This window comes from Oscillibacter sp. KLE 1745 (assembly GCF_000469445.2).
In the GTDB taxonomy this organism is placed as follows: Bacteria; Bacillota; Clostridia; order Oscillospirales; family Oscillospiraceae; genus Oscillibacter; species Oscillibacter welbionis.
Genome location: NZ_KI271715.1, coordinates 1 through 56,929 on the forward strand (window position 1 = coordinate 1; position 56,929 = coordinate 56,929).

The following is a 56,929-nucleotide window of genomic DNA, read 5'->3' on the forward strand; positions in this document are numbered from 1 at the left end:
TAAGAGGACTCCAGCATCTCAATCAAGCTCTTCGGGTTAATCATGCAACTTTCTCCTATATCCCACGCTTGCGTCATCATTTCTCCATTAAAAACATCCTATTGTATCACGAGTACACTGCGGTATCCTTTTTATATTATTGTAATATGACTGGGGTGGCATATACAAATAAAAAGGGCAGGAATCTCGATACAAAACGGACCTGCCGCCGAATGTGGCGGCAGGTCCCTAAACCCGTACGATTCAAATTTTCCGCTCGTCAGCCACCCGGAACATCGCCCGCAGGTTTGCCAGAGGCACCTGGTTGATCGAGCCGCCGGCCGCCAGCACACAGCGGTTGTTTCCTCCGAAGGAGTCGATGACCTGGTTGCATTTCTCGATGGTCTGTTCCTCTGTCAATCCAGCTAGCTCCACAGGGTTTAGGCCGCCCAAGAGGGAGACTTTATTGCCCGTCAGCGCCAGTGCATCCTGGGGAGAAATACTGGGATGATACTGCCAGGCCACCATACCGCCCTTGGGGATATCGGGTGCAACGTGGCGTGCGGTGGAGTCATTGTGCAGCCACCGCTGGGTGTTGGGAAATTCCTTAAAGAGCTTGTCATAGGCGGGCAGAATGAACTCCTGATACGCCGGCTCGCTGAGGAAGGCAGATAGGTCGTCGCACACCAGGATGTGGTGCAGCGGAGCGCCCAGGATCTTCTCCTGTGCCTTGATAAAGTTCACCTGGGTCTCGATGACCAAGTCCAAAATGGCCCACACCAGATCCGGGTCAGCAATCGTGTCAGCACAGAAGTCGCTGATGCCGCGCAGCTGGGCACCCACTGTGAAAGGTCCCATGATAGCGTGAGGGTTCACCTTGTAGCCGGCCGGGCAGTGCTCCACCATGTATTCCAGCTGCTCCAGCGCAATGCGCATATAGTTGTTGCCGTAAGGATCACCCGGTTTGATTGCCAGTACATCATCCAGTTCCTCAATCTCAGCGGGCGCTACGGAAATATAGCCGTGTTCGTCAAAACGCACTTTTCCGCCCAAAGCGCTGCACTCAGCAACTGCGCCGGCGTCGGGAGCAAAATTGCCGCAGCCGTCCAACAGCTCAAGCGCCTCCAGCTGGGCATCGAACATCACCTTTGGATTATGGAAATACTCATTCAGGGGCACCTTCGTTACCGCGTGAAAGAAGGGATATGTGTAGTAGTTGAATACTGCATGGCCATCCGCCTTCTCTCCGGCGATGCTCTTTTTCAGCCGTTCTGCGTTTCTTTCTTTCAGAGTAGACATAATCAATTTCCTTTCTTTTGCGTGGGGGGATCGGCCTCAAGTTGTTTTACCTGACCAAACCCCTTGCATTTTTTCTCACGGTATTGCAACGGAGACATTCCCGTGATTTTTTTAAACACAGTTGTAAAATAACTCTGGTTATCAAATCCCACCATAAGCGAGATGTCGATCATCCGGACCGACTGGTCCATCAGGAGCTTTTTGCTTTGCTCAATGCGGACGGCGTTCAGATATGCGTTAAACGTAACGCCTGTCTCCTGCCGGAAGATGCGGCTGAAATAAGCGCGGGAAAGATATACCTGTCCGGCCACGCTGTCCAGCGTCAGCTTTTCAGCATAATGGGTACGGATGTACTGGGTGGCCTGATGGATAATGTTGGCGTGCTTGACATCAGAAAATTGAAACAGATTATCCATGAAGCGATTCATCGTCTTAGCCAGCCAGCTGCACAGTTCGTCCATGCTGGAAATCCGAGGAATAATCTGTGAGTAATCGTGGGTCATCATGAGCATGGTCTGCGCATCAGCCCCGCCTGTGATTGCCGCTCTGGAGATCAGCACCAGCAACTCATAGATACGGGATTTTGCCACAAAAAGGTTCCCGCCCAAAGTGAAGAAGATATGCCCCAGCAGCTCGTTGAGGCATCGATTGGCCCGTTCCCGGTCCAGATGGGAAATACTATCCAGCAATTCATTCTCCACGGCGAACGGATAGGGCGGAGGCTGCTTTTCCCCCTTCATGGCAGAGAGATACGAGGAGACCTGCTTCTGAATAGAGTAGGATTCCTGCAATTCCAGCATATTGCTGGCAGCCCAAACATTGTTCATAAATCCTACGGCCATGAACAGCAGAGAAGAAATATCCTCCACCCGCGCGGCTGGAACCACCGGGATCTTCTGTACTTCAGCAGTCAGCTCCTGCAAATCATAAGGCATTTGTGCGCGGGGGAGCAGGTCATCATGGATGTAGTCTTGCCGGCCCATCATCAGGAAGGGCCCTACCGTAATCTTAGCGTCGGTACTGTCCGTCCCCACAATCGGAGATGTAAAACAAGTCAGACCCAGCGGGCAAAAATAAACATACTTACCGCCGAATCGCTCCGCTTCGTTCATGCCGTAGATGTGGCTCTGTATGCACAGCGTATGCTGTTTCCCCGCCAGCTGGCATATGCGGCAGTTCTCACAGTGATATGTGCCATAGGTCGCCAACGGCTCTCCATCCGCCAATGAGACCACCGTTCCAAGCCCTGTGGAAGTCGTAAAGGCACGGGCGCAGTCCTTTGCCAGCACCACATCAAAATTCTCGTTCTTCCTCATGCCCCTCCCTCCTTCGGATCATTTCCGCAAAAGATTGCAAAACAGGAGAAATAATTGAAAGAAACCGCACTTGCGCTGGATTATAATAAATGCAGTGCTCCTAACGGTTTTAACATTCATTTTGCCAGAACTGCCCGCAAAAAACAACCATGGTCTTGGAGGAATTGATCTATATGGCGCAATATCATCAGACGCTCATCCAGCAGGTCCTGTCTTTAGGGGCCAGCCATGCGGCGCTTCTTCCAGTTTCTCAGCTTCCCTTCGATCCAAGTTTTCGAGATCTCTGTCGCTCAAATGCGTGTGGTATGTATGGTGCCTGTTGGATGTGTCCACCTTACATAGGCTCCTCCGAAGAGCTGATCGAACAGGCAAAAGCCTTTGAGTGGGCGTTGGTTTATCAAACCATCTCTCCGCTGGAGGACAGCTTCGATATCGAGGGGATGTTGGCGGCTGGCCAACAGCAGAACCAGCTGGCCCGAAACATTCGCTTTCTGCTATTGGAGAACGGCTGTTCTTCCTTTTTGCAGCTGGGGGCAGGGGGCTGCCGCAAATGCTCCATTTGCGCAAAGAAAACGGACTCTCCCTGCCGATTTCCGGACGAAGCTATGTCATCACTGGAGGCGTACTGCATTGACGTATCCCGCCTTGCCGAGCGTTGCAGAATGCACTATATCAATGGAGTGAACACCGTGACATACTTCGGCACAGCGTTGCTCCAGGGATAACAAAAACGCTTGTACTTCTCAGGAAATCCGCCGTTTTGCCCAGTTCAGGTTGATTATATCATGTTGCTCTTGTGAAACTTTTAAATTTTTTGCGCTTTTTAGAAATTTGTTGCGCATTTGTAAAAATCGGGGTGACAAAAAAACTTTCTCGTTTTATGATGCAATCAGACTACTGAGGAGGAGCTTATGCCAACGCTTACCATCCATGCCGACTCCGCTGTCAAGCACTGGAGTTTTTCCGGTAAACAGTCTTTGGCCGCTGTTCTGCAGCAGGCCGGCATTGGTCTTCAAATGCCCTGCGGCGGCAATCACACCTGCGGGAAGTGCAAGGTCCGCTGCTCCGGCGCCTTCTCTCCACTGACCGCCGAGGAAGCCGCTCTCCTCTCCCCGGAGGAGCAGGCCGGCGGCGTGCGCTTGGCCTGCCTTACCAGGGTCGTGGGGGATGCCAGCGTCCTGTTCCATGAGAAAACAACCGTTTCTACCCTCTCGGCCGTCACTCTGCCGGAACACACCCTGGGTAGACAGGGGCTGGGGCTGGCGGTGGACATTGGGACCACCACTGTGGCAATGCAGCTCTACCAGCTGGAGACCGGCGCACTTCTGGCGGAGGCTCTTGGAATAAACCGTCAGGACCGCTTCGGCGCCGACGTGATTTCACGGATCGAATCCTCCAACCAGCAGGGCGTCGCTTCCCTTCAGGCGTGCATCCACTGCCAGCTGGAAGAGATGGCTGCCAGTTGCATGCGCCAAGCAGGCACGGACCACCTGGACGCCGCCGTGATCACCGGAAACACCACCATGCTGCACTTCTGGGAGGGACTTGATCCCCGCGGAATTGCAGTGGCCCCCTTTACGCCCGCGTCCCTCTTTGGGTGCACCGGCAGGACTGCCATTGCCGGCATCGCCCCATATCTCCCACCCTGCCTGGGTCCCTATGTGGGCGCCGACATCGTCTGCGCCGTCCTCTCCTCCGGCCTAATGGGCCGGGTGGATGAAACCGCCGTGCTGGCGGACCTGGGGACCAATGGGGAGATCGTCCTCTTCCATCAGGGGCGGCTCTACTGTGCCTCCACCGCCATGGGTCCCGCCTTTGAGGGCGCGGGACTCTCCTGCGGCATGCAGGCCTCCCCCGGCGCCATTAGCACCGTCTCTCCGGGACAGGACGGCTCTCTCACCATTTCTGTGATCGGCGGAGCGGAAGCCCAGGGCATCTGCGGCTCCGGCGCGCTGGACGCTGTGGCCGTGCTGCTGGAGTGCGGTGTCCTGGATGAATCCGGTCTGCTGGAGAAATCCAGTCCTTTGGTCTGTGATCGGAACGGACAGTCCGCCGTGCAGTTTCCCGGCACCTCTGTCTACCTCACACAGAAGGACATCCGCCAGATCCAACTGGCCAAGGCGGCTCTGTGCGCGGGGATCCAGACGCTGCTGGAGACCGCCTCTCTCCAACCGGAACAGGTACATCGACTCTACATTGCCGGCGGCTTCGGCCACTATATGAATTTGGGCAGCGCCGCCCGGATCGGACTCTTTCCGCCCTGTCTGCGGCCCAAGGCCCGTGTCCTGGGCAACGCCGCCCTCGCGGGAGCTGTGACCCTGCTGCTGGATCCATCCTATATGGATATCCTGTCGGATATCACCAGCCGTTCGGAGGAAATCCCCCTGTCCGGCAACAGCACCTTTTCCGACAACTACATTGACCATATCACTTTTGAATCTGAAGAATAAAAGGAGACGAAAAACATGAGCGAAATTCTCAACGAGATCAGCACCTATCTGCAGGCCGGCAAGGCGCCAAAGGTCAAAGAGCTTGTTCAGCAGGCCATTGACGAAGGGATCTCCCCCCAGGACATTCTGGAGGACGGCCTGCTGGCCGGCATGAACGTCATCGGCGGCAAATTCAAGAACAACGAGGTCTTTGTCCCCGAGGTTCTGGTGGCGGCCCGCGCCATGAACAAGGGCATCACGGTGCTGCGTCCCTTGCTGGTCGCTGCCGGCGTGGAGGAAAAGGGCACGGTGATCCTGGGCACCGTCAAGGGCGACCTCCACGATATCGGCAAAAATCTGGTCCGCATGATGATGGAGGGCAAGGGCCTGAAGGTCGTGGACCTGGGCGTGGACGTGCCCGCCTCCGCCTTTGTGGAAGCTGCCAAGGAGCACGGTGCCAAGGTGATCGCCTGCTCCGCCCTGCTGACCACCACCATGGGCGAGATGAAGACTGTGGTGGATGCCGTCAAGGCCTCTGACCTGAATGGCAAGGTAAAGATCATGGTCGGCGGCGCCCCCATCACGGAGAGCTTCGCCCAGTCCATCGGTGCCGATTGCTACACCCCCGACGCCACCGCTGCCGCCGCTGCGGCTCTGGCCTTCTGCGCGGCCTGACTGCGGATTGTTAAGCAAATTCCATCCGGCAACTGTGACCGCCCTGAACCTGCAGTTTGGGGCGGTCTTTCTTCGATAAAAAGAGATGCTTTTTATCACGGCATGTCAGCAACGCAGCGATATTCGCCTCTCTCCGCCTCTGTTCCCCTTAGACCGGAACGGTGCGTTTCATCCCCGCGTTCAGGCACAGATTCTCTGGTGATACGAGAACGCCTCAATCGCCGCATGGGGACTATCTCGCCATGGCGGACACACCCTCACGCCACCTGTCCAGCCGCTGCATATGCCACATCTCAAAAAGGCTAATAATTACAAAAATTCGCAAGTTTCTATAAGAGTTTCGGCCAAAAATCAGGTAAATTATAATCAGAAAGCCTCTTACAGGCGCTCTCCATATTAATTGACAAAGGGGTAAGAGTATGAAACGCAATATGAAGCAGTGGGTGCAGGAGGTCCTCGACGCTCCTGTCAAGCGCGCCATGCCGGTCCTGTCCTTCCCGGCCATCCAACTGATGGACATCACTGTGCGGGACCTGATCTCCAGCAGCGACCTTCAGTCCAAGGGCATGAAGATGGTGGCCGACCGGGTGCCCGCCGCCGCCGCTGTGAGTCTGATGGACCTTTCTGTGGAAGCAGAATGCTTCGGCTCTCAGATCCGTTTCTCTGATGACGAGGTCCCCACTGTGGTGGGCGCGCTAGTGTCCTCTGCCGAGGAAGTGGACGCCCTGAAGGTCCCCGCTGTCGGCGCCGGCCGCACAGGCATCTACATCGAATCCATTGAGAAGGCCATGAAGCTGATTGAAGACCGTCCCGTCTTTGCCGGTGTGATCGGCCCCTTCTCCCTGGCCGGCCGCCTGATGGACGTGACCGAGGCCATGATCTACTGCTATGAGGAGCCAGAGATGGTATCCGCCCTGATGGACAAGGTGACCGAGTTCCTGATCGCTTACTGCTCCGCCTACAAGCAGGTGGGTGCCAACGGCGTGGTGCTGGCCGAGCCTCTGGCAGGCCTCCTGTCCCCTGCCCTGGCGGAGGAGTTCTCTGCCCCCTATGTGAAGAAGATCGTGGAAGCAGTCCAGAGTGACGACTTCCTGGTGGTCTATCACAACTGCGGCAATGCTGCCATCCAGATGATCGACTCCATCCTGGACACCGGCGCCGCCATGTTCCACTTCGGCAATGCCATCTCTATGAAGGAAATGCTCGAGCACATTCCCGCCGACAAGATCGCCATGGGCAATGTGGACCCCGCAAGACAGCTGCGCAACGGCACGCCCGCGTCTGTCCGGGAGGAAACCCTGCGGATCATGGGCGAGTGCTGCAATCACCCCAACTTCGTCATCTCCACCGGCTGCGATGTGCCTCCCATGTCTCCCTGGGCCAATATCGACGCTTTCTTCCAGGCTGTGGACGAGTTCTACAAAAACAAGTAAAATTATCGCCTATAAAGCACTGCCCGCCGCGCAAACAGCGCAGCGGGCAGTGCTTCTGTGTTCCGGCCGGGGAGGACAGTCCGCGGCCGCTTTTGCCGGATACAGCCGGGGCAGTACCGGCGGGCCGGCTGGCACCCCGTCACCACCCCCGGTCCCGGGGGTCCAGAGTCCCCTCCGCCGCGTACAAAAGCGCGTTGCAGATGGCCGCGGCCACAGTGCTGCCCCCCTTCCGGCCCAGAGCCACGATGGCGGGCACCCCGCACTGGCGGCAGATGTCCAGCAGCCGTTCCTTACTTTCCACCACATTGACAAAGCCCACCGGAACTCCGATGACCAGCGTGGGACGGGCGCCCTCTCCCAGCAGTTGGGCGATTTTCAACAGTGCAGTGGGGGCGTTTCCCACCGCCAGAATCGCCTGGGGGGCCGCCGCCACTGCCCGTTCCATGGACACCAGTGCCCGGGTAGTCCCGCGTCTCCGGGCCTCCTGCGCTATGTCCGGGTCCGCCATATAACACACGGCCCTGCCGCCCAGCCGCTCCAGTGCGGCGCGGCTGACACCGGAGCAGGCCATATGGGTATCCGTTACGATCACACCGCCCCGGCGGAGATACTCCACCCCCTGTTGGGCGGCATTGGGCGTAAAGTGCAGGGTTTTGGCAAAGTCAAAGTCCGCAGTCGCATGAATCACCCGCTGGACCACGCTTCCCTCCGCGCCCTCCGGCAGGGTGAGTCCCTGCTCCTCCAGCTCCTGCCGGATGATGGCCATGCTGGTGCGTTCGATATCCGCTGGTCTTGTGTGGGTCAGGCTCATTTTCCGCCGCCTCCTTCTTTCAAAATCCGATAGATCTGCTCCATGTCTATGGCATTTCGCAGCCCCTCCGCCAGCAGGTCATACTGGCGTGCCTGATAGTCCCGGTACAGCTCCGGAGCGGCGGAGCCGGGGTCGATCCCCTTCCTGCCGCAGAGCCAGCGGGCCAGCCTGTCTGTCAGCGCCCCGCTGTCAAAAAGTCCGTGGAGATAGGTGCCCAGCACATTTCCCTGCCGGCATCCGTCTTCCAAACCGCTCTCCAGGCGGCAGAACGGCTCTCCCCGGACCTGCGTCAGCCCCATGTGGATCTCATATCCATCCAGCGCCGCGCCCCCCAGGGGGCCGCCGGTGGTCTCGGCCCGCACCCGGGTCCGGATCTTCTCCGGGGCGAACACCGTGCTGCAGGGCAAGAGGCCCATGCCCTTGATCCGGCGAAGGGTCCCCTCCACGCCGTCCGGGTCCTCCAGGACCTCTCCCAGCATCTGGTAACCTCCGCAGATGCCCAGCACCGGTGTACCGACGGCGGCCAGCTTCAGGATCGCCGCCTCCAAGCCGCTCTCCCGAAGCCAGATCAGGTCTGCCGTGGTGCTCTTGGTCCCGGGCAGGATCACAAGGTCCGGATGGCGTAGTTCCTCGGTCCGCCCCACATAGCGGACACCGAGGGCAGGATGGCTCTCCAGCGGGGCAAAATCCGTAAAATTAGAGATGCGGGGCAGGTGGATCACCGCGATGTCCACCGGGCTGCGGCTGTCCTTCTGCGCCAGACGGGGGGAGAGGGAGTCCTCATCCTCCAGATCCACCGCAAGATAGGGTACCACCCCCAGCACAGGGATGCCCGCCCGCTCCTCAAGCTCCCGCAGGCCCGGCCGCAGAATCTCCGGGTCGCCCCGGAACTTGTTGATGAGAAGGCCCCTGATCCGCCGCCGCTCCTCCGGCTGCAGCAATGCCACTGTCCCGTACAGCTGGGCGAACACGCCGCCCCGGTCGATGTCCCCCGCCAGCAGCACCGGTGCGTTCACCTGCTCTGCAAGGCCCATGTTCACAATATCCTCCGCCCGCAGATTGATCTCCGCCGGACTTCCGGCTCCCTCGATGACCACAATGTCGTACTGGGAGGCCAGGGAGTCATAGGCCGCCAGGATCTCCGGCAGCAGCTGCCGCTTGTACCGGAAATATTCACGTGCCGTCATCTGTCCCCGGATCTCTCCGTTCACGATGACTTGGCTGCCGGTGTCGCTGGAGGGCTTGAGAAGAACGGGATTCATACGCACGTCCGGCTCCAGTCCGGCGGCCGCCGCCTGCATCACCTGCGCGCGGCCCATCTCCAGCCCGTCCGCGGTCACATAGCTGTTCAGCGCCATATTCTGGCTTTTGAAAGGTGCCACAGTGTAGCCGTCCTGCCGGAAAATCCGGCACAGCCCGGCGCACAGCACACTTTTGCCGGCCCCGGACATGGTCCCCTGGACCATGATGCACTTCGCTCTGCTCATTTCACAATCTCCTCCAATGCCTCCATCAGGCGCTGATTCTGCCGTCGGGTCCGCACTGCCGTGCGGTACCAGGTCTCATCCAATCCTATATAGTTGGCGCAGCTGCGCAGCAGGATCCCCCTCCGGGCAAGAGGTTCTCCCAGAGATACGGGACTTTGAAAGAGCAGATAGTTGGCCTCGCCGGGCACCACCCGCAGTCCCAAGGTTCCCAGACGCTTTGCCAGCCAGGGCCTCTCCCGCCTCACCAGAGAACGGACCCGCTCCCGATAAGCCGTCTCCCTGAGGGCCGCCGCGCCCGCCGCCTGGGCCGGAACAGACACCGACCAGGGCTGTCCCGCAAGATACATCCTCTCCAGCAGCGCCCGGTCGGCACACAGGGCATATCCCAGGCGGATGCCCGCCATGGCGTAGAGCTTCGTGAACGCCTTCAGGATCAGGAGATTGGGATACGCCTCCAGTTCCCCCTTCAGGGTGTGGGACTCCGGATCGTCCAGCAGATCCCCGAAGCACTCGTCCAAAACCAGCCGCGTCCCCGTCTCCCGGCAGCGCCGCAGAATCCGCAGCAGCAGGGGACGGCCCGCAGTCACGCCGGTGGGGTTGTTCGGCTCACAGAGGAATACCAGGTCCGTCTCCGGGGTGATGGCGTCCAGGACCCCCTCTTCCAGCCGGAAATCTCTCTTCTCAGGCAGGGACCACGTCTTGACAGCGCATCCCACGGACTGCAGGGCCGCGCCGTACTCGGAAAAGGTAGGGGCCGTCACCAGGGCCTGCCGGGGCCGGAGTGCCCACACCACCCGGAAAATCAGCTCCGCCGCCCCATTTCCGCACAGGATCTGCTGGGGCGGCACAAGCTCATACTCGGAAATGGACTCCCGCAGTGCCCGGCAGAGAGGGTCCGGATACCGGTCCATCTGCCCCGCTGCCTGCCGGACAGCCGCACGCACGCCCCCGGGAACGCCCAGCGGGCTGATGCTGGCAGAGAAGTCCAGAGGAAGTTTCCCTCTCTCGCTCAGGAATCCGGCCCAGTCTCCGCCGTGTGTCAACAGTTCACTCATCATATCCCTCCCAGGATGACCGCCGCGCGGATGCCCGCGCACGCCGCCAGCAGCAGCCCGCCGGCAAAGGCCATGGTGCGGCCCGCCCGGCGGATGTCCTCCGGCTCCGCGGAGCGCAGCGCATCCCCGATGGTCGGCTTCTCATACCGCTGCCCGAAATACCAGGCAGGTCCCGCCAACTGGATTCCCAAAGCCCCGGCACAGGCGGACTCCGTCTGCGCTGAATTGGGACTGGCGTGGCAGCGCCTGTCCCGCCGCCAGATCCGGAAGGCTCCGGCGGCACTCTGGCCGGTAAGGCCCGCCCCGGCTATCCAGAACAGCGCCGCGATGCGGGCGGGCAGGTAATTGGCAGCGTCGTCCAGCCGGGCCGCCCGCCGGCCGAAGTACAGATACCGCTCGTTTTTATACCCCACCATGCTGTCCATGGTGTTGACGGCCTTATAGGCCAGCGCTAGGGGCGCGCCGCCGAGGAACATATACAGAAGGGGCGCTGCCACACCGTCGCAGAAATTCTCCGCCACAGTCTCCACTGCCGCCCGGATGACGCCCTCCGCCGTCAGGCGGTCTGTGTCCCGGCCCACGATGCGCCCCACCGCAGCCCTGGCCGCAGGAAGATTCTCCCGTTCCAACTGCCTTTGGACCGCCGCGCTCTCCTGCAGCAGCCCCCGCATCGCCAGGGCCTGCCAGCACCAGAGCGTCTGGACAGCGAAACAGAGCGCCGGATGGATGCACAGGGCCAGGAAGCACACGCCGCCGCAAAAGGCCAGCGTCCCAAGCGGCAGCAGTGCCGCCAGAATGGTCCCCGCAGCGATCTCTCCTCCCGGGGTGGGAGGGAATCTCCGCCGGAGGGTGCCCTCCGCCCTGGAGATGATCTTTCCCATCAGCACCACCGGGTGGGGCATCCACTCCGGATCTCCCAGCAGCAGATCCAGGAGAAAGCCGCACACCGCAGCTCCAAGAATCAGCATCGCTCTCCGCCTTTCCCATACCAAAGCTCCCCTGTGAGTTGCAGGGCGTGTTCCCGTCTCCAGAGCCCCTTGTCCGTCTCCAGCGCAAACCCACCTCCGCAGGGGGCCGTCCACTGGAAATACGGCCGCCCGGGCCGGGCGAATGTCTCCAACGCCGCCATCAGCACACCGCCGTGGGCCACGACGACAACCCACTCCTCGCTCCGGGCGAGCGTGGCATCCATCAAATCAGAAAATGCCTCCCGCACCCGGCGGCAGAACTGTCCACGGCTCTCCCCCCCGGGGCAGGTCCCCTCGCAGCCGCCCTCCACCCAGGCCCGGTAGGCCGCGTCATGCTCCATCTCCTTGTAATTGCGCCCTTCAAAGGCCCCGAAGTCCATCTCCCGGAACCCCTCCACAGGCACCTGGCGGGCGTGGGGAAAGAGCAGCTCTGCCGTGCGGCGCGCCCGGCTCAGCGGCGAGACGTAGACGGTCTCCGGTGCCTCTTCCACAGGCCGCAGCTCCTCCTCTCCCATCTGAGAGAGCGGGATGTCCCGCAGGCCCTGATAGCGTTGCTCATCGTTATAGGCCGTGCGCCCATGACGCAGCAGATACACTCTCATCCCAAAGCCCCCTTGAGCACGGTGGGAATCCCACAAAATACCCGCACAACAGTTTGTGCACGCTGCGCCAGCAGGCAGCTGAGGCGGCCAGCCGCCTCCCGGGCGGCCCGCTCCGCCGGATCGGCAGGCACCACGCCCCCTCCCACCTCCGTGGCGATGACTACAGGGTAGTCGCTCAGCCGCCGGGCAAGGGCCTCCAGGTCCTCCGCGTTCGGGGCCAGGTCCTGCACGTCCCAGACAGCCTTTTTCTCCAGTTCCTCACGGCTCCAGCCCAAAAGCCCCATCGCCGCCTGCCGCTTTCCGGCAAACAGCGGTCCGGTAATGAATATCATAGCAGCTCCTCCACCTGCTGGCAGACCACCAACGCCGCCAGCATCCAAAATTCCGCCCTCTGCATAAACCAGCCGGCCAGGTCGCCTGTAATCCCGCCGAATTTGGCCCGGGCGGTGCAGCTGTAGTGCCACATCACCACCGCGGCCGCGGCCGTCATAGCAGCGCCGGGCACGGTGCCTAGGACCCACATCAGCACTCCGGTCAGAAGCACCGTGGCCGCCAGGATGATTCGCGCCCGCCCCCGGTGGGCGGCGGAAGCAAACGTATGGGCCAGCCCCGTGTCCTTGGCCAGCGGAAAGGCCGTGATGGCAACCCCCGACATGGCCCGGGAGAGGACGAAGGACAGTCCCATACACAATGCAGCCGGTCCCGTGGGATCCACAGCGGTACAGAGCGCAAAATACCCCACGAAATAGGTGCACAGGCGAATGATGGCAAAGGCACCGCAGTGAGAATCCGACAGGATCTCCCGGCGCCGCTCCGGGGGGGCGTGACTTGCCAGTGCGTCGCTGGTATCGGCATAGCCATCCAGGTGGATGCCGCCCGTCACCACCACCGGCAGCAGGCACAATCCCGCGCCCCGCAGCAGCTCCGGCAGGGCCAGGCGGCAGCAAAGAGCCGCCCAGCACCACCACAGTGCCCCCAGCACCAGCCCCACCAGGGGAAAGGCGCACATGGCATAGCGCATGTTCCGCTGGTTCCAGACAGGCTGCGGCACCGGCAGCGCCGAGAACATGGAGAAGGCCACGGCGGCGGTCTCCAGGATCAGCATCGCTCTCCCCCCTTGTAGTAGATCGGAACCCCGCAGGACACCTCGCAGACAGAGTCCGCCCAGGCCGCCAGGGTCCGGTTGACCTCTCCCAGCAGCCGTAGGTACTCCAGCGTCCCCTCGCCATATTGACTGCCGCCGGAGAACACCTCATTGGAGACCACGATCAGCTCCCCGCACTGGCAGCGCAGGGCGTCCGCGCCCCGCAGGACCGCCTCCAGCGCCGACGCGGGAGTGTCCCCCGGCCGGAACAGCTCGTTGGCGCACAGATTTCCCATGCACTCCAGCAGAGCCGTGCTCCCCGTGGGAATGGACAGGTTCCTGAGATTCCGGTAGCACTCCACCGTCACAAAGCCTCGGCCGGCCCGGATCTGCCGGTGGCGGTCGATGCGCCGCAGACACTCTTCATCAAAGGGCTCCATGGTGGCGATGTAGATCCGGGGCCTGCCGGGGGAGCGCACCGCCAGTTCCTCTGCCCAGGCGCTCTTTCCGCTGGCGGAGCCGCCTACCACAAGCGTCATCATGGCTGACCTCCCAAAGGCTGATAGGCCTCGATCCCCGTCTCGTCGAAGGTGCTGCTGCCCTGGTACACCGCCAGAGCCATGTCCAGCAGGGGGATGGCTGCCACGGCGCCGGTGCCCTCTCCAAGGTGCATACCCGCCGTGATCAGCGGGCGCTTGCCCAGGACCTCCAGCAACAGGCGGCTCGCCGGCTCCTGGGAGACATGACTCGCCACCATGGCTTTGGCAGAGTTTGGACACAGCCTCTCCGCACACAGAGCCGCAGCGGAACTGATTACTCCGTCGATTAGCACCGGGATGCCGTACAGCGCGCCGCCCAGGAATATCCCGCACAGTCCCGCAATGTCAAAGCCGCCCAATTTGCTCAGCACATCCAGAGGGTCCTCCGGGTCGGGCCGGTTCACTGCAATTGCCCGGCGGATCACCTCGATCTTCCGCCGGAGGCCCTGGTCCGACAGTCCGGCGCCCCGGCCGGTCAGCTCCTGGACCTGCCGGCCTAAAAGCATACAGGCAACCGCGCTGGAGGTGGTGGTGTTTCCGATGCCCATCTCTCCGGTGGCCAGCAGACGGCATCCCTGCTCCTGCTGTTCCCGGACCAGCTCGATTCCGGTGAGCACCGCCTGCTCGGCCTGACGGCGGGTCATGGCGGGTCCCACGGAGATATCCTGGGTTCCGTTGCCCATCCGGCGGTCCAGCAGGCCAGGAAGGCCGGAAAAGTCCAGGATTCCCATGTCCACCGGCACCACACGGCAGCGAGCCACCTTCGCCATCATGCAGACAGAGCTGCGTCCGGCGGCCAGATTCCCCGCCACTGCCGCTGTGACGGAGCTGGGGGACTGGGTGACCCCCTGGGCCACCACCCCGTTGTCGGCGCACAATACCAGCAGTGCCCGGTGGCTGAAATCCACTGCGGCACTCCCCGTAAGGGCGGCCACGTTCTCCACCACCGTCTCCAGAAATCCCAGTCCTCCCAGGGGCTTTGCACAGGCGCTCCAGCGTCGGTGGGCCTCCTCCCGGGCCCCCTGGTCCTCAGGTCCAATCTTCTCCACAACTTCCCGCAAGTTCATACCCTATTCTCCGCTCCTTTCCATATCGCTCCGCCGCGGCGACAAACCGCTCCGCCATCTGCGGGCTGCTTGCAAAATACAGGTGTGGGAACCCTGCGTACAGCGTCGGGGACGCAAACCCGCACTGCCAGCTCCGGCCTGTCCCCGTTTTTTCTGCTTTAAAAGCTCCGCCGTTATGAGAGCTGTCCCAATGGTGAAACTCATGGACCGGCACCTGCTCTCCCGGGCGGAAGAGCAGGCTCTCCTCCTGTGCTGTGAGCACGGCATAACCAAAGCGCACCAGCTTCCCTGTGGGGAACCCCTCCCCAGGCAGCAAGCCGGCCATCGGCCACGGATGTCCCTGAGCGTCCTGCAGAGCCCGTCCCAGATATAAAAAGCCGCCGCACTCCGCCACTGTGGGCATGCCATTCTCCACCGCAGCGCGGATCTGCGCCCGCATGGCGCTGTTTTGTGCCAGGGCCGCGGCATGCAGCTCCGGGTATCCCCCCGGCAGATACAGTCCGCAGCTCCCCTCCGGGATGGCCCGGTCCCGGAGGGGGCTGAAAAACAGCAGCCGCGCGCCAGCCCGGGCCAGGGTCTCCAGCGTCTCGGCATAGGTAAAGCAAAACGCCTCGTCCCGGGCCACTGCAATGGCGGTTCCATGTCCGGGCACCGGCGGCGCGGGATCTCCCGGCCAATCCGGCCCGCTGAACAGTTCCAGCAGCCGATCCAGATCCACATGCCTCTCCAGCGCGTCGGCCAGCAGCCCGATCCGCGCCCGCAGATCCTGGATTTCACCGGCAGCGTACAGCCCCAGATGGCGGCTGGGGACCTCCGCCCGCTCCTCCCGGGGCAGGCACCCCAGCACCGGCAGGCCCGTCTCCCGCTCCAGCATCGGAGCAAGGTGGCGGCACAGTTCCGGCCGGCACTGGTTGAGCAGGATTCCCCTCAGGCGGCTGTTCTCCCGGAAGCTCTGAAGCCCCCGGATCTGCGCGGCCAGCGTCAGCCCCGCGCCGCCGGTGCGCACCACCAGCAGCACCGGCAGCTCCAGGGCATCCGCCACCTGCCAGACGCTGGCCTGATCCGTGCCGCCCACGCCGTCGTACAGGCCCATGGCCCCCTCGCACACCGCCGCCCCGCGGCCCCGGCACCACTGGTCAAAGAGATTCTTCATGGCCGCCCTCTCCGTGAAGAACAGGTCCAGATTATGGCTCTCCACACCCAGTACGGAGCGGTGAAACATGGGATCGATATAATCCGGCCCGCATTTGAAGGCGCAGGGGTCCAGCCCCCGGCGCCGCAGCGCCGTCAGAAGCGCGCAGGTGACGGCGGTCTTTCCAGAGGAGGATGCCGGGGCGGACACCATCAGCCGGATCACGGTTCTTCTCCCGCAGGCGCCTTCGCGCAGATGAGGAAAACCGGGTTGGCAGCCGTCAGAAGATGATACCTCCCCGCCGCCCTGGTATGGCTCACCGCGATCTGGCATACCTCCGCCTCCCGTCCCGCAGCTGTCAGGGCCGCAGTAGCCGCGGCCAGCGTCTCCAGAGTGACAGCGGAGACGCAGATGCGGGCCGCCGGATTCCGCTCCATCGCAGCCGTCAGGATGTCTGCCAGCTCTCCGCCGCTGCCGCCCACAAATACTGCGTCCGGCGCGGGCAGCCCGGCCAGGGCCTCCGGCGCGCGCCCAGGCACCACAGTGAGGTTCCAGGCGCCGAACCGCTCCCGATTCTGCCGGATCAGGCCGCAGGCCTCGGGCTGGCGCTCCACAGCATATACCCGGCCCCGCCGGGCCGCCAGGGCCATCTCCACGCAGACACTTCCAGTGCCGGCCCCCACATCCCAGACGGTGTCCCCGGGCCGAATGGCCAGCTTCGCCAGGGCAGCGGCGCGAACCTCCTGCTTCGTCATGGGAACATTGCCCCGCAAAAAGGCCTCGTCCGCAAATCCAGGGGTGCGCCGGACAGCGGACGGTTCCGCCGCCTCCGCCAGCAGCACCGAGAGCGAGTCAAATTTCCTGTGGGAAAACGACCCCGCCGTCCCGCACACCACACGCTCGTCCGGATAGGAGAGGCGTTCCCCCACCGTTACCGGAAGGCCGCCCAGTCCCGCCTCCGCAAAGGCCTGGCACAGGCGGGCGGGTCCATCAGCGCCGCCGGTGAGGAAGAAGGCCGGGCGGCCGTCCATCACGGCAGGCACAGGGTCGCAGTCCGTACCGTGGGCAGAGCACAGATTCCAATCCTGCCAGGGTCTGCCCAGGCGGGCTGCCAGCAGCTGCACGCTAGAGATTCCGGGGAGCACGCGGATATCCTCCCCCCCCATCTCCCGCAGGCGGCGCAGCAGCTGGCTGGCACCGGAGTGGATCCCTGTGTCTCCGCTGAAGAGCACACAAGGCCGTTGTGCCCCCTCAAGGTGCAGCAGCTCCAGAATCTCCTCCGTGCGGACCGCCGCCCTCCGGCGGGAGGTACATCCCTCCGGCAGGTCCTCCAGCAGCCGGGACGCGCCGATCAGAAGGTCCGCCTGCAAAAGAGCCTGCCTCCCCTCCTCCGTAAGCGTGGCTGCACTGCCGCAGCCCATGCCCACCAGTGTCAGCGTCATCTCATCATCTCCTCGCACAGTTTTACAATAGATGCCAGATCCTCTCCCTGATCCTCCGGGCGGCACAGCACGATCAGCTCCGCTCCCGTAGTCTCCGCCGCCCGGGCCTTTTCTGGGAATCCCCCAGCGGTGCCGCCGTCCTTGGTGACCACCCAAGCGATGTGGTACTGGCGAATTAACGCCTCGTTAAGTTCCTGGGAGAAAGGTCCCTGCATGGCCAGAATGTTCCGGTGGGGGATGCCCGCGGCCTCACAGGCCGAAAGGCTCTCATGGCTGGGCAGGACCCGGGGATAAAGCCGCTGCGGCTCAATGGCGGAAAAAGCCCCCAGCTCTTTGCTGCCGGTGGTCAGCAGGATGTTGCCCCGCTCCTGCGCCAGCAGAGCGGCGGCGGCAGGCGCGTCCGCCACCTGGATCCCGTCTGCAGCGCTCTCCCGACGCAGCAGACGCCGCAGAGGCACGCCCGCGGCGTCACAGGCATCCCGGAGAGTCCGGGAGATATTTTCCGCGTAAGGGTGCGTAGCGTCGATGCACAGGTCCGCTCCCTCCAGCAGCGAGAGGATCGCCGTCCTGTCCTTCCGTCCGGTCAGCACCGTGATCCCGGGGGCTTTCCCCTGCTCCTCCCGGCCGTATTCGGTGGCCACACACACCAGCACCTGCGCTCCCCGCTCTGCCAGAAGGTGCGATATCTCCCGCCCCTCTGTGGTGCCGCCGAAAATCAGAATGTTCATCTCTGGCGATACCCCCGGGGAGTCACCATATGGCCCTCCGCCAGGATGGTGGTGGAGGAGCCCACAAAGACCGTGGTGAACATGTCCACCTGCTCCTCCCGCAGCTCCCGCAGCGTCAGCAGGCGGGACTCCTGCCCCTCCCGGCCGATGTTGCGCACCCAGCCGCACACCGTGTCTCCGGACCGATGGCGCAGCAATATCTCACAGGCCCGGCGCAGATAGTCCCGCCGCTTGCGGGAGGCGGGATTGTACAGGCACAGGGCAAAGTCCCCAGCGGCGGCGCACTCCAGCCGCCGGCTGATAGTTTCCCAGGGCGTCAGCAGATCCGACAGGGAGACCACACAGAAGTCGTGCCCCAGCGGCGCACCCAGCACCGCAGCGCCGGAAAGTGCCGCAGTGATCCCCGGCACCACTGCCACCTCTACCTCCGGGTAGTCCCGGGCCAGCTCCAGAAGGGGCCCCGCCATACCGTAGACCCCCGCGTCTCCACTGCACACCAGGGCGGTGGTCCGGCCGCTCCGGGCGCTCTCCAGCGCCCAGCGGCAGCGTTCCAACTCCTGGGTCATGGGGGTGGTGAACACCTCTTTTTCAGGATACAGGGGCGCTACAAGATCCACATACACCCCATAGCCGCACAGCACATGGGCCTCATCCAGGGCGCTGCGCGCCTCGGCGGTGAGGCAGCGACTGTCCCCGGGACCCAGCCCCACTACATACACTTTACGCATTCGTCCATCTCCAATCCAGGGAAACCGGCCGCAGGGCTACCGCCATGGTGATGCCGTCTCCTGCGTGTTTTCCCGTCCAGATAGCGCCCCCTGCAGCCAGGGCGGCGCTTCGTTCACATACATTGTCCGTCCCGGTGACGCGCCTGACAAACTCGGAGGCAGTGAAAGTCCCCTCCACTGCCATGAGCTGGCTGGTAGAATAGGCCGCTAGCGGCCACCCCCGGGAGGCGCAGAAGGTCAGAAGCCCCGGCTCCGCCGCCTTGAGATCGATGGTAGCCGCAAGGACCACCGCCTCCGGCCACAGCCCGGTCTCTCTGCACAGGGCTGAAAAGGCCGCCTCCAGAGTTTCCTGTGAGGTGCCCCTCCTACAGCCGACCCCCAGGACCGCCACCCGGGGCACCAGCGAAAGGGCTCTGCCATCTCCCCGGCCCACATCCACCCTCACGTGACATCCTTCCTCTCCGGTCAGGAGCACGCCCTCCGGGGGCGTCCCTGACACAGGCCAGCGGGAGAAGACGCGGATGCTCTCCCCCCGCAGCACCCGGGAGGAGATCTCCTTGATCTTACCGGGCTCTGTCACAACGCACCCCTGACGGCGCGCCCACTCGTCCACAGCAAAGGCGTGCCGGAGATCTGTGGCGGTGGTGATCACCGCTTCCGCACCGCAGATCCGGGCGATCTCCCTGGCCAGATCGTTGGCGCCGCCCAAGTGCCCGGAGACTACCGGCACAGCATAGCGTCCCGATTCATCCACAGCCACCACCGCCGGGTCTACAGCCTTGCTCTGCAGGCAGGGAGCAATTGCCCGCACAGCGATGCCCACAGCCCCCACAAAGACCAGTGCCTGACAGCCTGTCTGGAAGGCGTCCCGGGTCCAATTCTCCAGGGAAATTCCCTGGCCCGCCCCAATCCTCGTCAGTGTACCTCCCAGTCCCCGGTGCAGCCGCTCCGCCAGGGCGGCGCCCCGGTCGGTAAAGGCGGCGAAGGCGATATCCCGCCCGCTCACGGCCTCCCCTCCCGGAATTCCGTGGTAAAGGCCGGGTCATACAGCTTACTGCGTCTGTAGGCATCTCCCAGGAAATCCCCCACCAGCACCAGGGCAGTTTTGCGAATGCCCGCCTCCTGCGCAGTGCGGGCCAGCGTCCCCACGGTACAGCGGACCACTTTCTCCTCCGGCCAGGTGGCCTTGTACACCAGGGCCGCCAGGGTCTCCGCCATGTAGGCTCCCCCCCGGAGCAGCTCCTCCTGGACCTTATCCAGCATCCCCGCAGAGAGGAACAGCACCAGGGAGGCCCCATGAGACGCCAGGGAGGCCAGATTCTCCCCCTCCGGCACCGGGGTCCGGCCGGCCATGCGGGTGATGATCACGCTCTGGCTGACGTCCGGGAGCGTATATTCGGCCCCGAGAGCCGCTGCCGCGCCGCAGAAGCTGGAGACGCCCGGCGTGTCGTCATAGGGGATGCCACGGCTGTCCAGCGCGTCCATCTGCTCCCGGATGGCCCCATACAGGCACGGGTCCCCGGTGTGGAGCCGGACAGTGTTCTTCTTCTCCCGTTCCGCCCGCTCCATGACCTCCAGGACATCCTCCAGAGTCATCTCCGCGCTGTTGTAGATCTCACAGTCCTCCCCCGCCATCTTCAGAAGCGCCGGGTTCACCAGGCTCCCGGCATAGATGATTACATCGGCGGAGCGCAGCAGCTCCGCCCCCCGCAGGGTGATCAGGTCCGGGGCGCCGGGGCCGGCGCCGACAAAGTGCACCATACGTTCATCTCCTCACAATCAATGTGGCAAAATAGCCTGTGTGTTCCGGCGGCCTCTCCCGGGAAAGGTCCGGGTACACCGCCTCGCCCGGCATGCCGCAGTTCTCCACCAGCATACTCTCCACCAGAAGGCCGCGGCTCTCAAGGCTGTGCAGGATCGCCGGGAGCTGCTGGCCGGATTTCATCAGCACCTTCGTGCCCGGCAATGCCAGGGCAGCCTCCGTGTCGGCACTGCCCGGCAGGATGTGTAGCCCCTGGTTCATCTCCGTCAAGCTCACCCCCAGCCTGGCCGCCGACGCGCAGAAACTGGGGACCCCGGCAATCATCACCGTCTCATAGCCCTGCCCCCGCAGAAGCTCCGCAAGATACGAGCAGGTGGCGTAGATGGACACGTCCCCCAGGTTCAGCATGGCCACATCCTCTCCCCGGTCCAGGAACTCCGCCACCGTGCGGGCCGCCCTCTGGTGGGTCTGCTCCAGCACAGCGGGATCCCGGTTCATGGAAAAGGAGAGGGGCACCACGGTCTTCCCCTTGAGGTCCACCGCCCCGGCAGCGATGCGCAGGGCCAGCATCTCGCCGTTTTTCGTCTGGGGCGCGGCCACAACACGGCACCGCTCCAGAAGCCGCACCGCCTTCAACGTCATCAGCTCCGGATCGCCGGGGCCCACGCCCACTCCATAAAATACTCCCTTTCTCATGCGCTCCTCCATCTTGACAAAAGTTCCTCTGCCTGGCGGGTCTGCCCCAGCAGGCCGTATTCGTTGGAAAACATCACCGCGCCCACCTGGAAGACACCGCCTGCCCGCCGCTCCAGATGGGTCTGAATGGCGGCCATCAGGCTGGCCATCACCGGCCGGCGGAGTCCGGCCTCCTCCAGAAGAGCGATTCCGGCGTCCACTGTGGCAACCTCCATCAGTCGGCGGCACAGTACCTGATCCGCCCCCTGGACTGCGGCATGGGCCACCAGGATCTCCATCCGGCAGTCCGCCAACCGGGAGTGGGTGTTCATCACCCCGCCAGCCACTTTGACGAGCTTTCCCGCATGGCTCACCACCACCACGGCGGAAAAGCCCTCTCCCCCGGCCATATCCAGCGCCTCCCCCAGGAAGTTGGAGCACTTGACACATGGGACGCCGGGCAGCTCCAGCCCGCTCCGGCACAGAAAATCCAGTCCGTAATTTCCGGGGGTCAGCAGCAGGCGGTCCGCGCCATAGGCTCTGGCCTGCCGCAGCTCCACGCCGATGGTGTCCACAAGGGCCTGCTGGCTCATGGGTTCCACCACGCCGGAGGTTCCCAGGATGGAGAGTCCCCCCTCAATTCCCAAGTGAGGGTTGAAGGTCCGCCGGGCCAGTTCCTCGCCGCCGGGGATGCGGATCACCACCCGGATGCCGCCGTTATAGCCGGCGGCCCGGCACTCCCGCTCCACAGCGGCGGCAATCATCTGTCTGGGCACATGGTTGATCGCGGCGGCGCCCACAGGCTGGTCCAGCCCCCGGCGCGTCACCCGGCCGACGCCCTCTCCCCCGTCAATCTCCACCCCGGCGGCGATACGGGCCACGTCGGCAAAGATCAGGCACCCGTGGGTCACGTCAGGGTCATCGCCGCCGTCTTTTTCCACCGCGCAGGAGGCGCAGTCCCCCTTCAGGGCCTGCCGGAGCAGCGGGGCCTCCACCTCCAGGCCCTTAGGTGTCACCAGCGCCGCGGTCTGTGGAGGGGACCCGGTCAGAAGAAAACGGGTGGCTCCGGCTGCGGCCAGGGCGGCGCAGGTGCCGGTGGTATACCCCTGCCGCAGCCATTTCTGTCCGCTGCGGATGTAATGCTCAAAGGCCATCTGCCGTCTCCCTCCGCAGCACCTGCTCCAGATGGCGGCAGTACATCTCCTGTACGCCCCGCAGCTGACCCAGGCCCTGCATCTCGCAGCGCAGGCGGTATCCCTCCGCCTCCAGCCGGGTGCGCCAGCTATCCTCCGGGCCGGCCATATCGTTGAGGGCATGGTCCCCGGCCACCAGCATCAGCGGTGCCAGGCGGATCCTTCTCCGCCCGCTCCTCCGGAGCTGAGCGGACACCTCCTCATAGGCGGGCCAGCCCTCCACGGTGCCAACTAGAACATCCTCACGGCCCTGGATTTGGAACACCGTCTGCAGTGCCGCATACATGACATTCGCGAAGTGGTCCGTTCCATGTCCAAAGAGCACCAGGGCTTCATCCTCCTGCGCCGGCCAGGCTGCCGACAGGACCTGCGCAAGCTGCCGCAGGTCGTCAGTGCCGCCCAGCAGGGGCGGCCCCAGCGTCAGCGCCGCGAAACGGTCCTTCCAGGGGGCCATCTCCCGGCAGATCTTTTCGTACTCATTGCCAAAGAGAATGTGGGTGGGCTGAACCAGCACATCCTCCACTCCCTGCTCCGCGAGCTGTTCCAGGGCGCCGGACACGCCCGGGATCTCCTCTCCCCGGGCGGACAGGAGCCGGCGGATGATCGTACTGGTGAAAGCCCGGGCCAGACGGCGGTCTGGTGCCGTCCGCTTCAGGGCCGCCTCTACCGCCTCAATGCTCCCGCGGGCCTCCGGCACACTGGTCCCGAAGCTGACACACAGCAGTGCTTTTTTCATGTCCCTTCCTCCCTTTTTGCCGTCCCGGCCAGCAGGCGGGCGGCGGTCTCGAATTCCTCCAGGGTCCTGGGGAGCGGCTCAAGCCCCAGCGCCTCTCCGGCCCGGAACAGGACGGGCTGCTCCAGGCCGCAGCCCTCCAGCAGCTCTCTGTCCCGGAACAGGTTCTCGGGGGGCATATCTGCCGCAAGCTCACCGCTGCGGAACACCAGGACCCGTTCCGCCCAGCGCCAGGCGAAGTCCACGTCATGGGTGGACACCATCAGGGACATTCCCCAGGACTCCAGCATCGTCAAAGTTTTCTCAAAGATCCGGCGGTGCCTGGGATCAAGGCTGGCGGCCGGTTCATCCAGCAGCAGCAGCCGCGGCTCCATGGCCAGTACGTCGGCAATGGAGATCTGCTTTTTCTCCCCGCCGGAGAGGTATTGAGGCGCCCGGGCGCGCAGATGGGTGATCTGAAGCTGCTCCAGGGCCGCCTCCACCCGGCGGACCACCTCCTGCCGGGGCAGGCGAAGGTTCATGGGGCCGAAGCTGATCTCCTCCTCCACCGTTCCGCCCAGGATCTGTACGTCCGGGTCCTGAAACACCAGTCCCACGCCCCGGCGCAGGTCGTTGAGCTCCCGCCTCCCCACAGGGTGCCCCAGAAAATACACCGTTCCCTCCCACGGCCGAAGAACGCCGTTGGCCAGCAGGAAGAAGGTGGACTTGCCCGCCCCGTTCTCTCCCAGCACGGCGATCCGCTCCCCGGCCGAGACCGTCACGCTGCACCCGCACAGGGCTGGATACTCCTCCCGCCCTTCCTCGTAGGCAAAGGACACATTTTCAAAGCGCAGCAGTTCCTCCATAAGCCCTCCTCAAACAATTTCCGCCGCCAGCAGTCCGGCAGAGAGCGCCATCAATCCCGCGAAGACCCACAGCTCCACAGGGCGGGGCGGCGCGGAACGGGGAAGGAAGCAGATCTCCCCGCCGCAGCAGCGGCTCTCCATGGCGTCAAAGCAGGTGCCGGCCCGCCGGAAGCTCTTTGCCAGCACCCTGCCGTACACCATGCCGGTGGTCCGCAGGCTCCTTGCCAGGCCGTCATATCCCAGGCGGCTGGCAGCGGCGTCCCGCATCTCGCGGCAGGCTGTTTGCAGAATGAAGATATACCGGTAGATCAGGATCGCCAGGTCCAGAAGCACGCCGGGCATCCGCAGCCGCCGCAGGACGGAGAGCACCTCCGGCACAGGGGTGGTCAGGCTGAGGAAGTACAGACAGCTCACCGCCCCCACAGCCCGGGCCAGCACCAGTCCCGTCATGGCCTGGGACTCTCCCGTCACTACCAGCCAGCCGCCGAAGCAGGGAATGGAGAGCAACCCCTCCGGCTCATGGGCATAGGTCCACAGCAGCGCCAGGGCCGAGAGCAGCATAAAGACCGCCGGCAGCCGGAGCAGCGCCAGATACCGCCTGGCCCCCAATCCTCCGCCCCAGGCAGTCATCCCGCACAGCACCAGCGCCAGGATCAGGGGCATCCGTGCCCCCGGCGACGCCACGCACAGCACCAGTAGAACCGCGCTGCCAGCCATTTTCAAGGGGGCGTTCCATCCGGAGAGACGGGAGCGGTGTGCATACACATCCATGGTCAGCACACCGCCGTGGGCGTGGCCCGCCAGCAGCAAAAGCCCCGCCAGCACCGACAGCGCAGCGATCCAGCCCACCGGCATCCTGCCCAGCAGCAGGCAGAGCACCACACCGGCGGCCAGGACTCCCGTCATACGCTCTCACTCCTCCTGTCGTTCATGCCGTTTTCTCTCCCGGCTCCGTCCCACCAGATAGCCAAAGCCAAACGCCAGGACCCCTACGCCGATACCGGTCTGCAGGCAGAAAAAGAGGCTCTCCACCTCGCCGGGCAGCTCTCCGCCCAGCACCTGCTCCAGCACGGGGGTGAACCAGGGTTCATAGCTCTCGCCCTGGATCTGCTCCACCATCTGGCTGCCGGCGTCATCACTTCCGCCAAACTCCGCCCCCCGCAGAGCGAACAGGGGCACCAGCACGATCAGTCCCACCGCGATCAGGGAGACAGCTGTGATCTTCTGATTCTTCGTCATGGCTCATACCTCCTTCATGTAGCCGATGGTCCGCAGTTCCGGGCGGGCATAGGTCTCCAGGCCCATGACCACCAGCATGGTGAGGATTCCCTCCACCACGGCCAGAGGCAGCTGGGTGGGAGCGAACACCCCCAGGAACTCCACCGCGCTGGCGGCCACGCCGCCCACCGGGCTGGGATAGGCCAGCGCCAACTGGAGACTGGTGACACAGTAAGTAAAGAGGTCACCGGCAAACGCCGCCAGGAACACCCCCGCTAGCCGGGGCAGGCCCAGCTTCTCCCAGAGTTTATACAGGCCGAAGCTGACCAGAGGCCCGGCCACGCCCATGCTGAAGGTGTTTGCCCCCAGGGTAGTCAGCCCCCCATGGGCCAGCAGAAGGGCCTGGAACACCAGCACGATCAGCCCCAGCACCGCTGCTGTGGGCGCACCGAAGAGGACCGCCGCCAGGCCGGTGCCTGTCATGTGGCTGCAGCTGCCACTGACAGAGGGAATCTTCAGCGAGGAGATGACGAATACAAACGCGCCCGCCATAGCCAGCAGAAGCAGCGCCTTGCGCTGTTCCCGGACCAGACGGCGGATGGACGCCAGCCCCCATGCCAGGAAGGGCAGGCACAGCGCCCCCCACGCCACACAGTACACTGGGGGCAGGTATCCCTCCATGATGTGCATAGCGGAAGCCCCTGGGACGGCGCACAGGACCAGCGCCAGAGCGCCGGCCGCTGAGACGAGGTTTTTCTCCCATTTTTTCATGTCGATTCTCCTTTTTTATTTTCTCGGGTCCCTGTCCGGAAATCCTTCAGCTCCGGTTCTCTGATAGGTTCCCCCTCTGCCTGTTCCCCGCCTGCGTGGTGGCGCAGGATTGCCTGCACAAGTCCCTCCGCGGAGATCTCCGCCGCCGTCAGAAAAGTCCGATGGCCGTGGCCCGCCAGCGCCCGGGCCGTCACCGGCCCGATGCACACGCACACGGTCCCCTCCGCCACATCGCCGCCGGCGAAAAACGCCTCCACGCCGCCGGCGCTGGCGAACAGCAGATAGTCCAGAGGGTGCTTTTCATCCCAGGTGCGCTCTCCCCGCAAAGAATACAGAGACAGTTCCCGAACCTCGTATCCCCACCGGGCCAGCAGCTGGGGCAGCACCTCCGTCCCCTGCCGGGAGCGGAGCAGCACCACCTGATCCCCGGGCTCCAGCCGCCCCTTCAGAGCCTCCGCCAGACCCGCACTGGTATAGGTCGCCGGGCACAGGTCCGCCTGGATGCCGTGGCTGGCCAGACGCCGTCCGGTGGACGCGCCGATCACCGCGAAGCGGCAGGCGGCCAGGCGCCGCAGATCCAGCCCCTCCCGCCGGGCCTTGCGGAAGAAGATGTTCACGCCATTGGCGCTGGTGAACACCAGCCAGGGGCTTCTTCCGGCACACAGGTCCTCCAGCCGGAGGGGAAGGGGAAGCTCCTCCACGGTCAGGCCCGCCGCAGTCTCCACCACGGCGCCCAACCCGGTCAGCAGCTCTTGTAGCTTCTGCCGAAGCCCAGCCGTGCCGGTGACACCCACCCGCACGCCGGAGAGGGGATGTTCCACCGTGGCGGAAAAGTCCAGTGCCGCCGTGGGCCCCACCAAGATGATGGCCGGAGCCTTCAGCTCCGCGGCCCGGGTCTTTTCCGCCAGCTGGGCCAGCGGAGCCCGCACCGCCACTGGCCGGGGGCCCATTCCGCTGGAGATCACCGCCGCCGGAGTCTCAGCGCGCTTTCCCGCCGAGAGCAGCCCGTCTGCAATCCCCTCCAGATTGGCCAGCCCCATGAGGAACACCAGCGTCCCCTCCAGATTGGCCAGGCTGCCCCAGCCGCCTGCGGGCTCACCCCGCTCATCAAAGGTGTGGCCGGTGATCACGTGGAAGCTGCGGCTGACTCCCCGGTGAGTCACCGGGATTCCCACCGCCGCCGGAATGGCCACCGCAGAGGTGATCCCCGGCACCTCCTCGCAGGGGATGCCTGCGGAGAGCAGCGCCTCCATTTCCTCGCCGCCCCGTCCGAAGACGAAGGGATCTCCCCCCTTCAGCCGGACCACCACCTTGCCCTCCAGGGCCTTTTTCACGAGGAGACGGGAGATCTCCTCCTGAGGCGTGGAGTGGCGGCCCAGCCGCTTCCCCACATACAGCCGCTCCGCCGCCTGCGGTGCCGCCTCCAGCAGATGCCGGTCGATCAGGTCATCATAGACCACCACGTCACAGCACTGCAGCAGCCGCAGCCCCCGCAGGGTGATCAGATCCGCCCGGCCGCAGCCGGCACCTACCAGATATACGCATCCTCTCATTTCCTCTCTCCTCCCGTCCTGTATTCTTCCAGGAGCCGCTCCTGTTCCGCGGGCTCCAGGGGACGCCCACGCTCCAGGCACGCTTCCAGGGCCGCCGCCAGGGCCTGCCGCCGGAGGGGCTCCGGCAGGGCGCGGACACGCTCCCTGTATGCATGCAGGCACACGAGGATCTCCTCGGTCCGGTCCGGCAGCGCCGCCTCCATCCGGTCCCGGAGGCAGGCCGCCGCTCCGGGGCTCACCCCCCCGGTGGAGACCCCCACCGTCAGCATCCCCCTTCGGATGAGCGCCGGAAAGAGGAAGGTCCCCTCCCCGCCGTCCGCCGTGTTGACGGGGATTCCCATCCTGCGGCACAGTCGGGCCACCTGTTGGTCCACCTGGACGCTGCCGGCGGCAGCCACTGCAAAATCCACGCCCTCCAGATCCTCCGGGCGGAAGAGACGCTGATCCAGCGTCACGCCGGGGAGTTCCCGCAGCGCCGGGCAGATCTCCGGTGCCACCACTCGCAGCCTCGCTCCGAAGGGCAGCAGCTTTTCCACTTTCCGCCGGGCTACCGCGCCGGCGCCCACCACCAGTCCTGCCTTCCCCTGAAGATCCACAAAAAAGGGAAAATACCCCATATGCCCCTCCTCTCACCGGCAGTAATACTGCCAGCCGTCCTCACTCTGTACCCGCTTCACCGTGACGCCGAAGGCGCTGTTCAAAGCACCGCTGGTGAAGACCTCCTCCGGGGTCCCCACCATCTGAAGCCGTCCCCGGTCCAGCACAGCCACTTCATCCGCCGTCCGCAGGGCCAGGGACAGATCATGGAGCACCAGCACCACTGCTCTGCCCTGTCCAGCCAGCTTTCGGGCCATAGCCATTACTTCCAGCTGATGGCGCACATCCATATAAGTGGTTGGCTCGTCCATCAGCACGGTATCTGTATCCTGCGCCAGCGCCATGGCGAGATACACCTTCTGGCGCTGACCGCCGCTCAGCTCTCCCACAGGCCGCTCCGCTAGGTCCGCCGCGTCCGCCTGCTCCAGCGCCCGCTGGACGATGGCGTAATCCTCCGACCGGTACCGGCGGGGATAGGAGAGGTATGGGAACCGCCCATGGAGCACCATCCGCCGCGCGGTAATGGCCGGGATGTTTCTGGACTGGGAGAGATAGGCCACCTTTTTTGCGATCTCTCGCGCCGACAGGGCAGAAATTTCCACGCCGTCAAAACGGACCTCGCCCCCCTGCTTGGACAGAAGGCCCATAGCTGTCCGCAGCAGGGTGCTCTTGCCGCAGCCGTTAGGGCCCAGCAGCACCACTACCTTCCCCATAGGGAAGGTGAGACTCACCTCCCGCAGCACCGGGTTTTCCCGATAGCCACAGCTCAGCTTCCGCAGCTCAATCACGGCCGTGCACCCCCCTTCTGCCCAGCAGCCACAGGAAGAAGGGCCCGCCCGCCAGAGACATCACAATCCCCACCGGAATCTCATAGGGGGCCAGCAGCAGCCTTGCCAGCAGATCACAGCCGCACAGGAGTCCCGCCCCGCCCAAGGCGGAGGCCACCAGAAGCGGCCCACTCTCCTCGCCCACCAACTGGCGCATCATGTGAGGCACGATCAGCCCCACAAATCCCAGAAGTCCGGAAAAGCTGACGGCCGCTCCTGCCAGCAGAGCCGCAAGCGCCAGAAGGATGAGCCGCAGCCGTCTGGCTGGCAAGCCCAGTGCCTGCGCCTGTTCCGTCCCCAGCAGAAGGACGTCCATCTCCCCGTGGAGGGAAAGGGCCCCAACCATGCCCAGGAGGATCGGCCACACCGCCGGCATGATCTGGGACATGGACACTCCGGAAAAGCCGCCGATACGGAAGTCCGAATAGCCGTTCAGCGCCTCTGGCACCAACGTGACCACCAGATCTACCCCCGCGCCGAAGATACTGGAAATCGCCACCCCCGCCAGCACCAGGGTGATCTTGGAGGCGCCGGTCCTCTGAGAGATGTACAACACCAGCAGCACGCCGCCGAATGCGCCCAGCATGGCGGCCCAGGGGGTGGCCGCAGATGCACTGGGCGCCACCGCGCAGCACACCGCCACCGCAAGGCCCGCCCCAGCGTTGACGCCGATGGTGCTAGGCGCCGCCAAGGAGTTGGCCAGTACGCCTTGAATAATAGTCCCGGCCACTGCCAGGGAGGCGCCCGCCAGCAGGCAGGCACAGGTGCGGGGCAGGCGGACATAGAGGAAAATGCGCACGGCCGCAGAATCTCTGCCGCCCTCCAGCAGCTCTGCCAGGATTTTCCCCGGATTCACCATCTCAGCCCCCAAGCACAGGCTCAGCAGCGCCAGAAGCAGCATCATCACCGTCAGAATCGCCATAGCGCCGGCCCAGTTACTGCTCCGGATAGAGGATGTCCGCCAGTTTCTCATACGCCTCTCCCCACCGTGCATTCGGCTTTACATTGTACAATCTCTGATCCATCACGTGATATCTGCCCTCCCGCACCGCGGTCAGGCCCTCCCAGGCAGGGTTGGAGAGCAGCGTGGCCTCCAGCAGCGCCTGCGCGTCCGCGGGATCGCTGCCCTGCACCACCACAAAGATGTAGTCCGGGTCCTCCGCCACTATGGTCTCCAGGCTGAGGTTCTCCAAAAGGCCCGTCTCGCTGTCGGCGATGTTCACGCAGCCAAGGTCCGCCAGCATCTCTCCCAAAACCGTGTTCTGACTGTTCTTCACCTTGCAGCTGGAGCCGGTGGCCCGGATATAGAGCACCCGAGGCCCCGGGTCCTGCGCCCGGCCGCGGGCCACCTCTACCTGTGCTTCCACCCGGGCACCGTAGAGCTGGTAATTGTCCGGGGAGCCGGTAAGCCGGGTGCAGATGTCCAGCATCCGCAGATAGTCCCCGAAAGAGCTGATGTCGAAGTAAGCCACCGGGATCCCCAGCTCTTCCAGGAGGTCCATCAGCTCCACGTCGGCGGCTGTCTTGGCACTCCCCAGGACAAAATCCGGATCAGCCGCCAGCAGTGCCTCCACATTCGGGGTCTTGACCTCACCCAAGTTCGTCACGGACTCGTCCAGCTCCAGTTCAAACTGGGTCCAGCTGTTCTCGGCGGCTGCGACCAGCGTCTCCTGTCCCCCTGCCAGGCACCACACGTCCGCAAAGCTCCCGATCAGTGCCGCCGCCCGCTGGGGCGCCGCCGGCACAGTCACCTGCCGGCCCAGGTCATCTGTAAATGTCACTCCGCCCTCTTCGGGAGCGGGATGGGGATCCTCCTCCGCCCCGCAGGAGATCAGGAGGGTCAGCATCAGAAGCACCATCAGCACCCCCGCCGCCCGGTTGATCCCTCTTTTTCTCTGTCTGCTCACGTTCTCTCTTCTTTCTTCGCTCTGGTATCGTTTTCCGCCCCGCAGTTCTGCGCTGCCATGCGCTGCAGTTCCGGGAAGCGGCGGAGCACCGCATCGTAATTCTCCCGCCTGTGGGGGAATGTGCAGTCCGCACAGCTCTTCACGCCCCGGTCGGTATAAGTCCAGCTTCCGCCGCAGCCAGGTCCCAGGCAGTAGAGCGGGCAATAGCAGAACAGGCAGTTGAACTCCTCTGCCGATATCCCCTCATGACAGGGGAACATCTCACATTCCCGGTTTTGAAAAAATGCATATCGACGGGTTTTCTTCTCTCCCACTGTGCCCTTTCCTTTCCGCGCCCGAACGCCTAAAAAAGCCACGGCAGCCTTGGCTGCCGTGGCCGATATTCCCACAACAAATACGCGCTTTACTTCCTGCAAATACGCCGCTTCCCGCGAGATAGGTCTCCTGACTTGCGGCAGGGATCCCCATGTCTCCCCGATTTTCAACCCACCTTCTCAGATTGCTCCAATGGCGAACTCACGTTCAGCGCCCAAAAGGCGTTTAGGCGAAATCTTCCGCTTACAGTGCCGGCACGTTTCGGATTCTCACCGAATTTCCTCATCCCCGTCTCTGCCGGAGCAGAGACGGAGACATCCCGCGTTATTCGATTGTTCTCCAGCCCTTCTTCCTCAACAACTGGCATGATAGCACCTTCCCAGGGCGTCCGCCGCCAGCATGGCCTGATACACCATCTCTGGCGTGACGGTAAAGGGCATGTTGTGGATCGTCGCGCCGGGGACGCAGGCCTTTTCCGTCGCCTTCCTCAACAGGTCGTGCTCCAGCGTTACATAGCCCATATCCGAAAAACACACCGGAAGGCCCACGTCGCAGCAGAACTTCAGCACACTCTCCAACTCCTCCTTGGGCACATCCTCCATCACCAGCTGCACCAGGGTGCAGAATGCCACTTTGTTCCCGTGGTACAGGTCATGAAGCTGGGGGATAAATGTGAAGCCCTTCTGGATGGCGTGGGCCGCGGCCAAGCCGCCGCTCTCAAATCCCACGCTGGAGAGATAGGTGTTCACCTCCACGATGGTCTCCACCGCCTCAGTGCAGGCACCGGCCTCCACCGCGATCTTGGCCCGCAGGCCGTCCCGCTGCAGATACTGCCAGCACATGGCCGCAAGCCCCGTGGCGGCCCGGGTTGGCTTGCCGGCCGTCTGATTATCGCTGCCGGAGGCCCGGCATGCGCGCGCTTCAAAATAGGTTGCCATAGCGTCACCCATTCCCGCCACCAGTAGCGCCACCGGCGCCTTGGCGACAACGGCCGTATCCACCACCACCATATCGGGGCAGCGGTTCAGGAACAGGTAATGGTCAAACTCCCCGTTGTCCAGGTAGACAACACTCAAGGAGCTGCAGGGCGAATCCGTAGATGCCACGGTGGGCACGATCACTGCCGGCAAGGCCGCATAGTGGGCCACCGCTTTGGCCGTGTCCAGAATCTTGCCGCCGCCGATGCCCACGACTACGGTACTCTTCTGCTCGCGGGCCACAGCTGTCAGCCGATCAATCTGCGTCTGACTGCATTCGCCCTGGAATATTTCGTAGTGCAACTCATAGTCCTTGCCCTGGAAGCAGGCATCCAGTGTCGGGCAGATGCGCTTTGTGCCGGACTGGCTGATCAAGATTAGCAGCCGTCTGCCCATCCCCTGCAAATATTCATCAATCTCACCAAGGATACCCGCGCCCTGCACGTATTTCCCAGGGCTCTTCAGAATTTTCTGCATCTCACAATGTCCCTTCAATCTGTGTCTTCTTTTTTAACGGTAAAAATCTCAGTCTATGCAATTAACCACACAATGGTATCTGCGCATTGTCAACATTCTTTGGTGTGCAGAGTGCTGCTGTGGCAAACCTACTGTCCAAGAAGGAAACAAGATTCACTCAAAGGCAGCGGAATATCTACTTGCAATGCACACAGGTGTTAATAATAGCAAAATTTATGCCATTATTCGCGTTATTTAATAAATTGAGGATTTTGTAGGAATATTTGTCGAATATTTGAATTTTTTCTCGTATTTCCACAATTTATTTTGATAACCGTCGCTTTTGCAAAGCTGTTTTTCACATATAGTTCCCTATTCTATCTGCCGCATGTGTATGCAAAAAATCTGACCGTTGCATATTTGCGCACAATTTTAGTTGATATTTTCTTTCATTCTTGGCTTTTCAGTCCGCCGCATTTTCTCAATTGCCCATGAAAGATGCCGAGGTGTCCGATGCATTTCCGCCATCCGGGAAGAAGCCGCCGAAGGGCAAGTCAACGAGTAATCCCAACAGACAAATCCCCCACAGCATTACCACGATTACACCGGCATCTGTCGGCAATTGCTCCAGCTGCGGCAGTGTCCCCTGCGGGCCACGCTGTCATGGCAGTCCGGCCTAACGGTACATATAGAGGTTTCCGCCTGTTAAGGCCGTCTCTCCCTACTGTCAGGCCGTTCCCATGTTTTTTCAGGATATGCTCTGCGCTTTTTATCACTCTGGCCGCAACTTTTTCTGCCGCCCAGTCCAAACACGCCTTGACGCCGGTTCTTCCCGATAGGGATGCTCCCTGGCCCCGTCTCCGAGATGGATCAGCGGGCTCTTTCCACCAATGCTGTGATCTTCCTGCAGTAGGGAGGTATCGCGCCTGTCAACTCTGCTGACTTCCGGCAGTCTCCGATTTGGCGCACTGCTGCTGGAGCAGCTTCTCATATCTTCAGAGGAATTACGAATCGTACTTCAGAGCGCTGCAACTATGAACGAAGAGGTCTCGGAGGGAGAAATCTCTGTTCAAGGTATTCAGCAGTTGCTACTGGTGGAATACAATCTTAAACTCATAGACAATAGCGGCCAATGATCTCTATCGATAGCAGAAGACATAGGGACAACGGCTTTGAATTGACCCTATAATAGCGCGAAATGCTACGGACCAGAAGGCCGGGGGTTCGAATCCCTCAGGGCGTACCAGCAAGAAGCCTGTGTTCTCTAAGAACACAGGCTTCTCTGTTTTTCTCCGGTCCTTCCCCCGCTTCGTCTCTGCCCATATCACGCCACAGGCCGGTGAAATTTCAGGCTACTTCTACCATTACTATCAGTTCCTCGCTGCTGTCAGGATGCCGCTGACCGTGTTTACCGCCTGGATCTGGGTGTCTTTGGTGACGTGGGCGTAGGTGTCCAGCGTGAATCCGGCGCTGTAATGGCCCATCATTTCGGAGACTGTTTTCACGTTTCCCCCGTTCTGCCGGGCGATACGCCGCTGGATACGGAGCGTTTTTCTCTGGAAGTCAATGCCTGTCCATTTTAATCCCAACAGCTCTCCCCGCCGCAGGCCGGTTGTCCAGGTCCATGTAGCAGCGTTCATACACGCCGCTTTTCCCGGCCTTCTGAAAAAACGCTGTCAGCTGATCCGGTGTCAGGTCCTTCACCTCCTGCGCTCCACCTTTCGCAGTGTGCGCAGCTCTTGGCCGGGGTTGTTCGGATGAGCGACTGTTCCGCCTCTACTTCCATGGCGGGGGACGGCATTTGGCGAAGATTCCGCACTGTTTTGCATACAAGTCTTTTTGCTTTACAGCGGTTCTCTTTGCTTTGAACGTCCTCCTTTTTCAGCAGCTCTTTATAGAGCCACTGTATCTCCAGAGAGGAATTGCCCGGGCTTCCGGCCAGAGTTATCAAAGAATTGACAGCTGCGGAGGCGGATTGTGTCGGGACAGCTTTCCATCTTTCGATTCAGTATATCAGGCCGCAGCTGGAGCGTCTGGACTGCCTCCGCTTTCATATCCGCAAGCAGCAGGAAGCACAGCAAAGCTGACCGGCAGCACAAACACAAGACTATTTTTCGGGAAGGAATTTTTATGAGGCTCCAGGACAACGCCGCCTTTGCGCCGCTGCGCTGCGTTTTGGCCGGATTTTTCAAAAGCACCTCCCATGCGCCGTCCAGATCCGTGTCTGCCTGGGGCTGAGTGCTGTTCCTTGCATCTGAAATTTCCGGATGGCGGAAGCGCAAATGACGGCTTTCAATCTGCGGAGTCTTTCCGTCGGTACAGGGTGAGCGTGTACATCGGAGCCGTTGGCTCGCCCTTCCATTCAGAGCCATCGTGTCGAACCTCCACATATTGTTCCCGTGATTTGGAGAACACTATTTCTAAATTACGCATTTGGAGGATCGTATATGGAGTCATTGTGGGAGCAGACGTCCGGACATACAGGGTTTGGTCATCTGGAGCAGGATGCAAAGACCGATGTATTGATTATCGGCGGGGGGATAGCGGGGTTTTATGTGCATATCTGCTGCACCAGGCCGGAGTCCTCTATCTGCTCTTGGAAGCTGAGACGATCGGCGGCGGGATCACCAAAAACACCACCGCCAAAATCACCTCCCAGCACGGCCTGATCTATGACAAGCTGATCCGTAAATTTGGAGCTGACCAGGCCAAACAGTACCTTGATGCCAATGAAGCGGCCCTTCAGAAGTACCGGGAGCTGTGCCGCGGCATGGACTGCGACTTTGAAGAAAAGACTGCCTATGTGTACTCTCTGAATGACCGCCGGAAAATTGAACGGGAGCTGGATGCCCTGGAAAAACTGGGGGTTCCTGGGGAATTTACAGACCGCCTCCCCCTCCCCTTCCCTGTGGCCGGAGCAGTTCGATATCCAAACCAGGCCCAGTTTCATCCGCTGAAATGGATCGCCGCGATTTCAAAGAGCCTGCACATCTGCGAGCACACGCCGGTGCGGGAGCTGGTCGGAACAACTGCAATTACGGATTATGGAAAAGTCACGGCAAACAAAATAATTGTAGCCACCCATTTTCCCTTTTTGAATAAGCACGGCAGCTTCTTTGCCAAACTGTATCAGCACCGCTCCTATGTGATTGCCCTGGAAAACGCCCCGAATGTAGACGGCATGTATGTGGACGAGGCCCAGACGGGCATGTCCTTTCGCAACTACAAGAATTTGCTGCTGGTAGGCGGCGGAGACCACCGCACCGGAAAACAGGGCGGGGCCTGGCAGGAACTGCGGGATTTCGCCCAGCGGCACTATCCCAAGGCCGCAGAGACATCCCACTGGGCTACCCAGGACTGCATGTCTCTGGACGGCGTTCCCTATATCGGCCCCTATTCCGCCAGCGCATCCGACCTGTATGTGGCCACCGGTTTCAACAAGTGGGGAATGACCTCCGCCATGGTGTCGGCCATGGTCCTGTGCGATCTTGTCCAAGGGAAGCAGAGCCCCTATGCCGAGGTGTTTTCCCCCTCCAGAACGATTCTTCGCCCCCAATTGGCGGTCAATGGCTTCGAGGCCGTGGTCAACCTCCTGACCCCTTCCGCCAAGCGTTGTCCCCATCTCGGCTGCGCGTTGAAATGGAACCCGCAGGAGCACACGTGGGATTGCCCCTGCCACGGCTCCCGTTTTACAGAGGAGGGCAGGTTGATCGACAACCCGGCAACGGGGAATCTGAAAAAGTAGTGCCGCCGAATGAAACAGCTCCATCTGTGTTTCCTGGCTGAGACGCAGATGGAGTTTGCATAACAAGCATGATCTTTCCCCCAATCCCTAGTCTGTTGCCCCGCCCGCAGAAGATGCACAGAGTCCTTCCGGAAAAGGCAATCGGCCGATCCGGTCTTGCCGCATAGTTCAGGCCCTGCCTCTCATCCCTCTCCGCCGGAATATGGGCAGCAGTTCCGGTTGGTTTTGGAACCATCTGTATATAGAGAGATAGTATCCGCATTGCTCCCTTTTGAACAGCAATCTATATCCGGTATCCGATATATAGGTGCGCCCCTTCCCCATCAGTACGATTCTTGATCCCCTGTTCCGTTGAAGATGTGGTCCGCCTTCGCGCCGTCATATCCCCTACGCCAGAAATGCCGGTTTTCATATTTATCTCATGTTCGCATACTTTCATAGATCATCAGACTATTTTTCCCCTTTCAACACCCCATAATCTGTGAAACGCTGTACTTGGGCGGGATACCTGCCAATATGTGAACATGATCTTTGTACGCCTCTCCTCTATAATTTCTATCCCCTTGTACTCACACAATTTCCTCCTTTGGTTCTTGTAGCAGTTGGCAGACTTCCATTGTTCTACCAAAGGAGGATATTTTTTCGGCATGGCTAAAGCTTTTTGGAACCATCGGTTTTGCCGGTGGTTCTCTTTTTCAAAAAAGCAGCAGGGCGGATTTCTCCGCCCTGCTGTCTTATTCTGCTTTGTCTCAGGCCACCTGATTCCAGAAGCGATAAAGGATCACCGCGAACTGGGCGCGGGTGGCTGTTCCAGCGGGGTTCAGCGTCCCTGCGCTGGTGCCGCCCACGATGCCGTTGGCCACGGACCACTGCAGGGGTTCCACTGCGTATCCCGCCACGCTGCCGGCATCCGGATAGGCGCTCAGATCGGCCCGCTGGCCGTTGGCATAATTCCGCAGTTCCGCAAAGCGGTACAGCAGGGCCACCAGCTGCTGCCGGGTCACCGCCGCACCGGGGTTGGTACCGTCGGAGATGCCGTTGTCCATGGCCCAGGTGCGTGCCTCTGCCATGTTGGCGGGAGACTTTCCGCTGAGCCGCGCCAGGATCATCCACACCTGCTGGCGGGTGATACTGCCGTTGGGGCTGAACGTCGTGGCCGTGGTGCCGTTGACGTAGCCGTTGTCATAGGCCCAGACAATCTCATCGTAGGCCCAGAAGGTCTCCGGTACGTCGGCAAAGAAGGCGTTCTCCCCAGTGCGGGCGAAGGTGACTTCGATGGTCACCCGGCCGCGGGGCTGTTCAAAGGTATAGGTGCCGTCCCGATTGGCGGTGACGTCGATCTCCCGGCCATTCCGGTCGGTGACGATGACCTCGTCCACCCCATAACCGCTGTCGGGATCCGGGGTGATGGTCACCTTGTCGCCCTCCTCGGGAGTCCGGGGATTCACCTTCACGCTGCCGCCGCTGCCGACATCCAGGATGGGGGCGTAACTGGGATCGCTGTCAGAGCCGCCGGAGCCGGTAGATGGGGCAGAATAATAAACCTCATACCCTCCCGAGATCTGCCGCACATAGTAGTTTGCGGCACATTGGATATTCGCCGCACTGAAAGCATGGCCGTTTGTGTAAATAGAGATGTTCTTGGAGACGGAGACCGTTTCACTGATGTCCTTCAGCAGATACACGGCCGAACCCACGGGCGCGGAGGAGATCGCCTCTGCCAGCGTCTCGTAGTACGTCTCCGTGTTTCCGGACACCACGTAAGCGGTATCAGAGGCTGCGGCTTCCTCCACATTTACCTGGTTCAGATACTTGTTCGCACAGTCGATAAAGGTGGATCCTGTGACCGTGATCGGAGCAACCTGCTCTCCTTCCACAGCGCCGGTATTATTGACGCAGTATCCGCCCTCCTGGCTACAGTTTTTGAATGTGTTGTCCGCAATTGTGATTGTGGAGGTTTCGGTCACCGCGCCGCTGAACATAATTCCGCTGCCGCTGCCGCTCAGATCAAAGGTGTTCCCCGTAATCGTACACTTGTCGATTGTACCATAGGCCACAGAGATCGCACGGGACTGGTTTGTTCCATCAAAGGTGCAGTCTGTCACCGTGAGCTCTTCGCCTGCAACCAGCATTCCCCAGCTGCGCATGTTCCGGAAGGTGCAATGATCGTATGTCACATCATTTGCATGGGGATTATTGAGCGCCATATAGCACGTTTTGACCTCGATGTCATCGAGTCCCTCCACGCCTTCCAGTCCGGTGAAGGTCGTATTGGTATAGGTGGCGTTGTTCCAACGGTCAAACACCGCAAATCCGTTGGTACGGATGGTACAGTCTGTTACAACCAGCTTCCACGCTTCGTCGATATTCTCGCCGGTTTGCGCCCAAGCAGCAACGCCGATCACAGAAGGAGACGCACTGTTGATTTCGTCTGCGGTCCCGGCAACAGGGGCGATCAATTCCGTGTTTTTCAGAGTCAGGGTTCCTTCGGCGGCGCCGTAATGAACAATGGCGCCATAGGGAATTGCAGTGCCGGTCATCCGCTGAACAATGCAGTTTTGGATGGTAAGATTTGTTCCCGTTTCCGTGGTTTTTAATTTGCAGGCCCCCTGGTCCTTAGAGTCCTGCTCAGAATAGGTCTGCTGGAACCAGATGCCATCCAGTGTGACGCCATCCGCGGCAACACTGACCGTTCCCGTCAGGATCGTGCCGGCTTCGTCCGCGCCGCTGCCAAGCAGCGTGATCTTCTTGCTGATTGTGAGATCGTCGGCATAGGTCCCGGGTTTGATCCGAACCGTGTCACCGGAGCCGGCCGCATCAATGGCTCCCTGGATCGTGGTGAACTCCCTGTCGCCTATCTGCGCCACAAAGGTCTTGGCGGGATCTTTCCCCACCACAAAGCTGCCGTTCTCATCCTTGACCGCCACATAGCCGTCCTGGCACAAGGCCTCCGGCACTTCAGCGGAGAAGGTGCCGCCGGAGACAGAAACTACCTCGCCGGCAGTGGGCCATGCTTCTTCCGTCTTATTTGCATTATTGAAGGCGTAGGCCTTGACTGCATCAACACTTTCTGCGGATTGGAAGGTTCCGTCCTCAATGGTGACGGTGCCCAGGTCCTGATAGCCCTCCCGCTCCACAATGGAGATGGCAGCGCCGTCGCCGATGACGCCGTCGCTGTCAGTTTTTTGCGTCGGCTCCCCTGTCACTGTGATGGCCGTCTGCGCTCCCCGTACTGCCAGACTGCCGGCGCACATCTGCACACCCACATACTTGGCGTTGATGATGGAGTTTTCGATGGTCACTGTCCCGGTGCTGGGGAAGTAGATGCCGTTCCCATTGGGCACGTTGAGGGTGCTGTTCTTCAGGGCGATGGCGTTCTTCACATTGGTGCCGTTGGTGACGATGCCGTAGATATCTTCTCCCTTAACGTCGACGGTAACACCTTCCAGGGTGAGGGAACTGTTGCTGTACAGCACTTGAGCTCCATCTGCCTCAGGGCTTGTCCCCATCAGGGTGCCGTTCTGGATGGTGAGGCCGACATTCTCATAATTGACATCTACAATCGCGTCTGAGCCTGTGTAAGTATACGTTCTGCCGGCAAGATTCAGCGTGCCGCTGCGGCTGCCGGAATAGATCTTGTCACTTCCGGTATAATCGTGCAGCAGCGTCACGACGGCATTGTCCCCGGCAGCGCTCACCGCATTGGCATAGCTGCCATAAATGCGGTCGACACCGCCGACGCTCACCCGGAAGCCGCCGTTGGCAATATAGTCTGCCGCAGTTTCACTGTATAGGAGATACGCGCTGCTGTCCAGCTTGACAGCATCCGTGCCGCCCTCCAGAACCTCAAGTGTCACGCCGGCGCCGATTTCGGCGGGCAGCGGAATCGTACTGTTCCCGGATTTCACGCTGACAGGCAGCTTCGCCCGAATGGTGCCGCCCTGCCCGGAAACCGAGTTGATGAGCCGCATAGTGGAGTCCACGCCATCAACCGGCTTACTGCTGTAATTCGTCTTCAATGCCACTGCGCCGTCACTGCTGGTAACTGCCGTGCCGTCAATATCACAGCCATTGAGATCAATGGTCACACCATAATTTACAGTACTGATGCCGGAGGTGAGCACGAGACTTTTCTGCAGCTGGACGGTGCTGCCGGCAGGCGCTGCTTTCGCAGCCGCACTCAACGTCAGGTAGTTGGTTCTGCTCCCATCCCGGGCAATCACGACCGCCTCGGCGGACTCGTCTTTCACTCCAACAGAGAGGGAACCGTCGGGATTTTTCACCACGCCGTAGCCATCCCTGAAGGCGTCGGAACTGTTGACAACCCGCGCCGCCTCGGCGCCGGGGAAGCTGCCGCCGGAAATTTCTGCTGTGGCTGTTTCTGCCAGACTGATTACGTACGAAGAGCCGTCGCCCCGCGTCTGGAAGGTACCGCCGGTGAGCGTGAGATCCGCGCCGGCACCCATGGAAATGGCGGTTCCGCTGCTCTCACTGGTGAATGTTCCTTTCGAAATGGTCAGCTTGCCGGTGTTGGCCCCGCCTGCAAAGTAGTCAGAGCCCACAACCGTGCTCTCGGCGGTAAATGTGCCGCCGGAGATCGTTGCCGTGTTGGCATTATATACGGCATAGCGACTCTCGCCGGGCTGCGTGAAGTTGCCGCCAGTGATGGTCAGCTCTCCGTAATCGTCATTCTTTACTGTGATCTGGCCGCCGGTAAAGGTGCCGCCGTTGATGGTCAGCTTGGCTTGCTTCCCGCCCGCGCTGGGCTGGGGCTCACCATTGGATCCAGCCTCCGCTGCGGAGCTGTTCTGCCAGCCATTGCCGATCAGGCTGGAATAGAGGCCGGAGTTGCTATCAGAAAACTTCACCGTGACGCCGTCTTTGATGGTCATGGTGCCGAAGTTCTTCAACACATACCAGCTGTTGCTGCCGCTTGCGTCGCTGCCGGTACTGGCCTCCTGAGAGCGGGTATAAGAGCCGCCCTGCAGGGTGATGGCCGCATTGATGTTGTTGTACACCGCACCCCTGCCATGGCTGATGTTATCCACCACGCCGGTCTTCTCCGCGGAGGTATCCACAATGGTAATCCGGGTGCTGTTGTTGAAGATCGTATGACTTTCCTTATTGGTCAGGGTGTGGCCGTTCAGGTCGATTTTGATATACCGGCCTTCCGGGATCACCACGTCTTCAGCCAAGTTCTCATTCAGTGTAATGGTGTACAGTCCTTTGTTGGTGTCTTTGTTATACGCTTGCGTAGCGGCGATGGCCGCACTGACGGAGTCATATTCCGTCGTCCCGCCGTTCTGTTCCATGGTAACGGCGGACTCCTCCAGAAGAATGATCTCCTGAAGCGGCACCTCATTCGGCACAGAGGTGCTGCCATTTTCAGGGATTTCCTCCCCGGTGGGGTCCTGTACACCGTCTTCCGGCGTCTGCGGATCCCTTTCATCCTCTCCGTCACCGGCGGGCAGTTCCGGATCCCCGTCACTGGGCTGAAGGTCCTCTTCTCCCTCCTGCTCTTTCTCCGGATCGTCTGGCTCCTTTTCAGGAGTCGAAGGCTCCTTGATCTGCTCTTCCTGCTGTTCTCCGGATTCTTCCGGAGGTGTGAGTTCCTCTGCAAACACTGCCGTAGGAAGCAACGTCAGTATTAGACAGAGCGCCATCAGGACAGACAGCAACTTTCTCTTCATTTTCTCGTTTCCTCCTTTTATAACTTCTTTATAACCCCTGCGCTTCAGGTTCAGAACGCACAATGACACAGCCGCTTTACAGGCGGCTCCCGCTCCGGAGACCGCCTGTAAACACTGCGAACAGGAAAATCACAGAGCATGTCCCATCACCTCCTCCCAACTGACGATAAGCGGTTCATTTAGCGACCGCTCCTGGAAATGCTCCAGCAGCAGACGAAAGCAGACCGCAGATTCGTCCGCTGTGGATTACTGAGTTTTCTTGGACACCGTATCTGTCTGGCGCGCTGTCCGGGTGTCACGGGTCAGCATCTGTTCGATCCTTTTCTCTTTAGAATATTTTTATGTCAAAATTTATATTTTGACTATATAAAATATCTGGCTCTGCACAGTTTGCACTGTGAGAAAGAAAAAGTGCCACGCCATCAGCGCCTTCCAGGCACTGATGGGTATGAAAAGAAAAGCCGCAATCTTTCTCATTTTTGCGGCTCTTTTTTGTGTGTCAAAAGACGGGATGGGTCTTGTGTTTCAAAATGCCAGATGGTATAATATTACTATCTATACAGTAAGTAAAGATATTTATTTTCGCTTTTATATGGTCAAAATATAAATTATGTCCTATAAAATCAATCCCAGCCTGTTTAGTTGCTGTGCGTGCTCCGCACCGGAGGTCGTCAGATAAATGCGTGTGGTTTCGATGGAACTGTGGCCCAGCACATCGGCCAATCGAACAATATCCTTACAGGCCCGGTAGAAGATCGTGGCAAAGAGATGCCGAAAATTGTGCGGGAATACTTTTCCCGGCTCCACTCCTGCGTATCTGCACAGCTGTTTCATCTCCGCCCAGATCTGACGGCGGCTCAAGCTTCTTCCGCTTCTGGTGAGAAAGATCTCACCAGAAGCGGTTTTGTGTTTTTGCGCGTATTTCAGCAGCTTCCGGCAAAGTTTTTCCGGCAGGAGGATGGTTCGGATTTTCCCTTTTAAAAAGATATCCGTCCGGCCCCGTTTTGCTGCCTCCATGGTGATATACTGCACTTCGGAGACACGGATGCCGGTAGCGCAGATCGTCTCCATAAGCAGCGCCAGCCGCTCCTGCCCTCTGGAACGGGCCGTCTCCATCAGACGTTCGTACTCCGGACGTGTCAGCTCCCGGCCCGCGTCCCGGAACAGCCGGCGCTGGACTCTCAGAAATTTTACCCGGCACCCGTCCCAGCCCAGAAAGTGAAACAGGCCGTTGAGCGCCGCCAGCATGGCATTGACCGTTGCCGGCGCATAGTCCTGCGTAAGCAGATGCTCTTTCCAGGCTGCCGCCGTCTCCTTTGTCACCGGAGAGCCGTCCAGCCAGACGGCGAATGCCCGGATGTGGCGCAGGTAATTCTCGATGGTACCGGGGCTGCGCTCCTCGGCACGCAGGTGCGCAGCAAAGGCTGTGAGTCGTTCACTGGAAATCGTAAGTTCAGACATTTGCAGACCTCCTCAACAAAAGATCCTCCTTATTTTACCTTACAGACGGCGGTTTATGTGCCGGGGATATTCTCCCGAGCTCTTCGGAAAAAGCCGAAAAAGCGGGAACATCTACGTGATGTTCCCGCTTTTTCCATGTCACAATATCTGTTTTTCTGCCGGAGATGTCTCCCGCCCTCCGCCGTATTGCGGCTGTGCTTTGATCAGCCAGTCCCGGGCTTCCTGCAGCTCCCGCCTTCCCGGCGTGATCTGCAGCTGGTAGTTGACCCGGCCCAGGAGCTGAGCCAGGTAGCGGTCCTCCGGTCCGTCGATCCCGGCTCGCGCCATGTGGCCGGAGATGCCAAATTTTTGGCAGAAATGCAGCTCCTGGCGCAGTGCACGGCGCTCTTCGGACGGGACATTGCACTTTTTGTTGACCACAATACCTGTCACAAGCTGCCGGCGGTCTGCCGGGAGCCATTTTGTCTTTCCGGGATTGAGATAGAACCCCAGCGCCCGCAGCCGGGGCTCCACGCACCGGAGCACCTCATCCCGGGCGAAATCGCCGGAGAACGTCATGTCGTCGCAGTACCGGGTGTAAGCGATCTGCCTCTCCCGGCACCAGGCCCCCACCTCGTTGTCAAAGTCCCGCATAAGGATATTGGTGATGCAGGGGGATGTGGGCGCCCCCTGGGGCAGCCGATCCCACCCGTAGCACAGCATAGCCAGCAGAATACGTAAGTTCTCTGCATAAACCTCAGCTGGAAAGGCAGTTTCCTTCACAGCGGAATACAGGATACTGTCAAAAAAATGACGGATGTCCAGCTTCAAAACACAGGGCTTTCCCACATGGGGCGCAGCATTGCACAGGGTGCTGCCGCCGTATCGATAGGCCGTGGCGTAGGGGGACACAGGCATGTGGACCAGCAGCACCCGCAGGATCTGGCGCTGGATGTGCTTCAGCAGCGGGTCCGGGACCGACAGCTCCCGCACACCGCCGGAGGACTTGGGGAGCTGCCTGCGGATGTAATGGCGGTCCAGTGTATTGCTGACGGCATACAGCGTCCCGGCGGGGATCCCCAGATCCCGCACAAGGGAGGAGAGCTCCCGATAGACAATCAAGTGCTCTCCTCCCTTCTCATGCCTGCGGAGCGATACAAATTTGTATGGGGAACCGCGCGGCGGTATCTTCCAGCACATCGCAGGTGTGCTCCAATACCGCAAGCGGGCTCGCCTGCGCGAAGCGCATACGCCAGAATCCAGCCAACCGGCCGCGACTCGCGGCCGGCGCCCGAAAGGGGCTGCAGCTATCACCCCTGTCAGCAGGCATGGTGCGAACTTTATCAGAATTATAGCAGATCGCCCGCCGCTGTCAAGAGGCGGACGGCAGCTGCACCTTCACCGTCTGGGACACCGCCTTTTCGATCTCCGCCTGGAGCACACATCCGGCTGCACCTTTACGGGCAATCGGTTCCGTTTCAACTGCACCGATGGCACTCCCGGCCACTCCCTATACAACGAAAATACGTTTGAATACAACGGCATCGCCGTCCTGCTGAAATCGGTTCCCTCAGACCCCGCGCCGGACTTTCAGAACAGTGTGTTCCCCGGCAACGACACCGATATCCGGCTGTCCCCCGGCGGGTGGGCCCACCGTGAGTCCCAGGGCGTCCGCCCCGGCATTTTATCAAAATCACGACTGGTTTTTTATGGAACACTGCCAAACTTTTTATAGGGTTGCATCCGATACTTGACAAAAAATATCCAAATTGGTATTCTCCAATTAACAATACGACGCATAAAAGGAGAACGCGGCATTGGTCATTACCCGGGAGACAGATTACGCCCTGCGCATCCTGCGGGCACTGTTGGATGGAAAACTGCATACCGCGGGACAGATCGCACAGGATGAACTCCTCCCCCAGGCCTTTGCCTATAAAATCCTGAAAAAGCTGGAGAAGGCCGGACTGGTGGAGGTGGTCCGCGGAACGGCGGGCGGCTGCCGGCTGTCGGCGGATTTGACCGGCACCAGCCTCTATGACCTGATGAAGGCCATGGGAGAACGCGGGAATCTGAGCTCCTGCATGGATCCGGCGTATCAATGCCCCTGGCGCAGCTGCCACGGCGGCTGCACCGTGCACTGCAAGCTGGCTGAGATTCAGAACAAGCTGGACGAGGAGCTGCGGGCCCACAGCCTGCAGGAGATTTTGACGGACCCCTGATTTGACAGTTTTTCTTTTGCTTGAAAGTTGATAAATTTTATCAAGATTAAAGAGGAGGTACGACTATGCTGTTTCAGACCACACAGGCACACGAGGAACTCCGCGCCAAAGTCCGTGCGTTTGCGGAGGAGGAGATCAAACCCATCGCGTTCATGCTGGACCAGCAGAACGAGTTCCCGGACGAGGCCATCCGGAAGCTGGGCGAGATGGGCCTCATGGGCATCCCCTTCCCCGCGGAGTACGGCGGCGCCGGGCTGGATGCCCTGAGCTACGCCATCGCCGTGGAGGAGCTGGCCCGGGTGGACGGCGGCGCGGGCGTCATCCTGTCCGCCCATGTCTCCTTAGGCTCCTGGCCCATCTTCGCCTACGGCACCGAGGAGCAGAAGCGCAAGTACCTGGTGCCCCTGGCCAAGGGCGAGAAGATCGGCGCCTTCGGCCTGACGGAGCCCAACGCCGGATCCGACGCCGGCGGCACTGAGACCACCGCCGTCCTGAAGGGCGACCACTATGTCCTCAACGGCGGCAAAATCTTCATTACCAACGCCCCCAAGGCGGACACCTATGTGGTCTTTGCCGTCACCACACCGGATATCGGCACCCGGGGCATCAGCGCCTTCATCGTGGAGAAGGGCTGGAAGGGCTTCTACTTCGGCGACCACTACGACAAAATGGGCATCCGCTCCTCCTCCACTGCCGAGCTGATCTTTGACAATGTGGAAGTGCCCAGGGAGAACCTGCTGGGCAAGGAGGGCGACGGCTTCAAGATCGCCATGTCCACCCTGGACGGCGGCCGCATCGGTATCGCAGCCCAGGCGCTGGGCATCGCCCAGGGGGCCTATGACGCCGCCGTGGCCTACTCCAAGGAGCGCATCCAGTTCGGCAAGCCCATCGGCTTCCAGCAGGCCATCTCCTTTAAGATCGCCGACATGGCCACCAAGCTCCGCTGCGCCCGGTTCCTGGTGTACTCCGCCGCCGAGCTGAAGGAGGCGCACGCCCCCTACGGCATGGAGTCCGCCATGGCCAAGATGTACGCCTCCGACATCGCCCTGGAGGTCACCAACGACGCCCTGCAGATCCACGGCGGCGCCGGGTTCATGAAAGGTATGGAGGTGGAGCGGGCCTACCGGGACGCCAAGATCACCACCATCTACGAGGGCACCAACGAGATCCAGCGGGTGGTCATCGCCTCCCATATCCTGGGCAAGGCCCCCAAGAGTTCCGGCGGTTCCTCCAGCCAGCCCAAGAAGCCCGCGCCCGTCACCGGTGTGCGGAAGAAGGTCATCCTGCGGGACGGCTCCCCCGCCGAGCAGGTGGCCGCCCTGGTGGAGCATTTGAAGAAGGACGGCCACGACTTCACTGTGGGCATCCCCCTGGACACCCCCATCGCCCAGGCGGAGCGGGTGGTCTCTGCCGGCAAGGGCATCGGCGGCAAGAAGAACATGAAGCTCATTGAGGATCTGGCCAAGGCCGCCGGCGCGGCCATCGGCTCCTCCCGTCCGGTGGCGGAGACGCTGAAATACGTGCCCCTGAACCGCTATGTGGGCATGTCCGGTCAGAAGTTCACCGGCAACCTGTACATCGCCTGCGGCATCTCCGGCGCGGTGCAGCACCTGAAGGGTATCAAGGACGCCTCTACCATCGTGGCCATCAACACCAACGCCGGCGCCCCCATCTTCAAAAACTGCGACTATGGCATCGTTGGGGATGTGAACGAGATTCTGCCCCTGCTGACCGCTGCTCTGGACACCGGCGAAAAGCAGCCCGCGCCGCCCATGGTGAAGATGAAGCGGCCCCGTCTCCCCAAGCCGGAGCCCATCGGCAAGCGATACGTCTGCGGCGGCTGCGGCTATGAGTACATCCCCGAGCTGGGCGACCCGGACGGTGACATCGCCCCCGGCACGTTGTTTGAAAAGCTGCCGGAGGACTGGGTCTGCCCGGAGTGCGCGGAGCCCAAGGACCAGTTCATTGAGGCGTAACGGCCTGTCATCTGTGAGTAAAGGAGGATTTCTTCATGCATTGTGTGAGAACTGTTACCGAAAATCTCTATTGGGTCGGCGCCAATGACCACCGTCTGGCTCTGTTTGAGAACATCCACCCCATCCCCAAGGGGGTCAGCTACAACGCCTATCTGCTGCTGGACGAAAAGAGCGTCCTGTTTGACACGGTGGACTGGTCCGCCTGCCGCCAGCTGCTGGAGAACCTCGAATACCTGCTGAACGGAACGCCTCTGGACTATCTGGTCATCAACCACATGGAGCCGGACCACGGCGCCTCCATCGAGGAGATCCTGCTGCGCTATCCCAAGGTCCGGATCATCTCCACGGAGAAGGCCTTCATGCTGATGCGCCAGTTCGGCTTCCATGTGGACGGTCACGAGTGCATCCAGGTCAAGGAGGGCGACACCTATTCCTTCGGCGACCACACCGTCACCTTTGTGGGAGCTCCCATGGTCCACTGGCCCGAGGCCATGGTGACCTTTGATACCACCAACGGCGTCCTCTTCTCCGCCGACGCCTTTGGGTCCTTCATCGCCCTGGACGGCAAGCTGTTTGCCGACGAGGTGAACTTCGACCGGGACTGGATCGACGAGGCCCGCCGGTACCTCACCAACATCGTGGGCAAGTATGGCCCCCACATCCAGCTGCTGCTGGGCAAGGCCGGCGGCATCCTGGACCAGATCCGGTATATCTGTCCCCTTCATGGTCCCGTGTGGCGGAAGGATCTGGGCTACTTCATCGACAAGTACGACAAATGGAGCCGCTATGAGCCGGAAGTCAAGGGCGTGCTGATTGTCTACGCCTCCATGTACGGCAACACCGAGGCAGCCGCCCAGGCGCTGGCCGCCAAGCTCTGCGAACGGGGCATCACCGACGTGGCCCTGTACGATGTGTCCAACACCCATGTGTCCTACCTGATTGCCGAGAGCTTCAAGTACAGCCACATCGTCCTGGCCTCCGTTACCTACAATCTGGGCATCTACCCGGTGATGAAGAGCTATCTGGAGGACATGAAGGCCCTGAACCTCCAGAACCGCACCTTCGCCATCATCGAGAACGGCTCCTGGGCCTGCAAGTCCGGAGACCTGATGCAGGCCTTCATCGACGAGGAACTCAAGAACATGACGGTGCTCAACGAGCGGCTGTCCCTGGCCTCCTCCCTTCAGGCGGACAAGGCCGCAGAGCTGGATCAGCTGGCGGACGCCCTGGTGGAATCCCTGCAGGAGGACCTGGAGAACTGACGCCCCGAGCAGCCGGATAGCTCCGTGCACCGGAGGAAATCCCATAAGAAACGCGCACCGGGCGGAAACGGTCTCCCCCGGTGCGCCTTCGCGCAGAGGAGGGCGGCATATCCCTACGGATATGCCGCCCTCTTTTTCTTTCGGGTCAGCCGGTGGACTCCCCCGAGGCGGGCTTTCGGCACAGGCAGGCCGCCTGCCGCCTCGCTGCTGGGGCAGGGCAGGTGGACCTGGCGGGCACTTCGTCCCGTGCTCCGCGTCCCGCTCCCCACCGCTGCTGTCTGCGACCAGCAGCATATTCGATCCGTTTTTCTCAAAAAGCTGGCCAGATATTTCTTCAGACACCTGGCCCCGGAAATGAACCGCGTCCCATTTTCAAAAATCAAATTATGTATCGTTCTCTTCCCGCATAGCGGCCGTTCTGGGGCTATTATAAAAAATTGAGATTTCCGGAGAAGCCTCAAAAGCTATGGGCATATACCTTTCCGTTACAGCCCGTGAAGCGGGATCAAAGGGAAAATACCGCCCTCGCCGCGCTCAGGAACCGTTTGACAGTAACTGCGGCCCCGGGGGTGTGGAACAAGCCGAAGGGGATGGTGTAGTTCCAGTCCACGGGGAGGGCCTTCAGCCGGGAGTTCACATTTCTGTCGGTTGTCAATGGTCATCATGTCCTTGGAGTTTTCACGCGGGTTGAACACCTGGATGCTGAAGAAGTCAAAGCCCACGAACCGGATCTGGGAATCGTCCTGTCACAGCTCCGGTGCCCACTGGTCAATGGGACCGGTCACGCAGCAGGCGGCCGCTGCTGGAAACGGAGGTCTGTTCCCCACACAGGGGGAAATGAAATTCTCCATGATAAATTCACAATCCTGTGCTATACTTTTTCCCGGTGATTGTTGATGAAACGAATTCTGATCGTGGAGGATGAGCCGGAGCTGCAGGAGCTGCTGTGCGCCTATCTGCAGGACGCGGGCTATGCGGCCGCTGTGGCCGGAGACGGCGCAGCGGCCCTGGACCTGTTCCGCGCCCAGTCTTTTGACCTGGTCCTGCTGGACATCATGCTGCCGAAAATCGACGGTTTCGGGGTCTGCGCGCAGATCCGACGCCAGTCCCAGGTGCCCATTCTGATGCTCACGGCTCTGGACGGAGAGACGCAGCAGCTCCGGGGCTTCGGCCTGAATATCGACGACTACGTGACCAAGCCCTTCTCCATGCCGGTCCTGCTGGAGAAAATCCGGGTGATCCTTCTCCGGAGCGGCGAAGCGGCGGAAAGCCGCCTGCATTACCGGGATCTGGTGGTGGACCTGGACACCAGGGAGGCTGCACTGGACGGCCGTCCCCTGGAGCTGACGGCCCGGGAATTCGAGCTGCTGCGCACCTTTCTGGCCGCGCCGGGGCGGGTCTTCACCCGGGAGATGCTGCTCTCCAGGCTGTGGGGCTACGACTTCTTCGGGGATGAACGGGTGGTGGACAGCCACATCAAAAACCTCCGCCACAAGCTGGGGCGGGACTATATTGAAACCGTGAGAGGGGTGGGCTACCGTGCTGCGAAGGAAACTCGCTGAAAGCCTGACAGTGCGTATTTTTCTGCTTACCTTCCTGCTGCTGCTGGGGGCAGGGGGACTCACCTTCGCCCTGATTGCCTGGGCCACCCCCATCACCTACACCGCTGTGATCAGCGACCGGCTCCAGGCCCAGGTAGCCGACCTCACCCAGCAGCTGGCGCAGACCAATCTGGCCGACGCGGGGCCCATCCTGGACGCCTTTGTCCGGGAGAGCGGGGCGGAGGTAGCCCTGACGGCCCCCGGCGGGGCGGAGGCGGACACCGGCTCCCTGTTGGTCCTGCCGGAGGAGGACTGGCAGGTGGCCGTCACCATGTCCGGGGCGGACAACTCGGTCCAGACCTATGAGGCCGACACCTATCAGGTGCAGATTGACCGGGCCGACGGTGTGGTGACCGCCACTCAGACGGGGATCCTCACCACCCAGATCACCTTTGCCGACCAGGAGGGGACCTACCAGCTGCTGGTCTCCCCTCAGCTCCGCTTGGCCAACCAGGCGGTGGAGGCTCTGGGGCGGGTGGCCCCCTGGCTGGCTCTGGCGCTGCTGGCCTTCTCCCTGCTGTGTGCGTTCGGGTACTCCCGGTATATCACCCGGCCCATCGTGCGGCTGAACGGCATCGCTGGCAGGATGGCGGAGCTGGACCTCCAGTGGGTGTGTGGGGAGCGGCGCCGGGACGAGATCGGCCAGTTGGGCCGCAGTCTGGACAAAATGGCCCGGCGGCTGTCTGCCGCCCTCACCGACCTGGAAACCGCCAACCAGGCCCTGCGGGGGGAGGTGGCCCGGGAGCGGGAGCTGGACCGACAGCGGATGGCCTTTTTCTCCGCCGCCTCCCACGAGCTGAAGACGCCCGTCACCATTTTGAAGGGACAGCTGGCCGGGATGCTGGAGGGCGTCGGCGTATATCAGGACCGGGACAAGTACCTGCTCCGCTCTCTCCAGACAACCGGCCGGATGGAACGCCTGATCGGCGAGATGCTGTCCATCTCCCGCATGGAGTCCGGATCTGCCGCCGTCCGGCAGGAGACCGTGGACCTGTCCGCCCTGATGGCGCAGCAACTGGCTCTGGACCGGGAGCTGCTGGAGCAGCGGGGCCAGCAGCTGGTGTCCGCACTGACCCCGGGGATTACCGTGCCCGCAGATGCCTCCCTGCTGGGGAAGGCCGTGGGCAACCTGCTCTCCAACGCCTCCCGCTACTCGCCGGAGGGGGCGGAAATCCGGGTTTGGTGCGGCCGGTTGGAGGGCCGCCCCGCCCTGAGTGTGGAGAACACCGGAGCGCGGGTCAGCGGAGATGCCCTGCCCCACCTGTTTGAAGCCTTTTACCGGGAGGAGGGTTCCCGGAACCGGAGCACCGGCGGCAGCGGACTGGGGCTCTATCTGGTGAAAATGATCCTGGACCGGCACGGCGCGGTGTGTACCATTGAGAATACGGAGGAAGGGGTAAAAGCGACTGTAAGGTTTTAGTTTTCTGCCCATTCCGGACTTTCTTCCGCAGATGTGACCGTTTCAAGTATACGCTGAGACATCGTACAAGCGGAGAAGCTGCATAGATCAGGCCGAGGAGGTTGCGTATGGCGAAAAAAATCCTGGTTCATGGTTCTGGACACAAGGCGGCAAGCTGGAAGGAAACGGTCTCCTGCATGGACGGCAAAGAGGATCTGCTGTGTCCGGACCTGTGTGCCCTGCTTGCCGGGAAAACAGCAAGCTATCCGAGCCTCTATGGGGCGTTTGCAGAATACTGTGATCACGTCGGCAGGGCGGTCCATCTGTGCGGTCTTTCACTGGGCGGTATCCTGGCGCTGAACTATGCGCTGGACTTCCCCGAAAAGGTAAAAACGCTGGTCCTGATCGGGACGCCTCATAAAATTCCCAAGGCGGCGTTCGGTATCCAAAACCTGATTTTCCGCTTTCTGCCCAGATCCGTTTTTGACACCATGGCCTTTGATAAAGAGAGCACGTTTGTCTTGGGCAATTCCATGAAGAAGCTGGATTTCAGCGGCAGAGTGCGCGGTATGCGGTGTCCCGTCCTCATCATCTGCGGGGAAAAGGACCGTTCGAATATCCGCTCCGCCCAATACCTGTCGCAGAACATCCCTGGCGCGGAATTACAGCTTATCGAACATACCGGCCATGTTGTGAATGAAGAAAACCCAAAGGCGCTGGCCGAGCGCCTGAACAAATTCTATTCCCTGCATCCCTGACTGCTCCGCCAATCTATATGGAAGAAAACGAGTCCGCCGCAAAACAGAAATGTTCTGCGGCGAACCTTTTTGGCAGGATATTTCCCGGTGTCCGCTTCTCCACACAAACCACACATAATCTCCAACTCCCCTCCACACAGCCATGGTATCCTTTCCGTATCCCAAGCAGAAAGGATCCCGATCACATGGAAATCAACATTCAAAACGTCAGCATGACCTACCCCAGCGGAAAACAGGCCCTGCAGAACCTGAGTCTGGAGCTCCGGTCTCCCAGCCTCATCGGCCTGCTGGGGCCAAACGGCGCGGGCAAGTCCACTCTGATGAAGCTGCTGGTGGCCGCCCTGCTCCCCACATCCGGCTCCATTCTGGTGGACGGACAGCCCCTTCTCAAGACGGAGCGGCAGCTGAAGGCCCAGCTGGGCTATCTTCCCCAGGACTTCGGGTTGTTCAACGAGCTCACCGTGGCCCAGTTCCTGGACTATATGGCCGCCCTGAAGGGGCTGCGGGACTCCGGAACAGCCGTCCGCGAGGTGATCCGGACGGTCAATCTGGAGGGGCAGGCCCGCGCCCGCATCCGCAGCCTGTCCGGCGGACAGCGCCAGCGGGTGGGCATCGCCCAGGCCCTGCTGGGCGCCCCTCCCCTCCTGATCCTCGATGAGCCGACGGTGGGGCTGGACCCGGAGGAGCGCATCCACTTCCGCAACCTGTTCTCCCGCACGGCCCAGGACCGGCTGGTACTGCTGTCCACCCACATTATCGAGGACGTGCAGTCGGTGTGTGACCGGCTGGTGGTCATCGACCACGGGCAAATCCTGTTCACCGGCACGCCGGAGCAGTTGATTCAGGCGGCAGAGGGCCATGTGGGCGTGTTCTGGGAACGGGAAGCCGGTCAGGAGCAGGGCCTGCACATCACCGCCCGGGTCAACACCAGCCAGGGCGTCCGATGCCGCGCAGTGGCGGACGCGCTGCCCGCCTATGTCCAGCGGTCGGAACCGTCTCTGGAGGACGCCTACCTCTATCTCATCTCACGGGAGGCGGTACAATGAAGCTCCTGCGTCTGTTCCCCCTGGAGCTGGGACGGCTTCTGCACAGCCGCATGACCTGGCTCATCGTTCTTCTGACCGTCATCTCCCCCGCAGTAGGACTCGTCCTCTACAAGCCGGCCATTGCCAGCACCATGCTCTCCATGTACCTGGCCAATCCGGCCCTGGCCGGAGGGGCGGCGGGCGGTATTCTCTTCGGCCTGCTCACAGTATATGAGCTGGACCGGGCCGGCCGCAGCCGTGTGGAGGCGCTCACCAATGCGGTTGTTTCTCCTCTAGCTGCGGCGCTGGTACGCCTGCCGGCCCTGCTGGCGGCAGCCGGACTGGCGCTGGTCCTCACCATGCTGGTGTGGCTTCCCATCAGCTGTGGGCTGATCGGCTCCATCTTTGACGGGGGCGACTATGTCCTGGCGTACCTGCTGTTCATGGGACTGGCGCTCCCGCTGTCTATTCTGGCTGCCTCTGCCGCCTATCAATATACTCGGCGGGCGGACCTGTCCCTGGTGCTCTTTGCCGCCTTTGCGGCGTTGAGCCTGACTGTCTGGGCGGACAACTGGCAGCTCTGCTGGCTGAACCCCTGCGTGTGGGCGCTGTCGGACGATTTCTCCAATTTCCGCATCTTTCGGTCCGTAGCCTGGATGCGGCTCACCTGGCTGGCGGCCCTGGCGGGGATCTGGACGGTGTCGTATCTCTGCATCCGGCAGTACGGGAAGGGGCTGCCCGGCTCCCTGGCCCGGAGCGTGCGGCGGGCCCACCGGCCTATCATCGCCCTGTCGCTTCTGGCCTGTTCCGGCTTTGCCTATGCCGCCCAGCCCCTGGTGGACCACAGCAACCCCGACCAGACGGTTATGGACTTCTACCAGGTTCCCTATGCGGAGAATGTGGTCTGTACCAGCCGCAGCGCCCAGGTATTCCCGGACACCACCGCTGGGACGGTCTCCGGCACGGCGGCCTACCGGTTCCGGAACACCTCCGGGCAGGCGTGGACAGCGGCCTTCGGCGTCAATCCGGGCTATACCATCTCCAACGTGCGGGTCAACGGCGCCGAAGTGCCCTTCTCTGTGAGCGACTATCAGGAGTACAACGAGGCCATGCTGGAGGTGGCCCTCCCGTCGGACCGGGAGATCGAACTGACTATGGACTACGGTGGCTTTCCCCGGGAAAACCGGAATGTGTCCATCATGCAGGGCGGCACGGAGATCAGCTCTGAATACCTATGCCTGGAAAATGCCGGATTGTCTCCCCGCCTGATAAACGTGCTGCCGGGGGAAAACGGTTATCCCACCACCATCGAGATCACGCTTCCCGCATCCATGTCGGTCATCCCCTTCGGGGCCAGCAAGGCGAAGGTCGTCGCAGAACAGACAGACGGCACAAAAACCTGGCGCTATGACTCCAACAGCGCCGGCGGCATTCTCTATGCCGGGGACTACATCCGCCAGGATATCCAGGCCGGCGGCATGGACATCGAATTCTACTACGGCCGCAAGCATCAGGCCGCCATGGAGGCCGCCGGGGCGGCGGAGGCCGTGAAGTCGGTGGTGGACTACTGTACAGCGCACTACGGCATGTTGTCCTTCGGCAGCGGCGATACCCTGAAGCTCATTCAGAGCCGGGTGACCGGCGGCGGCTACGCCGCAAACGGCGCCAGTCTGCTGGACGAGGCAGACTTCACCGCCGACAATCTGAGCGATACCGGCAAGGGCGGCGGAGCCGGAGAAGTCATGATCCACGAACTGGTCCATCAGTGGTGGGGCCTTGGAAACATGTTTGATGCGTCGGATGAAAGCAGCCCCTGGTCGGCAGAGGGCCTGACGGTCTACACCACCTACCGTATTGTCAAGGAGCGATACGGCCCGTCCTACGCACAGGAGCACTATGTGGACCAGTGGCAGCAGGCGGTGGACAACTATTACCTGAACTTCTATGTCCGCAATCCGGACTATTTGGAGGCGCTGCCCGAAGAGGAGCGGCTGGAGATCTCCAACAGCCTCCGCTATGTGCGGCAGTACTGCGAAATGCCCCTGAAGATTTTGAAAGCGGAGCAACTGGTCGGCGGCGAGGAGGCCATGGACCGGATCCTCCGCGGCCTGTTCAACCGGGAGCTGGATCCCATGTATCCCTATCTGACCTACCAAGACTTTTTAAACGCCTGCGGGCTGACGGAGGAGGACCTGAACCTTGCGTAAAATTTTTCTCTATGAGTGCAAGCGCCTGCTGTGGAACAAATTTTTCGCCGGGCTTGTGCTGGTGCTCCTGTTCTACGGCTGGCAGGTGCTGCGGCGCGTGACCATCCTCGGGGTGTCCCACACCGCCCCCTTTTCCCCCTGGAGCTTCGGGGACTTTCTGAGCCGGATGCTCCCGCTGCTCTGGATCGGGGCGCTGTTTTTCCTGACCTTCTTCACCTCGGAAAAAGCCCGACGGGCAGCAGTGCTCACAGACGCGGCTCCCCTTCCGCCCCGCCGGTACGCCCTGGCCCGGTGCGCCGCCGCTCTGACCGGCACCGCCCTGCTGGCGCTGGCCTGCATCTCAGAAGCCGCCTGCTTCTATGGGATCTATTTCGGCTGGTATGGCTGGAGCGGCCTGGTATTTCCCACGCTGGTCACACTGGTCCCTCCGCTGGTGTTCGCACTGGGCAGCGGCTGGCTGTTGGGAATGCTCCGGCCCTGGCTGCTCTATGTCTGGATGCTGGTTTCTCCCGTCTGTCTGGCGCTCCCCCTGCCGGAATCGCTGGGGCTGTGGAACGGGCGCCTCTTCGCCCAGTATCCCCTGACCCTGGGGACACTGGACCCGGCGTTTACGCTGCCGGCGGCCGTTCTTTTCGTCCAGTTCGCCCTGCTGGCGAGCGGCGTGGTCCTGCTGGCGGTTCGGCCCGAGGGCCAGCGGCAGCACTGAACAGGCCGCCTCCGTCCGCGCCGCATGGGAGAAGGGCGAATTTCCTGTAATGTAATTTTACTTTTCACCAATTAAAGCACAGTAATATTTTCGTTTTGATGGAAACAATTGTCCTCCTCTCCGAATCCGGCCTGTGGGATCAGGCGGCTCCGTATCCGGAAAGTGGAAAACCGTTCCAGGCAGGACGGCGTGTGTGCAAAGAGCCCGGCACGCCGCAGTGTGCTCCCCTCTTTCCAAAAGGACAGGCATCCGGAGATTCCGGATGCCTGTCCTTCTGCTTTTGAATCAGCTGCGA

At 61.5% G+C, this 56,929-nt stretch carries 49 protein-coding genes, 2 pseudogenes and 1 riboswitch; of the genes and pseudogenes, 14 read left to right on the forward strand and 37 right to left on the reverse strand.

The genetic code is table 11. The features are described 5' to 3' along the window. Positions 1–243 precede the first annotated feature (243 nt). Together HMPREF1546_RS06705 and HMPREF1546_RS06710 are read right to left on the reverse strand one after the other, a co-directional pair. Entirely contained in the window at positions 244–1,278 is a 1,035-nt protein-coding gene (locus tag HMPREF1546_RS06705; protein ID WP_021748757.1) for a uroporphyrinogen decarboxylase family protein, read from the reverse strand. 2 nt (positions 1,279–1,280) lie between these two features. After that, positions 1,281–2,594 carry an AraC family transcriptional regulator gene (locus tag HMPREF1546_RS06710; protein WP_021748758.1) on the reverse strand — a complete coding sequence of 438 codons (1,314 nt, stop codon included), beginning with the start codon at positions 2,592–2,594 and terminating at the stop codon, positions 1,281–1,283. 173 nt (positions 2,595–2,767) lie between these two features. Between HMPREF1546_RS06710 and HMPREF1546_RS06715 the strand changes: the two genes are divergently transcribed. The 4 genes from HMPREF1546_RS06715 (at position 2,768) to HMPREF1546_RS06730 (ending at position 7,131) form a co-directional block, all read left to right on the forward strand. After that, the gene (locus HMPREF1546_RS06715) at positions 2,768–3,319 is read left to right on the forward strand and encodes a DUF2284 domain-containing protein (RefSeq protein ID WP_051319971.1); all 552 of its coding nucleotides are present in this window, start codon (positions 2,768–2,770) and stop codon (positions 3,317–3,319) included. Between the two features lie 186 nt (positions 3,320–3,505). Beyond that, on the forward strand, positions 3,506–5,044 hold the full coding sequence (locus HMPREF1546_RS06720) for an ASKHA domain-containing protein (RefSeq protein ID WP_021748761.1): 1,539 nt from the start codon (positions 3,506–3,508) through the stop codon (positions 5,042–5,044). A gap of 15 nt (positions 5,045–5,059) precedes the next feature. Further along, positions 5,060–5,698 (forward strand): corrinoid protein, encoded by a 639-nt coding sequence (locus HMPREF1546_RS06725; protein WP_021748762.1) that lies wholly within the window; start codon positions 5,060–5,062, stop codon positions 5,696–5,698. 419 nt (positions 5,699–6,117) lie between these two features. After that, on the forward strand, positions 6,118–7,131 hold the full coding sequence (locus HMPREF1546_RS06730; RefSeq protein ID WP_021748763.1) for a uroporphyrinogen decarboxylase family protein: 1,014 nt from the start codon (positions 6,118–6,120) through the stop codon (positions 7,129–7,131). A gap of 139 nt (positions 7,132–7,270) precedes the next feature. On the opposite strand, the gene HMPREF1546_RS06735 is transcribed toward HMPREF1546_RS06730, so the two are convergent. The 30 genes from HMPREF1546_RS06735 to HMPREF1546_RS06880 all read right to left on the reverse strand — a co-directional run bounded on the left by HMPREF1546_RS06735 (position 7,271) and on the right by HMPREF1546_RS06880 (position 34,243). Next, positions 7,271–7,942: a precorrin-8X methylmutase gene (locus HMPREF1546_RS06735; RefSeq protein WP_021748765.1), complete on the reverse strand. Its 672-nt coding sequence runs from the start codon at positions 7,940–7,942 to the stop codon at positions 7,271–7,273. Then, a complete protein-coding gene (locus HMPREF1546_RS06740) occupies positions 7,939–9,429 on the reverse strand; it encodes a cobyric acid synthase (RefSeq protein ID WP_021748766.1) in 1,491 nt (496 codons plus the stop codon). The genes HMPREF1546_RS06735 and HMPREF1546_RS06740 overlap by 4 nt, the downstream gene beginning before the upstream one ends. Further along, positions 9,426–10,484 (reverse strand): aminotransferase class I/II-fold pyridoxal phosphate-dependent enzyme, encoded by a 1,059-nt coding sequence (locus HMPREF1546_RS06745; RefSeq protein ID WP_349134048.1) that lies wholly within the window; start codon positions 10,482–10,484, stop codon positions 9,426–9,428. Before HMPREF1546_RS06745 ends, HMPREF1546_RS06740 begins: the two co-directional genes overlap by 4 nt. Next, positions 10,484–11,452 (reverse strand): adenosylcobinamide-phosphate synthase CbiB, encoded by a 969-nt coding sequence (cbiB, locus tag HMPREF1546_RS06750; protein WP_021751808.1) that lies wholly within the window; start codon positions 11,450–11,452, stop codon positions 10,484–10,486. Before cbiB ends, HMPREF1546_RS06745 begins: the two co-directional genes overlap by 1 nt. Then, on the reverse strand, positions 11,446–12,054 hold the full coding sequence (locus HMPREF1546_RS06755) for a histidine phosphatase family protein (RefSeq protein ID WP_021748770.1): 609 nt from the start codon (positions 12,052–12,054) through the stop codon (positions 11,446–11,448). The genes cbiB and HMPREF1546_RS06755 overlap by 7 nt, the downstream gene beginning before the upstream one ends. Then, complete coding sequence (locus HMPREF1546_RS06760; RefSeq protein ID WP_021748771.1) at positions 12,051–12,386, reverse strand: bifunctional adenosylcobinamide kinase/adenosylcobinamide-phosphate guanylyltransferase; 336 nt, start codon at positions 12,384–12,386, stop codon at positions 12,051–12,053. Before HMPREF1546_RS06760 ends, HMPREF1546_RS06755 begins: the two co-directional genes overlap by 4 nt. Next, positions 12,383–13,159 (reverse strand): adenosylcobinamide-GDP ribazoletransferase, encoded by a 777-nt coding sequence (locus tag HMPREF1546_RS06765; protein ID WP_021748772.1) that lies wholly within the window; start codon positions 13,157–13,159, stop codon positions 12,383–12,385. The genes HMPREF1546_RS06760 and HMPREF1546_RS06765 overlap by 4 nt, the downstream gene beginning before the upstream one ends. Continuing rightward, complete coding sequence (locus HMPREF1546_RS06770; protein WP_021748773.1) at positions 13,153–13,680, reverse strand: bifunctional adenosylcobinamide kinase/adenosylcobinamide-phosphate guanylyltransferase; 528 nt, start codon at positions 13,678–13,680, stop codon at positions 13,153–13,155. The genes HMPREF1546_RS06765 and HMPREF1546_RS06770 overlap by 7 nt, the downstream gene beginning before the upstream one ends. Further along, positions 13,677–14,744 carry a nicotinate-nucleotide--dimethylbenzimidazole phosphoribosyltransferase gene (gene cobT, locus HMPREF1546_RS06775; RefSeq protein ID WP_021748774.1) on the reverse strand — a complete coding sequence of 356 codons (1,068 nt, stop codon included), beginning with the start codon at positions 14,742–14,744 and terminating at the stop codon, positions 13,677–13,679. Before cobT ends, HMPREF1546_RS06770 begins: the two co-directional genes overlap by 4 nt. After that, positions 14,707–16,101, reverse strand: a complete 1,395-nt coding sequence (locus HMPREF1546_RS06780; protein ID WP_021748775.1) for a cobyrinate a,c-diamide synthase — start codon at positions 16,099–16,101, stop codon at positions 14,707–14,709. The genes cobT and HMPREF1546_RS06780 overlap by 38 nt, the downstream gene beginning before the upstream one ends. Beyond that, complete coding sequence (locus HMPREF1546_RS06785) at positions 16,098–17,318, reverse strand: bifunctional cobalt-precorrin-7 (C(5))-methyltransferase/cobalt-precorrin-6B (C(15))-methyltransferase (protein ID WP_021748776.1); 1,221 nt, start codon at positions 17,316–17,318, stop codon at positions 16,098–16,100. Before HMPREF1546_RS06785 ends, HMPREF1546_RS06780 begins: the two co-directional genes overlap by 4 nt. After that, positions 17,315–18,046 carry a precorrin-6A reductase gene (gene cobK, locus HMPREF1546_RS06790; protein ID WP_021748777.1) on the reverse strand — a complete coding sequence of 244 codons (732 nt, stop codon included), beginning with the start codon at positions 18,044–18,046 and terminating at the stop codon, positions 17,315–17,317. The genes HMPREF1546_RS06785 and cobK overlap by 4 nt, the downstream gene beginning before the upstream one ends. Next, the gene (gene cobJ, locus HMPREF1546_RS06795) at positions 18,043–18,774 is read right to left on the reverse strand and encodes a precorrin-3B C(17)-methyltransferase (RefSeq protein WP_021748778.1); all 732 of its coding nucleotides are present in this window, start codon (positions 18,772–18,774) and stop codon (positions 18,043–18,045) included. Before cobJ ends, cobK begins: the two co-directional genes overlap by 4 nt. Continuing rightward, a complete protein-coding gene (locus tag HMPREF1546_RS06800) occupies positions 18,767–19,780 on the reverse strand; it encodes a cobalt-precorrin 5A hydrolase (protein WP_021748779.1) in 1,014 nt (337 codons plus the stop codon). Before HMPREF1546_RS06800 ends, cobJ begins: the two co-directional genes overlap by 8 nt. Then, the gene (cobM, locus tag HMPREF1546_RS06805) at positions 19,777–20,535 is read right to left on the reverse strand and encodes a precorrin-4 C(11)-methyltransferase (RefSeq protein ID WP_021748780.1); all 759 of its coding nucleotides are present in this window, start codon (positions 20,533–20,535) and stop codon (positions 19,777–19,779) included. Before cobM ends, HMPREF1546_RS06800 begins: the two co-directional genes overlap by 4 nt. A gap of 4 nt (positions 20,536–20,539) precedes the next feature. Further along, entirely contained in the window at positions 20,540–21,232 is a 693-nt protein-coding gene (gene cobI, locus HMPREF1546_RS06810; protein WP_036630029.1) for a precorrin-2 C(20)-methyltransferase, read from the reverse strand. Continuing rightward, positions 21,229–22,365, reverse strand: a complete 1,137-nt coding sequence (cbiD, locus tag HMPREF1546_RS06815) for a cobalt-precorrin-5B (C(1))-methyltransferase CbiD (RefSeq protein ID WP_021748782.1) — start codon at positions 22,363–22,365, stop codon at positions 21,229–21,231. The genes cobI and cbiD overlap by 4 nt, the downstream gene beginning before the upstream one ends. Beyond that, on the reverse strand, positions 22,355–23,140 hold the full coding sequence (locus HMPREF1546_RS06820) for a sirohydrochlorin cobaltochelatase (protein WP_021748783.1): 786 nt from the start codon (positions 23,138–23,140) through the stop codon (positions 22,355–22,357). The genes cbiD and HMPREF1546_RS06820 overlap by 11 nt, the downstream gene beginning before the upstream one ends. Then, positions 23,137–23,982, reverse strand: a complete 846-nt coding sequence (locus HMPREF1546_RS06825; protein WP_021748784.1) for an energy-coupling factor ABC transporter ATP-binding protein — start codon at positions 23,980–23,982, stop codon at positions 23,137–23,139. Before HMPREF1546_RS06825 ends, HMPREF1546_RS06820 begins: the two co-directional genes overlap by 4 nt. A gap of 9 nt (positions 23,983–23,991) precedes the next feature. Next, a complete protein-coding gene (gene cbiQ / locus HMPREF1546_RS06830; protein WP_021748785.1) occupies positions 23,992–24,888 on the reverse strand; it encodes a cobalt ECF transporter T component CbiQ in 897 nt (298 codons plus the stop codon). Positions 24,889–24,894: 6 nt separating this feature from the next. Further along, complete coding sequence (locus HMPREF1546_RS06835; protein ID WP_021748786.1) at positions 24,895–25,221, reverse strand: energy-coupling factor ABC transporter substrate-binding protein; 327 nt, start codon at positions 25,219–25,221, stop codon at positions 24,895–24,897. Positions 25,222–25,224: 3 nt separating this feature from the next. Then, positions 25,225–25,971, reverse strand: a complete 747-nt coding sequence (locus HMPREF1546_RS06840) for an energy-coupling factor ABC transporter permease (protein ID WP_021748787.1) — start codon at positions 25,969–25,971, stop codon at positions 25,225–25,227. After that, on the reverse strand, positions 25,968–27,524 hold the full coding sequence (gene cobA / locus HMPREF1546_RS06845) for a uroporphyrinogen-III C-methyltransferase (RefSeq protein WP_021751809.1): 1,557 nt from the start codon (positions 27,522–27,524) through the stop codon (positions 25,968–25,970). Before cobA ends, HMPREF1546_RS06840 begins: the two co-directional genes overlap by 4 nt. Continuing rightward, the gene (locus HMPREF1546_RS06850) at positions 27,521–28,141 is read right to left on the reverse strand and encodes a bifunctional precorrin-2 dehydrogenase/sirohydrochlorin ferrochelatase (protein WP_021748790.1); all 621 of its coding nucleotides are present in this window, start codon (positions 28,139–28,141) and stop codon (positions 27,521–27,523) included. Before HMPREF1546_RS06850 ends, cobA begins: the two co-directional genes overlap by 4 nt. A 12-nt stretch (positions 28,142–28,153) precedes the next feature. Next, entirely contained in the window at positions 28,154–28,909 is a 756-nt protein-coding gene (locus tag HMPREF1546_RS06855; protein WP_021748791.1) for an ABC transporter ATP-binding protein, read from the reverse strand. Further along, positions 28,902–29,921 carry an iron ABC transporter permease gene (locus tag HMPREF1546_RS06860; RefSeq protein ID WP_051319972.1) on the reverse strand — a complete coding sequence of 340 codons (1,020 nt, stop codon included), beginning with the start codon at positions 29,919–29,921 and terminating at the stop codon, positions 28,902–28,904. Before HMPREF1546_RS06860 ends, HMPREF1546_RS06855 begins: the two co-directional genes overlap by 8 nt. Continuing rightward, entirely contained in the window at positions 29,884–30,855 is a 972-nt protein-coding gene (locus HMPREF1546_RS06865; protein ID WP_021748793.1) for an ABC transporter substrate-binding protein, read from the reverse strand. Before HMPREF1546_RS06865 ends, HMPREF1546_RS06860 begins: the two co-directional genes overlap by 38 nt. Further along, on the reverse strand, positions 30,852–31,169 hold the full coding sequence (locus tag HMPREF1546_RS06870) for a cysteine-rich small domain-containing protein (protein WP_036630008.1): 318 nt from the start codon (positions 31,167–31,169) through the stop codon (positions 30,852–30,854). Before HMPREF1546_RS06870 ends, HMPREF1546_RS06865 begins: the two co-directional genes overlap by 4 nt. Positions 31,170–31,271: 102 nt before the next feature. After that, positions 31,272–31,507: riboswitch (cobalamin riboswitch) on the reverse strand. A gap of 16 nt (positions 31,508–31,523) precedes the next feature. After that, positions 31,524–32,624, reverse strand: a complete 1,101-nt coding sequence (locus HMPREF1546_RS06875) for a glycerol dehydrogenase (RefSeq protein WP_021748795.1) — start codon at positions 32,622–32,624, stop codon at positions 31,524–31,526. A 1,349-nt stretch (positions 32,625–33,973) separates the two neighbouring features. After that, positions 33,974–34,243, reverse strand: coding sequence for a tyrosine-type recombinase/integrase (locus HMPREF1546_RS06880; RefSeq protein ID WP_021748798.1), 270 nt, complete (start codon positions 34,241–34,243; stop codon positions 33,974–33,976). 807 nt (positions 34,244–35,050) lie between these two features. Between HMPREF1546_RS06880 and HMPREF1546_RS06890 the strand changes: the two are divergent. Beyond that, positions 35,051–36,348 (forward strand): annotated as a pseudogene (locus tag HMPREF1546_RS06890) (FAD-dependent oxidoreductase). A gap of 467 nt (positions 36,349–36,815) precedes the next feature. Here the strand turns inward: HMPREF1546_RS06890 and HMPREF1546_RS18740 are convergent. From HMPREF1546_RS18740 to HMPREF1546_RS06905, 4 genes and pseudogenes are all read right to left on the reverse strand, one after another. Then, positions 36,816–36,931: pseudogene (locus HMPREF1546_RS18740) on the reverse strand (transposase); the annotation flags it as partial. A gap of 166 nt (positions 36,932–37,097) precedes the next feature. Next, the gene (locus tag HMPREF1546_RS06895) at positions 37,098–42,038 is read right to left on the reverse strand and encodes an S-layer homology domain-containing protein (RefSeq protein ID WP_021748804.1); all 4,941 of its coding nucleotides are present in this window, start codon (positions 42,036–42,038) and stop codon (positions 37,098–37,100) included. Between the two features lie 615 nt (positions 42,039–42,653). Further along, positions 42,654–43,499: a tyrosine-type recombinase/integrase gene (locus HMPREF1546_RS06900; protein WP_021748806.1), complete on the reverse strand. Its 846-nt coding sequence runs from the start codon at positions 43,497–43,499 to the stop codon at positions 42,654–42,656. Positions 43,500–43,637: 138 nt separating this feature from the next. Then, positions 43,638–44,600 carry a reverse transcriptase family protein gene (locus HMPREF1546_RS06905; protein WP_025544348.1) on the reverse strand — a complete coding sequence of 321 codons (963 nt, stop codon included), beginning with the start codon at positions 44,598–44,600 and terminating at the stop codon, positions 43,638–43,640. 695 nt (positions 44,601–45,295) lie between these two features. Here HMPREF1546_RS06905 and HMPREF1546_RS06910 point away from each other — a divergent pair. From HMPREF1546_RS06910 to HMPREF1546_RS06920, 3 genes are all read left to right on the forward strand, one after another. Continuing rightward, positions 45,296–45,700: an Rrf2 family transcriptional regulator gene (locus tag HMPREF1546_RS06910; protein WP_021748810.1), complete on the forward strand. Its 405-nt coding sequence runs from the start codon at positions 45,296–45,298 to the stop codon at positions 45,698–45,700. 65 nt (positions 45,701–45,765) lie between these two features. Beyond that, the gene (locus HMPREF1546_RS18200) at positions 45,766–47,676 is read left to right on the forward strand and encodes an acyl-CoA dehydrogenase family protein (protein WP_021748811.1); all 1,911 of its coding nucleotides are present in this window, start codon (positions 45,766–45,768) and stop codon (positions 47,674–47,676) included. 35 nt (positions 47,677–47,711) lie between these two features. Next, positions 47,712–48,938 (forward strand): FprA family A-type flavoprotein, encoded by a 1,227-nt coding sequence (locus HMPREF1546_RS06920; RefSeq protein WP_021748812.1) that lies wholly within the window; start codon positions 47,712–47,714, stop codon positions 48,936–48,938. 505 nt (positions 48,939–49,443) lie between these two features. Here the strand turns inward: HMPREF1546_RS06920 and HMPREF1546_RS18745 are convergent. Then, on the reverse strand, positions 49,444–49,593 hold the full coding sequence (locus tag HMPREF1546_RS18745) for a hypothetical protein (RefSeq protein WP_021751815.1): 150 nt from the start codon (positions 49,591–49,593) through the stop codon (positions 49,444–49,446). 241 nt (positions 49,594–49,834) lie between these two features. Here HMPREF1546_RS18745 and HMPREF1546_RS06930 point away from each other — a divergent pair, with 241 nt between their 5' ends. The 6 genes from HMPREF1546_RS06930 (at position 49,835) to HMPREF1546_RS06955 (ending at position 56,634) form a co-directional block, all read left to right on the forward strand. Further along, on the forward strand, positions 49,835–50,500 hold the full coding sequence (locus HMPREF1546_RS06930; RefSeq protein WP_021748816.1) for a response regulator transcription factor: 666 nt from the start codon (positions 49,835–49,837) through the stop codon (positions 50,498–50,500). Beyond that, positions 50,478–51,959, forward strand: coding sequence for a HAMP domain-containing sensor histidine kinase (locus HMPREF1546_RS06935; RefSeq protein WP_021748817.1), 1,482 nt, complete (start codon positions 50,478–50,480; stop codon positions 51,957–51,959). Before HMPREF1546_RS06930 ends, HMPREF1546_RS06935 begins: the two co-directional genes overlap by 23 nt. 107 nt (positions 51,960–52,066) lie before the next feature. Continuing rightward, entirely contained in the window at positions 52,067–52,696 is a 630-nt protein-coding gene (locus HMPREF1546_RS06940) for an alpha/beta fold hydrolase (protein WP_021748818.1), read from the forward strand. Positions 52,697–52,881: 185 nt separating this feature from the next. Next, positions 52,882–53,742, forward strand: a complete 861-nt coding sequence (locus HMPREF1546_RS06945) for an ABC transporter ATP-binding protein (protein ID WP_021748819.1) — start codon at positions 52,882–52,884, stop codon at positions 53,740–53,742. Continuing rightward, a complete protein-coding gene (locus tag HMPREF1546_RS06950; RefSeq protein ID WP_021748820.1) occupies positions 53,739–55,928 on the forward strand; it encodes a hypothetical protein in 2,190 nt (729 codons plus the stop codon). The genes HMPREF1546_RS06945 and HMPREF1546_RS06950 overlap by 4 nt, the downstream gene beginning before the upstream one ends. Next, on the forward strand, positions 55,921–56,634 hold the full coding sequence (locus HMPREF1546_RS06955) for a hypothetical protein (RefSeq protein ID WP_021748821.1): 714 nt from the start codon (positions 55,921–55,923) through the stop codon (positions 56,632–56,634). The genes HMPREF1546_RS06950 and HMPREF1546_RS06955 overlap by 8 nt, the downstream gene beginning before the upstream one ends. Positions 56,635–56,929 lie beyond the last annotated feature (295 nt).

What these genes read in the sequence shown, in the direction of transcription:
- HMPREF1546_RS06735 (WP_021748765.1), bottom strand. Translation starts at nt 7,942, where the DNA reads ATGAGCCTGACCCACACAAGACCAGCGGATATCGAACGCACCAGCATG.
- cobJ (WP_021748778.1), bottom strand. Translation starts at nt 18,774, where the DNA reads ATGCGTAAAGTGTATGTAGTGGGGCTGGGTCCCGGGGACAGTCGCTGC.
- HMPREF1546_RS06745 (WP_349134048.1), bottom strand. Translation starts at nt 10,484, where the DNA reads ATGAGTGAACTGTTGACACACGGCGGAGACTGGGCCGGATTCCTGAGC.
- HMPREF1546_RS06740 (WP_021748766.1), bottom strand. Translation starts at nt 9,429, where the DNA reads ATGAGCAGAGCGAAGTGCATCATGGTCCAGGGGACCATGTCCGGGGCC.
- HMPREF1546_RS06770 (WP_021748773.1), bottom strand. Translation starts at nt 13,680, where the DNA reads ATGATGACGCTTGTGGTAGGCGGCTCCGCCAGCGGAAAGAGCGCCTGG.
- HMPREF1546_RS06945 (WP_021748819.1), top strand. Translation starts at nt 52,882, where the DNA reads ATGGAAATCAACATTCAAAACGTCAGCATGACCTACCCCAGCGGAAAA.
- HMPREF1546_RS06725 (WP_021748762.1), top strand. Translation starts at nt 5,060, where the DNA reads ATGAGCGAAATTCTCAACGAGATCAGCACCTATCTGCAGGCCGGCAAG.
- HMPREF1546_RS06940 (WP_021748818.1), top strand. Translation starts at nt 52,067, where the DNA reads ATGGCGAAAAAAATCCTGGTTCATGGTTCTGGACACAAGGCGGCAAGC.
- HMPREF1546_RS06765 (WP_021748772.1), bottom strand. Translation starts at nt 13,159, where the DNA reads ATGCTGATCCTGGAGACCGCCGCCGTGGCCTTCTCCATGTTCTCGGCG.
- HMPREF1546_RS06760 (WP_021748771.1), bottom strand. Translation starts at nt 12,386, where the DNA reads ATGATATTCATTACCGGACCGCTGTTTGCCGGAAAGCGGCAGGCGGCG.
- HMPREF1546_RS06820 (WP_021748783.1), bottom strand. Translation starts at nt 23,140, where the DNA reads ATGAAAAAAGCACTGCTGTGTGTCAGCTTCGGGACCAGTGTGCCGGAG.
- cbiB (WP_021751808.1), bottom strand. Translation starts at nt 11,452, where the DNA reads ATGCTGATTCTTGGAGCTGCGGTGTGCGGCTTTCTCCTGGATCTGCTG.
- HMPREF1546_RS06950 (WP_021748820.1), top strand. Translation starts at nt 53,739, where the DNA reads ATGAAGCTCCTGCGTCTGTTCCCCCTGGAGCTGGGACGGCTTCTGCAC.
- cobT (WP_021748774.1), bottom strand. Translation starts at nt 14,744, where the DNA reads ATGAACTTGCGGGAAGTTGTGGAGAAGATTGGACCTGAGGACCAGGGG.
- cobI (WP_036630029.1), bottom strand. Translation starts at nt 21,232, where the DNA reads ATGAGAAAGGGAGTATTTTATGGAGTGGGCGTGGGCCCCGGCGATCCG.
- HMPREF1546_RS06930 (WP_021748816.1), top strand. Translation starts at nt 49,835, where the DNA reads ATGAAACGAATTCTGATCGTGGAGGATGAGCCGGAGCTGCAGGAGCTG.
- cbiD (WP_021748782.1), bottom strand. Translation starts at nt 22,365, where the DNA reads ATGGCCTTTGAGCATTACATCCGCAGCGGACAGAAATGGCTGCGGCAG.
- HMPREF1546_RS06895 (WP_021748804.1), bottom strand. Translation starts at nt 42,038, where the DNA reads ATGAAGAGAAAGTTGCTGTCTGTCCTGATGGCGCTCTGTCTAATACTG.
- HMPREF1546_RS06710 (WP_021748758.1), bottom strand. Translation starts at nt 2,594, where the DNA reads ATGAGGAAGAACGAGAATTTTGATGTGGTGCTGGCAAAGGACTGCGCC.
- HMPREF1546_RS06860 (WP_051319972.1), bottom strand. Translation starts at nt 29,921, where the DNA reads ATGAGAAACTGGCGGACATCCTCTATCCGGAGCAGTAACTGGGCCGGC.
- HMPREF1546_RS06875 (WP_021748795.1), bottom strand. Translation starts at nt 32,624, where the DNA reads ATGCAGAAAATTCTGAAGAGCCCTGGGAAATACGTGCAGGGCGCGGGT.
- cobM (WP_021748780.1), bottom strand. Translation starts at nt 20,535, where the DNA reads ATGGTGCACTTTGTCGGCGCCGGCCCCGGCGCCCCGGACCTGATCACC.
- HMPREF1546_RS06835 (WP_021748786.1), bottom strand. Translation starts at nt 25,221, where the DNA reads ATGACGAAGAATCAGAAGATCACAGCTGTCTCCCTGATCGCGGTGGGA.
- cbiQ (WP_021748785.1), bottom strand. Translation starts at nt 24,888, where the DNA reads ATGACGGGAGTCCTGGCCGCCGGTGTGGTGCTCTGCCTGCTGCTGGGC.
- HMPREF1546_RS06920 (WP_021748812.1), top strand. Translation starts at nt 47,712, where the DNA reads ATGCATTGTGTGAGAACTGTTACCGAAAATCTCTATTGGGTCGGCGCC.
- HMPREF1546_RS06715 (WP_051319971.1), top strand. Translation starts at nt 2,768, where the DNA reads ATGGCGCAATATCATCAGACGCTCATCCAGCAGGTCCTGTCTTTAGGG.
- HMPREF1546_RS06850 (WP_021748790.1), bottom strand. Translation starts at nt 28,141, where the DNA reads ATGGGGTATTTTCCCTTTTTTGTGGATCTTCAGGGGAAGGCAGGACTG.
- HMPREF1546_RS06840 (WP_021748787.1), bottom strand. Translation starts at nt 25,971, where the DNA reads ATGAAAAAATGGGAGAAAAACCTCGTCTCAGCGGCCGGCGCTCTGGCG.
- HMPREF1546_RS06825 (WP_021748784.1), bottom strand. Translation starts at nt 23,982, where the DNA reads ATGGAGGAACTGCTGCGCTTTGAAAATGTGTCCTTTGCCTACGAGGAA.
- cobK (WP_021748777.1), bottom strand. Translation starts at nt 18,046, where the DNA reads ATGAACATTCTGATTTTCGGCGGCACCACAGAGGGGCGGGAGATATCG.
- HMPREF1546_RS06880 (WP_021748798.1), bottom strand. Translation starts at nt 34,243, where the DNA reads ATGAACGCTGCTACATGGACCTGGACAACCGGCCTGCGGCGGGGAGAG.
- HMPREF1546_RS06755 (WP_021748770.1), bottom strand. Translation starts at nt 12,054, where the DNA reads ATGAGAGTGTATCTGCTGCGTCATGGGCGCACGGCCTATAACGATGAG.
- HMPREF1546_RS06705 (WP_021748757.1), bottom strand. Translation starts at nt 1,278, where the DNA reads ATGTCTACTCTGAAAGAAAGAAACGCAGAACGGCTGAAAAAGAGCATC.
- cobA (WP_021751809.1), bottom strand. Translation starts at nt 27,524, where the DNA reads ATGAGAGGATGCGTATATCTGGTAGGTGCCGGCTGCGGCCGGGCGGAT.
- HMPREF1546_RS18200 (WP_021748811.1), top strand. Translation starts at nt 45,766, where the DNA reads ATGCTGTTTCAGACCACACAGGCACACGAGGAACTCCGCGCCAAAGTC.
- HMPREF1546_RS06900 (WP_021748806.1), bottom strand. Translation starts at nt 43,499, where the DNA reads ATGTCTGAACTTACGATTTCCAGTGAACGACTCACAGCCTTTGCTGCG.
- HMPREF1546_RS06720 (WP_021748761.1), top strand. Translation starts at nt 3,506, where the DNA reads ATGCCAACGCTTACCATCCATGCCGACTCCGCTGTCAAGCACTGGAGT.
- HMPREF1546_RS06730 (WP_021748763.1), top strand. Translation starts at nt 6,118, where the DNA reads ATGAAACGCAATATGAAGCAGTGGGTGCAGGAGGTCCTCGACGCTCCT.
- HMPREF1546_RS06785 (WP_021748776.1), bottom strand. Translation starts at nt 17,318, where the DNA reads ATGACGCTGACACTGGTGGGCATGGGCTGCGGCAGTGCAGCCACGCTT.